The sequence below is a fragment of the Mycobacterium sp. AMU20-3851 genome, assembly GCF_043974665.1.
In the GTDB taxonomy this organism is placed as follows: Bacteria; Actinomycetota; Actinomycetes; order Mycobacteriales; family Mycobacteriaceae; genus Mycobacterium.
Genome location: NZ_CP146371.1, coordinates 3,132,369 through 3,190,039, shown reverse-complemented (window position 1 = coordinate 3,190,039; position 57,671 = coordinate 3,132,369). Strand labels below are relative to the sequence as shown.

Annotated in this window: 49 protein-coding genes (2 of these 49 cut by a window edge); 41 read left to right on the top strand and 8 right to left on the bottom strand. The window is 68.6% G+C overall.

Annotated features, from left to right (window positions below; genetic code table 11):
• Positions 1-291: the final stretch of a fumarate reductase/succinate dehydrogenase flavoprotein subunit gene (locus V4U86_RS15170; RefSeq protein ID WP_395306801.1), read on the top strand. It extends 2,418 nt beyond the left edge of the window; 291 of the gene's 2,709 nt are visible here — the last part of the coding sequence; its start codon lies off the left edge, out of view; its stop codon occupies positions 289-291.
• Here V4U86_RS15170 and V4U86_RS15165 read toward each other — a convergent pair.
• Positions 288-1,490 carry a serine hydrolase domain-containing protein gene (locus V4U86_RS15165; protein ID WP_395306800.1) on the bottom strand — a complete coding sequence of 401 codons (1,203 nt, stop codon included), beginning with the start codon at positions 1,488-1,490 and terminating at the stop codon, positions 288-290. The two genes, V4U86_RS15170 and V4U86_RS15165, sit on opposite strands and share 4 nt — an antisense overlap.
• A 204-nt stretch (positions 1,491-1,694) precedes the next feature.
• On the opposite strand from V4U86_RS15165, the gene pyrR reads away from it, so the two are divergent.
• The 12 genes from pyrR to metK all read left to right on the top strand — a co-directional run bounded on the left by pyrR (position 1,695) and on the right by metK (position 14,749).
• Positions 1,695-2,237 (top strand): bifunctional pyr operon transcriptional regulator/uracil phosphoribosyltransferase PyrR, encoded by a 543-nt coding sequence (gene pyrR, locus V4U86_RS15160; RefSeq protein WP_395312060.1) that lies wholly within the window; start codon positions 1,695-1,697, stop codon positions 2,235-2,237.
• Between the two features lie 28 nt (positions 2,238-2,265).
• Entirely contained in the window at positions 2,266-3,258 is a 993-nt protein-coding gene (locus tag V4U86_RS15155) for an aspartate carbamoyltransferase catalytic subunit (RefSeq protein WP_395306799.1), read from the top strand.
• Positions 3,255-4,556 (top strand): dihydroorotase, encoded by a 1,302-nt coding sequence (locus tag V4U86_RS15150; RefSeq protein ID WP_395306798.1) that lies wholly within the window; start codon positions 3,255-3,257, stop codon positions 4,554-4,556. The genes V4U86_RS15155 and V4U86_RS15150 overlap by 4 nt, the downstream gene beginning before the upstream one ends.
• A complete protein-coding gene (locus V4U86_RS15145) occupies positions 4,549-5,049 on the top strand; it encodes a transporter (protein WP_395306797.1) in 501 nt (166 codons plus the stop codon). Before V4U86_RS15150 ends, V4U86_RS15145 begins: the two co-directional genes overlap by 8 nt.
• Positions 5,046-6,197, top strand: a complete 1,152-nt coding sequence (gene carA, locus V4U86_RS15140; protein ID WP_395306796.1) for a glutamine-hydrolyzing carbamoyl-phosphate synthase small subunit — start codon at positions 5,046-5,048, stop codon at positions 6,195-6,197. Before V4U86_RS15145 ends, carA begins: the two co-directional genes overlap by 4 nt.
• Entirely contained in the window at positions 6,198-9,539 is a 3,342-nt protein-coding gene (carB, locus tag V4U86_RS15135) for a carbamoyl-phosphate synthase large subunit (protein ID WP_395306795.1), read from the top strand.
• Complete coding sequence (gene pyrF, locus V4U86_RS15130) at positions 9,536-10,339, top strand: orotidine-5'-phosphate decarboxylase (RefSeq protein WP_395306794.1); 804 nt, start codon at positions 9,536-9,538, stop codon at positions 10,337-10,339. Before carB ends, pyrF begins: the two co-directional genes overlap by 4 nt.
• A 570-nt stretch (positions 10,340-10,909) precedes the next feature.
• On the top strand, positions 10,910-11,233 hold the full coding sequence (gene mihF, locus V4U86_RS15125) for an integration host factor, actinobacterial type (protein WP_067811067.1): 324 nt from the start codon (positions 10,910-10,912) through the stop codon (positions 11,231-11,233).
• Positions 11,234-11,243: 10 nt separating this feature from the next.
• Positions 11,244-11,822: a guanylate kinase gene (gene gmk / locus V4U86_RS15120; protein ID WP_395306793.1), complete on the top strand. Its 579-nt coding sequence runs from the start codon at positions 11,244-11,246 to the stop codon at positions 11,820-11,822.
• Positions 11,823-11,887: 65 nt separating this feature from the next.
• Positions 11,888-12,181: a DNA-directed RNA polymerase subunit omega gene (gene rpoZ, locus V4U86_RS15115; RefSeq protein WP_087022889.1), complete on the top strand. Its 294-nt coding sequence runs from the start codon at positions 11,888-11,890 to the stop codon at positions 12,179-12,181.
• 18 nt (positions 12,182-12,199) lie between these two features.
• Positions 12,200-13,441, top strand: coding sequence for a bifunctional phosphopantothenoylcysteine decarboxylase/phosphopantothenate--cysteine ligase CoaBC (gene coaBC, locus V4U86_RS15110; RefSeq protein ID WP_395306792.1), 1,242 nt, complete (start codon positions 12,200-12,202; stop codon positions 13,439-13,441).
• A 99-nt stretch (positions 13,442-13,540) separates the two neighbouring features.
• The gene (gene metK, locus V4U86_RS15105; RefSeq protein WP_395306791.1) at positions 13,541-14,749 is read left to right on the top strand and encodes a methionine adenosyltransferase; all 1,209 of its coding nucleotides are present in this window, start codon (positions 13,541-13,543) and stop codon (positions 14,747-14,749) included.
• Between the two features lie 18 nt (positions 14,750-14,767).
• Here metK and V4U86_RS15100 read toward each other — a convergent pair whose 3' ends face one another.
• Genes V4U86_RS15100 through V4U86_RS15090 form a run of 3 tightly spaced genes read right to left on the bottom strand, consistent with a single transcriptional unit; the run spans position 14,768 to position 18,184 of the window.
• Positions 14,768-16,240 carry a flavin-containing monooxygenase gene (locus V4U86_RS15100; RefSeq protein ID WP_395306790.1) on the bottom strand — a complete coding sequence of 491 codons (1,473 nt, stop codon included), beginning with the start codon at positions 16,238-16,240 and terminating at the stop codon, positions 14,768-14,770.
• A gap of 10 nt (positions 16,241-16,250) precedes the next feature.
• The gene (locus V4U86_RS15095) at positions 16,251-17,213 is read right to left on the bottom strand and encodes an alpha/beta hydrolase (protein WP_395306789.1); all 963 of its coding nucleotides are present in this window, start codon (positions 17,211-17,213) and stop codon (positions 16,251-16,253) included.
• 5 nt (positions 17,214-17,218) lie between these two features.
• Positions 17,219-18,184 (bottom strand): alpha/beta hydrolase, encoded by a 966-nt coding sequence (locus V4U86_RS15090; RefSeq protein ID WP_395306788.1) that lies wholly within the window; start codon positions 18,182-18,184, stop codon positions 17,219-17,221.
• On the opposite strand from V4U86_RS15090, the gene V4U86_RS15085 reads away from it, so the two are divergent.
• The 14 genes from V4U86_RS15085 to V4U86_RS15020 all read left to right on the top strand — a co-directional run bounded on the left by V4U86_RS15085 (position 18,183) and on the right by V4U86_RS15020 (position 33,414).
• Positions 18,183-18,890, top strand: coding sequence for a lysoplasmalogenase (locus tag V4U86_RS15085; protein ID WP_395306787.1), 708 nt, complete (start codon positions 18,183-18,185; stop codon positions 18,888-18,890). The genes V4U86_RS15090 and V4U86_RS15085 overlap by 2 nt on opposite strands.
• A 50-nt stretch (positions 18,891-18,940) precedes the next feature.
• A complete protein-coding gene (locus V4U86_RS15080) occupies positions 18,941-20,887 on the top strand; it encodes a primosomal protein N' (RefSeq protein WP_395312059.1) in 1,947 nt (648 codons plus the stop codon).
• A gap of 26 nt (positions 20,888-20,913) precedes the next feature.
• Positions 20,914-22,734, top strand: coding sequence for a DUF2207 domain-containing protein (locus V4U86_RS15075; RefSeq protein ID WP_395306786.1), 1,821 nt, complete (start codon positions 20,914-20,916; stop codon positions 22,732-22,734).
• Positions 22,728-23,270, top strand: coding sequence for a LemA family protein (locus tag V4U86_RS15070; protein ID WP_395306785.1), 543 nt, complete (start codon positions 22,728-22,730; stop codon positions 23,268-23,270). The genes V4U86_RS15075 and V4U86_RS15070 overlap by 7 nt, the downstream gene beginning before the upstream one ends.
• A gap of 9 nt (positions 23,271-23,279) precedes the next feature.
• Entirely contained in the window at positions 23,280-24,206 is a 927-nt protein-coding gene (fmt, locus tag V4U86_RS15065; protein WP_395306784.1) for a methionyl-tRNA formyltransferase, read from the top strand.
• The gene (locus V4U86_RS15060) at positions 24,203-25,612 is read left to right on the top strand and encodes an RsmB/NOP family class I SAM-dependent RNA methyltransferase (protein WP_395306783.1); all 1,410 of its coding nucleotides are present in this window, start codon (positions 24,203-24,205) and stop codon (positions 25,610-25,612) included. Before fmt ends, V4U86_RS15060 begins: the two co-directional genes overlap by 4 nt.
• A gap of 5 nt (positions 25,613-25,617) precedes the next feature.
• Positions 25,618-26,325 carry a ribulose-phosphate 3-epimerase gene (gene rpe, locus V4U86_RS15055; protein ID WP_395306782.1) on the top strand — a complete coding sequence of 236 codons (708 nt, stop codon included), beginning with the start codon at positions 25,618-25,620 and terminating at the stop codon, positions 26,323-26,325.
• A gap of 14 nt (positions 26,326-26,339) precedes the next feature.
• Complete coding sequence (ribD, locus tag V4U86_RS15050; protein WP_395312058.1) at positions 26,340-27,350, top strand: bifunctional diaminohydroxyphosphoribosylaminopyrimidine deaminase/5-amino-6-(5-phosphoribosylamino)uracil reductase RibD; 1,011 nt, start codon at positions 26,340-26,342, stop codon at positions 27,348-27,350.
• Positions 27,351-27,537: 187 nt separating this feature from the next.
• The gene (locus V4U86_RS15045) at positions 27,538-27,687 is read left to right on the top strand and encodes a hypothetical protein (RefSeq protein ID WP_395306781.1); all 150 of its coding nucleotides are present in this window, start codon (positions 27,538-27,540) and stop codon (positions 27,685-27,687) included.
• Positions 27,688-27,849: 162 nt separating this feature from the next.
• Positions 27,850-28,719 (top strand): sugar phosphate isomerase/epimerase family protein, encoded by an 870-nt coding sequence (locus tag V4U86_RS15040; RefSeq protein ID WP_395306780.1) that lies wholly within the window; start codon positions 27,850-27,852, stop codon positions 28,717-28,719.
• Between the two features lie 14 nt (positions 28,720-28,733).
• On the top strand, positions 28,734-29,720 hold the full coding sequence (locus tag V4U86_RS15035) for an endonuclease/exonuclease/phosphatase family protein (RefSeq protein ID WP_395306779.1): 987 nt from the start codon (positions 28,734-28,736) through the stop codon (positions 29,718-29,720).
• A 298-nt stretch (positions 29,721-30,018) separates the two neighbouring features.
• Positions 30,019-30,837: a glycosyltransferase family 2 protein gene (locus V4U86_RS15030; protein WP_395312057.1), complete on the top strand. Its 819-nt coding sequence runs from the start codon at positions 30,019-30,021 to the stop codon at positions 30,835-30,837.
• Complete coding sequence (locus V4U86_RS15025; protein WP_395306778.1) at positions 30,834-31,655, top strand: FkbM family methyltransferase; 822 nt, start codon at positions 30,834-30,836, stop codon at positions 31,653-31,655. The genes V4U86_RS15030 and V4U86_RS15025 overlap by 4 nt, the downstream gene beginning before the upstream one ends.
• Positions 31,656-31,785: 130 nt before the next feature.
• Complete coding sequence (locus V4U86_RS15020; RefSeq protein WP_395306777.1) at positions 31,786-33,414, top strand: hypothetical protein; 1,629 nt, start codon at positions 31,786-31,788, stop codon at positions 33,412-33,414.
• Positions 33,415-33,466: 52 nt separating this feature from the next.
• On the opposite strand, the gene V4U86_RS15015 is transcribed toward V4U86_RS15020, so the two are convergent.
• A complete protein-coding gene (locus tag V4U86_RS15015) occupies positions 33,467-37,240 on the bottom strand; it encodes an alpha/beta fold hydrolase (protein ID WP_395306776.1) in 3,774 nt (1,257 codons plus the stop codon).
• A 374-nt stretch (positions 37,241-37,614) separates the two neighbouring features.
• On the opposite strand from V4U86_RS15015, the gene V4U86_RS15010 reads away from it, so the two are divergent.
• The 6 genes from V4U86_RS15010 to V4U86_RS14985 are packed head-to-tail and all read left to right on the top strand — an operon-like array spanning position 37,615 to position 44,003.
• Entirely contained in the window at positions 37,615-38,286 is a 672-nt protein-coding gene (locus V4U86_RS15010) for a hypothetical protein (protein WP_395306775.1), read from the top strand.
• Positions 38,287-38,305: 19 nt separating this feature from the next.
• Positions 38,306-40,501 (top strand): hypothetical protein, encoded by a 2,196-nt coding sequence (locus V4U86_RS15005; RefSeq protein ID WP_395306774.1) that lies wholly within the window; start codon positions 38,306-38,308, stop codon positions 40,499-40,501.
• Entirely contained in the window at positions 40,494-41,435 is a 942-nt protein-coding gene (locus V4U86_RS15000; protein ID WP_395306773.1) for a glycosyltransferase family 2 protein, read from the top strand. The genes V4U86_RS15005 and V4U86_RS15000 overlap by 8 nt, the downstream gene beginning before the upstream one ends.
• A complete protein-coding gene (locus V4U86_RS14995) occupies positions 41,432-41,914 on the top strand; it encodes a hypothetical protein (protein WP_395306772.1) in 483 nt (160 codons plus the stop codon). The genes V4U86_RS15000 and V4U86_RS14995 overlap by 4 nt, the downstream gene beginning before the upstream one ends.
• An 8-nt stretch (positions 41,915-41,922) precedes the next feature.
• Positions 41,923-42,717, top strand: a complete 795-nt coding sequence (locus tag V4U86_RS14990) for a glycoside hydrolase family 16 protein (RefSeq protein ID WP_395312056.1) — start codon at positions 41,923-41,925, stop codon at positions 42,715-42,717.
• On the top strand, positions 42,714-44,003 hold the full coding sequence (locus V4U86_RS14985; protein WP_395306771.1) for a glycosyltransferase family 2 protein: 1,290 nt from the start codon (positions 42,714-42,716) through the stop codon (positions 44,001-44,003). Before V4U86_RS14990 ends, V4U86_RS14985 begins: the two co-directional genes overlap by 4 nt.
• Here V4U86_RS14985 and V4U86_RS14980 read toward each other — a convergent pair.
• Together V4U86_RS14980 and V4U86_RS14975 are read right to left on the bottom strand one after the other, a co-directional pair.
• Positions 43,974-45,563, bottom strand: a complete 1,590-nt coding sequence (locus tag V4U86_RS14980; protein WP_395306770.1) for an MFS transporter — start codon at positions 45,561-45,563, stop codon at positions 43,974-43,976. The two genes, V4U86_RS14985 and V4U86_RS14980, sit on opposite strands and share 30 nt — an antisense overlap.
• On the bottom strand, positions 45,563-46,285 hold the full coding sequence (locus V4U86_RS14975; RefSeq protein WP_395306769.1) for an LppX_LprAFG lipoprotein: 723 nt from the start codon (positions 46,283-46,285) through the stop codon (positions 45,563-45,565). The genes V4U86_RS14980 and V4U86_RS14975 overlap by 1 nt, the downstream gene beginning before the upstream one ends.
• Before the next feature lie 85 nt (positions 46,286-46,370).
• Here V4U86_RS14975 and V4U86_RS14970 point away from each other — a divergent pair, with 85 nt between their 5' ends.
• The 6 genes from V4U86_RS14970 to V4U86_RS14945 all read left to right on the top strand — a co-directional run bounded on the left by V4U86_RS14970 (position 46,371) and on the right by V4U86_RS14945 (position 56,035).
• Positions 46,371-46,970 (top strand): riboflavin synthase, encoded by a 600-nt coding sequence (locus V4U86_RS14970; protein WP_395306768.1) that lies wholly within the window; start codon positions 46,371-46,373, stop codon positions 46,968-46,970.
• A 616-nt stretch (positions 46,971-47,586) separates the two neighbouring features.
• Entirely contained in the window at positions 47,587-52,257 is a 4,671-nt protein-coding gene (locus tag V4U86_RS14965) for an Ig-like domain-containing protein (protein WP_395306767.1), read from the top strand.
• 42 nt (positions 52,258-52,299) lie between these two features.
• The gene (locus V4U86_RS14960) at positions 52,300-53,661 is read left to right on the top strand and encodes a hypothetical protein (protein ID WP_395306766.1); all 1,362 of its coding nucleotides are present in this window, start codon (positions 52,300-52,302) and stop codon (positions 53,659-53,661) included.
• A 150-nt stretch (positions 53,662-53,811) separates the two neighbouring features.
• Positions 53,812-55,083: a bifunctional 3,4-dihydroxy-2-butanone-4-phosphate synthase/GTP cyclohydrolase II gene (locus tag V4U86_RS14955; RefSeq protein WP_395306765.1), complete on the top strand. Its 1,272-nt coding sequence runs from the start codon at positions 53,812-53,814 to the stop codon at positions 55,081-55,083.
• Positions 55,080-55,559 carry a 6,7-dimethyl-8-ribityllumazine synthase gene (gene ribH / locus V4U86_RS14950; protein ID WP_395306764.1) on the top strand — a complete coding sequence of 160 codons (480 nt, stop codon included), beginning with the start codon at positions 55,080-55,082 and terminating at the stop codon, positions 55,557-55,559. The genes V4U86_RS14955 and ribH overlap by 4 nt, the downstream gene beginning before the upstream one ends.
• Positions 55,556-56,035 carry a PH domain-containing protein gene (locus V4U86_RS14945; RefSeq protein WP_395306763.1) on the top strand — a complete coding sequence of 160 codons (480 nt, stop codon included), beginning with the start codon at positions 55,556-55,558 and terminating at the stop codon, positions 56,033-56,035. Before ribH ends, V4U86_RS14945 begins: the two co-directional genes overlap by 4 nt.
• Here the strand turns inward: V4U86_RS14945 and V4U86_RS14940 are convergent.
• Positions 56,010-56,477 carry a GNAT family N-acetyltransferase gene (locus tag V4U86_RS14940; protein ID WP_395312055.1) on the bottom strand — a complete coding sequence of 156 codons (468 nt, stop codon included), beginning with the start codon at positions 56,475-56,477 and terminating at the stop codon, positions 56,010-56,012. The genes V4U86_RS14945 and V4U86_RS14940 overlap by 26 nt on opposite strands.
• 51 nt (positions 56,478-56,528) lie before the next feature.
• On the opposite strand from V4U86_RS14940, the gene V4U86_RS14935 reads away from it, so the two are divergent.
• Complete coding sequence (locus V4U86_RS14935) at positions 56,529-57,296, top strand: hypothetical protein (RefSeq protein ID WP_395306762.1); 768 nt, start codon at positions 56,529-56,531, stop codon at positions 57,294-57,296.
• A protein-coding gene (locus V4U86_RS14930) for a hypothetical protein (protein WP_395306761.1) crosses the window boundary here: on the top strand, positions 57,289-57,671 show its beginning. 940 nt of this gene lie beyond the right edge of the window; 383 of the gene's 1,323 nt are visible here — the first part of the coding sequence; the start codon lies at positions 57,289-57,291; the stop codon falls past the right edge of the window. The genes V4U86_RS14935 and V4U86_RS14930 overlap by 8 nt, the downstream gene beginning before the upstream one ends.

Genomic DNA, 57,671 nt, shown 5'->3' with positions numbered 1-57,671 from the left:
GGCGCGGCCGCCGACGATCTGAGCGCCATCGAGCAGGCCCTGGGGGAGCCGGCCTGGCAGGTCCGGGTCGGTGCGGCCAAGGCGCTCTCGGGTGCGCCGGCGGCGGCGGCGGTGCCGACGCTGTCCCGGGCGCTGGCCGACACCCATCTCGACGTGCGTAAGGCCGCGGTACTGAGCCTGACCCGCTGGGCGGCATCGGAGGCGGCCGCCCGCGATGCGTTGGGCCTGGCGCTCAAGGATGCCGACGCCGACGTGCGGGCCTACGCGCGCCGGGCACTGGAACCGGCTTAGAGGCCGAGCCCCTGGTAGGTGCGGCGGACGAACTTCGGTTGGGCCATCCGCAGTTTGGCCATCGAGGTGTTGCCCGCCACCTGCGCGATGTCCGCACTGAGATCCGGGAAGTTCTGGATCAGGTACATCACGATGACGTCATTGGCCGGGTCGGCCTGCCACCAGGTGCCGTAGGCGCCCGGCCAGCCGAAGGTGCCGAGGCCGCCGGGGCCGAAGAACCGCTCGGACTGGGCCGGGTCTGTCACCACCGACATGGACAGACCGAATCCGCGCCCGATCCAGAACGGCACCCCCAGGAAGTTGTGCTCCTTCTGGTCGGGGTGCAAGCGGTCGGTGCGCATCAACTGGGTGGACTCCTCGGAGAGCACCCGGACACCGTCGACCGTGCCACCGCCCAGCAGCATCCGGGCGAACTTCAGATAGTCGTCGGCGGTGGACATCAGACCGCCGCCGCCGGCGCAGAACTCCGGCGGGGTCAGCGGCGGGGGACCCATGACATCGTCGCGAAGCGACCCCTCGGCGGTCAGGGCGTACATGGTGGCCATCCGGCGGCGCTGGATCAGGCTCAGTGCGAAACCGGTGTCCGACATGCCCAGCGGCTCGAAGATCCGCTCGGCGAGCAGTTCGTGCAGCGGCAACCCGGCCATCCGGGCGATCGCGATGCCCAGCACATCGGTGCCGTGGCTGTAGGTGATGCGGGCCCCGGGCTGATGCACCAGCGGCAGCTGCGCCAGCTCGGCCAGCCAGCGCTCCTCGTTCTGCCGGTACGACAACCGGGCGTAGGCCTTGGCCAGCGGGCCGGTGATGGAGAACGGGTAGGCCAGCCCCGCACGGTGGGTCATCAGATCGTCGAAGGTGATGGGCCGGCGCAGCGGCTCGGTGATATCGAGCTCACCGGTCGGCTGGGTCAGCACCCGCAGCCCGGCGATCTCGGGCACCCACCGGGCCACCGGATCGTCGAGGGTGAACCGTCCCTCGTCCAGCAGTGTCATCGCCGCGGCCACCGTGACCGGCTTGCTCATCGAGGCGATCCGGAACACCGTGTCGCGCTGCATCGGCAGACCGGCCGCCACGTCCCGGTGGCCGAGCTCGTTGACCTGCACCACCTTGCCGGCGTGCCACACCAGGGTGACCGCGCCGGCCAGCAGACCGGTGTCGATGGCCTCGGTGATGGAGGCGGCGTTGTTGTCGAGGTTCACCCGGCAGACGTTATCGCCGCGCGCGGGAGTTCGGGCGCTCGACCCGAGACGAAGGGCACACCGTCACGGGCCGGAACGACCACACCGGCCTGATAGGCTCTTCGGCAGTTCGACGTCCTTTAACGATCCGTCCAGAGAGGCGGAGAAGGAGGTCCTGGGTTACTCGTGGCTGCCGCAGATCCTGCCGGTCCCGACCGGGAATTGATGTCCGCCGCCGATGTGAGCCGGACCATCTCGCGCATCGCGCACCAGATCATCGAGAAGACCGCGCTCGACGCGCCGAACGCCCCGCGGGTGGTGCTGCTGGGCATCCCGACCCGCGGCGTGACGCTGGCGGCCCGGCTGGCCGAGAAGGTCGGTGAGTTCGCCGGGGTGGACCTGCCCCACGGCGGGCTGGACATCACCCTCTACCGCGACGACCTGAACATCAAACCGCCGCGTCCGCTGGAGTCGACATCGATCCCGGCCGGCGGTATCGACGGCGCCCTGGTGATCCTCGTCGACGATGTGCTCTATTCCGGCCGGTCGGTGCGTTCGGCGCTGGATGCCCTGCGTGACATCGGGCGGCCCCGGATCGTGCAGCTGGCGGTGCTGGTCGATCGCGGCCACCGGGAGCTGCCGATCCGCGCGGACTATGTCGGCAAGAACGTGCCCACCTCGCGTAGCGAGAACGTCAAGGTGCGGCTGCAGGAACCCGATGGGGAGGACAGCGTGCGGATCGCACCGTATGGAGGACCGACCCGATGAGCGCTTGCGCGAAGAGGAAACAGAACGGATGAAGCACCTTCTGGCGGCGGGTGATCTGTCGCGCGACGAGGCCGTCGGCATCCTTGATGACGCCGACCGGTTCCGGGAGGCGCTGCTGGGCCGCGAGGTCAAGAAGCTGCCCACCCTGCGCGGACGCACCATCATCACGATGTTCTACGAGAACTCCACCCGCACCCGGGTGTCGTTCGAGGTGGCCGGCAAGTGGATGAGCGCCGACGTCATCAACGTCAGCGCCTCCGGCTCCTCGGTGGCCAAGGGCGAATCGCTGCGGGACACCGCGCTGACGTTGCGGGCCGCCGGCGCCGATGCGCTGATCATCCGGCACCCGGCTTCCGGCGCGGCCCAGCAGCTTGCCGAGTGGACTGTGGAACCGGAAGGGGCGGGCCTTGCCCTGGGGGCAGGAGCGCAGCGACTCGGGGGAGGACCCTCGGTCATCAACGCCGGCGACGGCACCCACGAACACCCCACCCAGGCGCTGCTCGACGCGCTCACCCTGCGCCAGCGGCTCGGCTCCGTCGAGGGGCGACGGGTGGTCATCGTCGGTGACGTGCTGCACAGCCGGGTCGCGCGCTCCAACGTCGAACTGCTGGCCACCCTCGGCGCGGAGGTGGTGCTGGTCGCTCCGCCGACCCTGCTGCCGGTCGGCGTGTCCGGGTGGCCGGTCACCGTCTCGCATGATCTGGATGCCGAGCTGCCCGGCGCCGACGCGGTGCTGATGCTGCGGGTGCAGGCCGAACGGATGAACGGCGGGTTCTTCCCGTCCGAGCGTGAGTACTCAGTGCTCTACGGCCTGTCCGAGAAGCGCCGCGCCAAGCTCGCCGACGATGCCGTGGTGCTGCACCCCGGCCCGATGCTGCGCGGTATGGAGATCGGGTTCGCAGTGGCCGACTCCTCGCAGTCGGCTGTGCTGCAACAGGTTTCCAACGGGGTACATGTACGGATGGCGGTGCTGTTCCACCTGTTGGTCGGCGCCGGGGAACGGGAGGCGATCACCGCATGAGCGGACAGGTGTTGATCCGGGGCGTGCGGCTCTACGGCGAGGGCGATCAGGTCGACGTGCTCATCGCCGACGGCCAGATCACCCGGATAGGTCCAGGGATCGCTTCCGAATCCGAGGCGGACACCGTGATCGAGGCGACCGGCCAGATCCTGCTGCCCGGTTTCGTCGATCTGCACACCCACCTGCGCGAGCCCGGCCGCGAGTACGCCGAGGACATCGAAACCGGTTCGGCGGCAGCCGCTCTGGGCGGCTACACCGCGGTGTTCGCAATGGCCAACACCGACCCGGTGGCCGACAGCCCGGTGGTGACCGACCACGTGTGGCATCGCGGACAGCAGGTCGGCCTGGTCGACGTGCATCCGGTCGGTGCGGTCACCGTGGGCCTGGAAGGCAAACAGCTCACCGAGATGGGGCTGATGGCCGCCGGTGCCGGGCAGGTCCGGATGTTCTCCGATGACGGTGTCTGCGTGCACGACCCGCTGGTCATGCGCCGCGCACTGGAGTACGCGAGCGGGCTGGGTGTGCTGATCGCGCAGCACGCCGAGGAACCTCGGCTCACCGTCGGCGCCGTCGCACACGAGGGGCCCAATGCCGCCAAGCTGGGGCTGGCCGGCTGGCCGCGGTCGGCCGAGGAATCCATCGTCGCGCGCGATGCGATCCTGGCCCGCGATGCCGGTGCCCGGGTGCACATCTGCCACGCGTCCACCGCGGGCACCGTGGAACTGCTGAAATGGGCCAAGGGGCAGGGTATCTCGATCACGGCCGAGGTCACCCCGCACCACCTGCTGCTCGACGACAATCAATTGAACAGCTATGACGGCCGCAACCGGGTGAACCCGCCGCTGCGCGAGGCATCCGATGTGGCGGCCCTGCGCCAGGCGCTGGCCGACGGCGTCATCGACTGCGTGGCCACCGACCACGCGCCGCACGCCGAGCAGGAGAAGTGCTGCGAGTTCGCCAACGCCCGTCCCGGCATGCTGGGATTGGAGACGGCGCTGTCGGTGGTCGTCGAGACGATGGTGAAGCCCGGCCTGCTCGGGTGGCGTGATGTCGCCCGGGTGATGAGCGAGGCACCCGCCGCGATCGTCGGGCTGCCCGATCAGGGCCGCCCGCTGGCGGTGGGGGAGCCGGCCAACCTCACCGTCGTCGATCCCGACGCCAGCTGGACGGTCACCGGGTCACAACTGGCCTCCCGCTCGGACAACACACCGTTCGAGGAGATGACCCTGCCGGCCGCGGTGACGCTGACGCTGTTGCGCGGCAAGGTCACCGCGCGCCGAGGTGAAACCCGTGAATGACGCCACGCTGATCGGATCGCTGGTGCTGGCCGCGGTGGTCGTGGTGCTCATCGGCTTCTTCATCCGGCAGATCCTGCGCGGCTGGCGCCACCGCATCGAGCGCCAGGCCGAGCTCATCGGCAACCTGCCGCCGTTGCCCGACACCGTGGGGCCGGTGCTGGCCGGGCCGACCAAGGGTCTCTACGTCGGCAGCACGGTGGCACCGAACTGGAACGACCGGATCGCGGCCGCCGGGCTGGGATTCCGGGCCAAGGGCGCGGTCACCCGCTATCCAGAGGGAATCATGGTGCAGCGCAGCGGCATCGGCCCGATCTGGATTCCGGACGAATCGATCCTGGCGATACGCGGTGAACGGGCCATCACCGGCAAGGCACTCACCCACGACGGCATCATCGCCGTTCGGTGGCGACTGCCGTCGGGTACCGAGATCGACACCGGTTTCCGGGCCGACGACCGGGGCGAAGTCAAGAATTGGGTCAAGGAGGATGCGTGACACGCAGCGCTGAAAAAGCAGTCCTGGTGCTGGAGGACGGCCGGGTCTACACCGGAACGCCGTTCGGTGCGATCGGACAGACACTCGGTGAGGCGGTGTTCTCCACCGGGATGTCCGGCTACCAGGAGACGCTGACCGACCCGAGCTACCACCGTCAGATCGTCGTCGCCACGGCGCCGCAGATCGGCAACACCGGCTGGAACGGTGAGGACGGCGAGAGTCGCTCGGACAAGATCTGGGTGGCCGGCTATGTCGTGCGCGACCCGTCGCCGCGCGCCTCGAACTGGCGCTCGACCGGCACCCTCGAGGATGAACTGGTGCGCCAGGGCATCGTGGGCATCGCCGGCATCGACACCCGCGCGGTGGTGCGCCACCTGCGCACCGCCGGGTCCATGAAGGCCGGTGTGTTCAGCGGTGACGCCCTCGACGACGTCGACACCCTGGTGGACCGGGTGCGCAGCCAGCCCTCGATGCTGGGTGCCGATCTGGCCGGCGAGGTGTCCACCGACGAGCGTTACACGGTGGAACCGGTGGGGGGTAGCGCTGCCACCCGTTTTTCGGTCGCCGCCATCGACCTCGGCATCAAGACCAACACTCCGCGCAACTTCGCCCGGCGGGGCATCCTCAGCCATGTGCTGCCGGCCGCGACGACCTTCGACGAGATCGTCGAGATCAATCCGGACGGGGTGTTCCTGTCCAACGGCCCCGGTGACCCGGCCACCGCGGACCACATCGTGGAGGTCACCCGGCAGGTCCTGGGTGCCGGGATCCCGCTGTTCGGCATCTGCTTCGGCAACCAGATCCTGGGCCGGGCGCTGGGCCGGTCCACCTACAAGATGACCTTCGGGCACCGCGGCATCAACATCCCGGTGAAGGACCACGCCACCGGCCGTGTCGCGGTGACCGCGCAGAACCACGGGTTCGCGCTGGAAGGCGAGGCGGGCGAGGAGTTCGACACCCCCTTCGGCCGTGCCGTGGTCAGCCACACCTGCGCCAACGACGGCGTGGTGGAGGGCATCAAACTCGTTGACGGACGGGCATTCTCGGTGCAGTACCACCCCGAGTCGGCCGCCGGTCCACGGGACGCCGAGTACTTGTTCGACCAGTTCATCGACCTTCTGTCGGAACGTAAGTCAGGGGAGAAGTAAATGCCACGCCGTTCTGACCTCAAGCATGTGCTGGTGATCGGGTCCGGCCCGATCGTCATCGGCCAGGCCTGCGAGTTCGACTACTCGGGCACCCAGGCCTGCCGCGTGCTGCGCGCCGAGGGTCTGCAGGTCAGCCTGATCAACTCCAACCCGGCCACCATCATGACCGACCCGGAGTACGCCGACCACACCTACGTGGAGCCCATCACCGCGGGCTTCGTCGAGAAGATCTTCGCCCAGCAGGCCGAGCGCGGGAACAAGATCGACGCCGTGCTGGCCACCCTGGGCGGCCAGACCGCGCTGAACACCGCGGTCGCCCTGCACGACGCGGGCATCCTGGAGCGCTACGGCGTGGAGATGATCGGTGCCGACTTCGACGCCATCCAGCGCGGCGAGGACCGGCAGAAGTTCAAGGACATCGTGGCCAAGGTGGGCGGCGAATCCGCCCTCAGCCGGGTCTGTTACACCATGGACGAGGTCCGCGAGACCGTCGCCGAACTCGGGCTCCCGGTCGTCGTCCGGCCGTCGTTCACGATGGGCGGGCTGGGCTCGGGCATGGCCTACTCGGCCGAGGATGTCGAGCGGATGGCCGGTGACGGGCTGTCGGCATCCCCGACGGCGAACGTCCTGATCGAGGAATCCATCTACGGCTGGAAGGAGTTCGAGCTCGAGCTGATGCGCGATCACCACGACAACGTGGTGGTGGTCTGCTCGATCGAGAACTTCGACCCGATGGGTGTGCACACCGGTGACTCGGTGACCGTCGCCCCGGCGATGACGCTGACCGACCGCGAGTACCAGACCATGCGTGACCTCGGCATAGCGATCCTGCGCGAGGTCGGCGTGGACACCGGCGGCTGCAACATCCAGTTCGCGATCAACCCGAAAGACGGCCGGCTGATCGTCATCGAGATGAACCCGCGGGTGTCCCGGTCCAGCGCCCTGGCGTCCAAGGCGACCGGTTTCCCGATCGCCAAGATCGCCGCCAAGCTGGCCATCGGCTACACCCTGGACGAGATCGTCAACGACATCACCAAGGAAACCCCGGCCTGTTTCGAGCCGACGCTGGACTACGTGGTGGTCAAGGCGCCGCGGTTCGCCTTCGAGAAGTTCCCGGGTGCCGACCCCACCCTGACCACCACCATGAAATCGGTGGGCGAGGCGATGTCGTTGGGCCGCAACTTCATCGAGGCCCTGGGCAAGGTGATGCGGTCGCTGGAGACCAAGCGCACCGGGTTCTGGACCAAACCCGACCGCGAGGCCACCCTCGAGGAGCTGCTGACCGATCTGCGCACCGCCACCGACGGGCGGATCTACGACATCGAGCAGGCACTGCGGCTCGGCGGCACCGTCGAGCAGGTCGCCGAGGCCTCCGGGGTGGACCCCTGGTTCGTCGAGCAGATCGCCACCCTGGTGGACCTGCGCGCCGAACTGGTGGACGCCCCCGTCCTGGACGAGACGCTGCTGCGGCACGCCAAGCACTGCGGGCTGTCCGACGGGCAGATCGCCGCGCTGCGCCCCGAACTGGCCGGCGAGACCGGGGTGCGGGCGCTGCGCGAGCGGCTCGGCATCCACCCGGTGTACAAGACCGTGGACACCTGCGCGGCCGAGTTCGAAGCCCGCACGCCCTACCACTACAGCAGCTACGAACTGGATCCGGCCGCCGAGAGCGAGGTCGCCCCGCAGACCGAGAAGCCCAAGGTGCTGATCCTGGGCTCGGGTCCGAACCGGATCGGGCAGGGCATCGAATTCGACTACAGCTGTGTGCATGCCGCCACCACGCTCAGCGCGGCCGGGTTCGAGACCATCATGGTCAACTGCAACCCGGAGACCGTGTCCACCGATTACGACACCGCCGACCGGCTGTACTTCGAGCCACTGACCTTCGAGGACGTGCTGGAGGTCTACCACGCCGAGCAGGCCTCCGGGGCGGGTGGACCGGGTGTGGTGGGGGTCATCGTGCAGCTCGGCGGGCAGACCCCGCTGGGGCTGGCCGAGAAGCTGGAGCGGGCCGGGGTTCCGATCGTGGGCACCAAGCCGGAGGCCATCGACCTGGCCGAGGACCGCGGCCTGTTCGGTGAGGTGCTGATGAACGCCGGGCTGCCCGCACCCCGGTTCGGCACCGCCACCAGTTTCGAGCAGGCCCGCCGGATCGCCGCCGACATCGGCTACCCGGTGCTGGTGCGCCCGTCCTACGTGCTCGGTGGGCGCGGTATGGAGATCGTCTACGACGAGGAGACCCTGCAGGGCTACATCACCCGGGCCACCGAGTTGTCCCCGGAGCACCCGGTGCTGGTGGACCGGTTCCTGGAGGATGCCATCGAGATCGACGTCGACGCGCTGTGTGACGGCAGCGAGGTCTACATCGGCGGCGTGATGGAGCACATCGAGGAGGCCGGCATCCACTCCGGTGACTCGGCGTGCGCGCTGCCGCCGGTCACGCTGGGCCGCACCGACATCGAGAAGGTCCGCGCGGCCACCGAGGCGCTCGCGCACGGCATCGGCGTGGTCGGTCTGCTGAACGTGCAGTACGCGCTCAAGGACGACATCCTCTACGTCCTGGAGGCGAACCCCCGGGCCAGCCGCACCGTGCCGTTCGTGTCCAAGGCCACCGCGATCCCGCTGGCCAAGGCGTGCTCCCGGATCATGCTGGGCGCCACCATCGCCCAGCTCCGCGAGGAGGGCGTGCTGGCCGCCGAGGGTGACGGTGCCACGGTGTCCCCGGCCGCGCCCATCGCGGTGAAGGAAGCCGTGCTGCCCTTCCACCGGTTCCGCAAGGCCGATGGTTCCCAGGTGGATTCGCTGCTCGGGCCGGAGATGAAGTCCACCGGCGAGGTGATGGGCATCGACCGCGATTTCGGTACCGCATTCGCCAAGAGCCAGACCGCGGCCTACGGATCGCTGCCCGCCTCGGGCACGGTGTTCGTCTCGGTGGCCAACCGGGACAAGCGTTCGTTGGTGTTCCCGGTCAAGCGGCTGGCGGACCTCGGTTTCCGGGTGCTGGCCACCGAGGGCACCGCGGAGATGCTGCGCCGCAACGGGATTCCGTGCGAGGAGGTGCGCAAGCACTACGAAGAGCCCAGTGGGGCCGACGCTCGGATGTCAGCGGTGGACGCGATCCGGGCCGGTCAGGTCGACATGGTGATCAACACCCCGTACGGCAACTCAGGACCGCGGGTGGACGGCTACGAGATCCGCTCGGCCGCAGTGTCGGTGAACATCCCGTGCGTGACCACCGTGCAGGGTGCCTCGGCGGCGGTGCAGGGCATCGAGGCCCACATCCGCGGGGACATCGGTGTGCGGTCCCTGCAGGAACTGCACAGCCAGCTGGCCGAGAAGTGACCTCGTTCGGGGCGCGGCTGGCCGACGCCGTCGCCGCCAGGGGGCCGTTGTGCCCGGGCATCGATCCGCACCCCGAACTGCTGGCCTCCTGGGGCCTGCCGACGGATGTGACGGGCCTGCAGCAGTTCAGCGAGGTCTGCGTGGAGGCGTTCGCCGACTTCGCGATCGTCAAACCGCAGGTGGCGTTCTTCGAGGCGTACGGTTCGGCCGGCTTCGCCGTGCTGGAACAGACGACCGCGGCCCTGCAGGCCGCGGGGGTGCTGGTGCTCGCCGACGCCAAGCGCGGCGACATCGGCACCACGATGGCGGCCTATGCGCAGGCCTGGGCGGGGGAGTCGCCGCTGGCCGCCGATGCGGTCACCGCCTCGCCCTACCTGGGCTTCGAATCGCTGCGGCCACTGCTCGACGTCGCCGCCGCGCACGCTCGCGGGGTCTTCGTGCTGGCGGCCACCTCCAACCCGGAGGGCGCGAGCGTGCAGCGCGCCCAGGCCGGTGGGCGGACGGTCGCCCAGAGCATCGTGGACGCGGTAGGCAGGGAGAATCGGTCCCAGCAGGGCCCGGGCTCGATCGGCGTGGTGATCGGGGCGACGTTGACCGAGCTGCCCGATCTCGACGTCCTGGACGGCCCGGTGCTGGCTCCGGGGGTGGGGGCGCAGGGTGGACGGCCCGAGGATCTGGGTCGGTTGGGCTCGCGGGTGCTGCCCGCGGTCTCCCGGGAGATTCTGCGTGCCGGACCCGATGTCGCCGCGCTGCGCGCCGCCGCGGACCGGCTCCGCGACCAGGTCGCCTACCTGGCCTGACGCGCCGTCTGCGGGCACGACAGGCCCGCCCCGGTGGGTCGGGGGCGGAATGGGTGTCGAAAGCCGCTGACGTCCCGCCAGGCGGCCCTTGCGACGGGCTCTTCGCCGGACACGAGGGGTGATCCGACTGTCGGTGTCAGGGCCGGAGAATCCGCAGATCATACGCCCGGTTTCGGGGTGTTTGTTTAGGTTTGCTATGCGTCGAACGTGACGGGTGTCTCGGCGGTCGCCGACACGCCCGACACGCCATGACCAGCGAAAATTTCTCATTCCAGTGCCAGGAATCGCGATCCAGCGAACTGACGGCGGTTGCGCGGAAACCCCCGACGATCGGCATACCGGCTGAAAACCCTTGCTGTGCAGGCAGATCAGCGGAATGCGTGGTGGCAAACACGCGCGGAGCCGGAAAATCGGCACGGTGCGCTCACGCCGTACACGCTGGACTTTTGACCCGGAAACGCGGGGGTGGGGTTAGCTTTCGTCAGGTTGCGTGGGTACGGTCGTCGTCGCTGGCTGGTTACGTGATCCAGCCGTGATGAAACAACAGATGGCGAGAGACGGAGGAACCCCGTGGCCCTTCCCCAGTTGACCGACGAACAGCGCGCGGCAGCGTTGGAGAAGGCTGCTGCCGCACGTCGAGCGCGAGCCGAGCTCAAAGATCGGCTGAAGCGCGGCGGCACCAACCTCAAGCAGGTTCTCAAGGACGCCGAGACCGATGAGGTCTTGGGCAAGATGAAGGTCTCCGCACTGCTGGAGGCACTGCCCAAGGTCGGCAAGGTCAAGGCTCAGGAGATCATGACCGAACTGGAGATCGCTCCGACCCGCCGCCTGCGCGGCCTCGGCGATCGCCAGCGCAAGGCGCTGCTGGAGAAGTTCGACTTCACCAGCGACTAATCACAACCAATTGAATACTGGTGGTGGGCCGGACAAGGCTGCGGTCGTAGTCCTGTCCGGCCCTTCCGCTGTCGGGAAGTCCACGGTCGTGCGCTGTCTGCGCGACCGGATTCCCGACCTGCATTTCAGCGTGTCGGTCACGACACGTGCGCCGCGACCCGGTGAGGTCGACGGCGTGGACTACACGTTCGTCTCGGCCGACGAGTTCCAGCGTCTGATCGACGACGGAGAACTCCTCGAATGGGCCGAGATCCACGGCGGCCTGCAACGGTCGGGTACCCCGGCCGCGCCGATCCGCGCGGCCACCGCGGCCGGCGTCCCGGTGTTGATCGAGGTCGATCTGGCCGGCGCCCGCGCCGTGAAGGCCGCGATGCCCGAGGTGACGACGGTCTTTCTCGCACCGCCCAGCTGGGAGGTGCTGGAGGAACGGCTGGTCGGGCGCGGGACCGAAAGTCCCGAGGTCCAGGCTCGGCGGTTGAGCACCGCACGTGAGGAACTGGCCGCCCAGGGCGACTTCGATGTGGTGGTTGTCAACACGCAATTGGAGTCCGCGTGCGCGGAATTGGTATCCTTGCTGGTGGCCCATTAGTCGGGTTGCCTCAATCGCACCAACTGCATCGTCTTTAACACCGAAAACTTTTTACAGCCGGGAGAATCTTCGTGAGCACGCCTGTCGAGAACATCGACGCCGCCAACGCCTACGACACGCCGCTGGGTATCACCAACCCGCCCATCGACGAACTGCTCGACCGTGCGTCGAGCAAGTACGCGCTGGTGATCTACGCAGCCAAGCGTGCGCGCCAGATCAACGACTACTACAACCAGCTCGGCGACGGCATCCTGGAGTACGTCGGCCCGTTGGTCGAGCCGGGCCTGCAGGAGAAGCCCCTCTCGATCGCGATGCGCGAGATCCACTCCGATCTGCTCGAGCACTCCGAGGGCGAGTAACAGCCAGGGGCTGCCGAAATGACCGACCGTAAACGGATCGTCGTCGGCGTCGCAGGCGGAATTGCCGCCTATAAGGCGTGCACCGTCGTCCGGCAGCTCACGGAAGCGGGCCACGAGGTCAGGGTGATCCCGACCGAGTCGGCGCTGAAGTTCGTCGGTGCCGCGACATTCGAGGCGCTGTCCAGTCAGCCGGTGCACACCGGCGTGTTCGAATCCGTGCACGAGGTCCCACATGTCCGGATCGGCCAGCAGGCCGACCTGGTGGTGGTGGCCCCGGCGACCGCGGACCTGCTGGCCCGGGCAGTCGCCGGCCGCGCCGACGACCTGCTGACCGGCACCCTGTTGACCGCCCGCTGTCCGGTGCTGTTCGCGCCGGCGATGCACACCGAGATGTGGTTCCACCCGGCCACCGTCGACAATGTGGCCACCCTGCGCCGCCGGGGCGCGGTGGTGCTCGAGCCCGCGTCCGGGCGGCTCACCGGTGCGGACACCGGCCCGGGCCGACTGCCCGAGGCCGAGGAGATCACCACGCTGGCGGGGCTGCTGCTGGAGCGTCCGGACGCCCTGCCGTACGACCTGTCCGGGGTGAAGGCGCTGGTGACCGCCGGCGGGACCCGCGAGCCGCTGGACCCGGTGCGCTTCATCGGGAACCGCAGTTCGGGCAAGCAGGGCTACGCGGTGGCCCGGGTGATGGCCCAGCGCGGCGCCGAGGTCACCCTGGTCGCCGGGAACACCTCGGGCCTGATCGATCCGGCCGGGGTGAACGTGGTGCACATCGGTTCGGCCACCCAGCTCAAGGACGCCGTGTCCAAGCTCGCGCCCGAGGCGAACGTCCTGGTGATGGCGGCGGCCGTGGCGGACTTCCGGCCCGCACAGGTCGCCACGGCGAAGATCAAGAAGGGCGCCGACGACAACGGGGCGCCGTCCATCGATCTCGTCCGAAATGACGATGTGCTGGCCGGCGCCGTCCGCGCCCGGGCCGAGGGCCAACTGCCCAATATGCGCACTATCGTCGGATTCGCGGCCGAGACGGGCGATGCGAACGGCGATGTGTTGTTCCATGCGCGGGCCAAGCTCAAGCGCAAGGGCTGTGAAATGCTGGTGGTCAACGCGGTCGGTGAGGGCAAGGCCTTCGAGGTCGATCACAACGACGGCTGGATGCTGACCGCAGACGGAACCGAAACCGCATTGGAGCACGGTTCGAAGACTTTGATGGCCAGCCGTATCGTGGACGCGATCGGGGCGCTGCTGAACGGGTGAAACTCACTGCGGGTAACGGTTGCGCCGATCGGCTTTACAAGGTTGGCTGCCAGTGAGCAAGATTAAGCTTTGCCTATCTAACTACTTGGAGGATGTCACGTGAGCACAGGTCGGCTGTTTACCAGCGAGTCGGTGACCGAAGGACACCCCGACAAGATCTGTGACGCCATCAGCGATTCGATCCTCGACTCCTTGCTGGCCGCCGATCCCAAGTCGCGTGTCGCGGTCGAGACCGCCGTCACGACCGGCCAGGTCCACGTCATCGGCGAGGTCACCACGTCGGCCAAGGAAGCCTTCGCCGACATCAACGACACCGTGCGCAAGCGCATCCTGGAGATCGGCTACGACTCCTCGGACAAGGGCTTCGACGGCGAGACCGCCGGCGTCAACATCGGTATCGGCCGCCAGTCGCCCGATATCGCCCAGGGCGTGGACACCGCCCACGAGACCCGCGTCGAGGGCGCGGGCGACCCGCTGGACCTGCAGGGCGCCGGCGACCAGGGCCTGATGTTCGGGTACGCCATCAAGGACACCCCGGAACTGATGCCGCTGCCGATCGCGCTGGCCCACCGGCTGGCCCGCCGGCTCACCGAGGTGCGCAAGAACGGTGTGCTGGACTACCTGCGCCCGGACGGCAAGACCCAGGTCACCGTGCAGTACGACGGCACCACGCCGGTGCGGCTGGACACCGTCGTGCTGTCCACCCAGCACGCGGCCGGTATCGACCTGGACGGCACCCTGACCCCGGACATCCGGGAGAAGGTCGTCAACACCGTGCTGGCCGACCTGAACCACGACACCATGGACACCTCCGACTTCCGGCTGCTGGTCAACCCGACCGGCAAGTTCGTGCTCGGTGGTCCGATGGGTGACGCCGGCCTGACCGGCCGCAAGATCATCGTCGACACCTACGGTGGCTGGGCCCGCCACGGCGGCGGCGCCTTCTCCGGCAAGGATCCGTCGAAGGTGGACCGCTCGGCCGCGTACGCGATGCGCTGGGTGGCCAAGAACGTCGTCGCCGCCGGCCTGGCCGAGCGGGTCGAGGTGCAGGTCGCCTATGCGATCGGCAAGGCCGCCCCGGTGGGCCTGTTCGTCGAGACGTTCGGCTCCGAGACCGTCGACCCGGCCCGGATCGAGAAGGCCATCACCGCGGTGTTCGATCTGCGCCCCGGCGCCATCGTGCGCGATCTGGATCTGCTGCGCCCGATCTACGCACCGACCGCCGCGTACGGCCACTTCGGCCGGACCGACATCGAGCTGCCCTGGGAGCAGACCAACAAGGTCGAGGAACTCAAGGCCTCCGTCTAGCATTCGCGTCTTGTCACGCTAGGACGTGAACGCGTAGTCGTCGAGCGGGAAGCTGCGGCTGCGCCAGTACGCCTCGGGGGTGCTGGCCGGCCGCAGTGGCACATCGCCGTTCTTGTCGAAGTAGTAACTGTTGGCCGACGCGCAGCTGTCCTGCCAGAAGATCTGGCGGTGCCGTTTGCGCATCATCTCGGCGAAGTAGCGGGCGTTGGCCTCGGGCCGTACCTCGACCCGGACCGCGCCGGTGCGCTCGGCCTGCCGCAGGCAGCGCACGATGTGGTGGGTCTGCGTCTCGATCAACGCGAAGTACGACGAGCCGACGTACCCGTACGGGCCGCAGACGTTGAAGAAGTTCGGGAAACCCGGCACGCTGACACCCTCGTACGCCTGCATCCGGTTGTCGGTCCAGAACTCGGCCAGTGACCGGCCGCCCGGGCCGATCAATCCGAAGCTGCCGGAGTCCACGTCCATCACCTTGAAACCCGTTGCCAGTACCAGCACGTCGACCTCGTGGGCGATCCCGTCGTCGGTGACCACCCCGGTCGGGGTGATCCGATCGATCGGTTCGGTGACGAGGGCGACGTTGTCTCTGTTGAAGGTGCTCAGATAGGTGTTGTGGAACGCCGGGCGCTTGCAGCCGACCGCATAGCGCGGAGTGAGCTTCTCCCGAAGCGCCGGATCGGACACCTCGCGACGCAGATAGGACAAGCCCATCCGCTCGGCGCCGCCGGACAGCGGGAACACGCCGTGGTACTGCGCGGCCAGCGGGAAGGTGACCTCGACGTAGGCCTGGCTCAGCAGGCGCTGAGCGGTGCTGCCGAACGGCAGACGCATCGCCCAGCGCGCCGGAGCCGAGAGCGGCACGTCGAACTTCGGGAAACACCAGATCGGGGTGCGCTGAAAAACGGTGAGGTGCGCGACCTTCGGCGCGATCTCGGGAATGAGCTGCACCGCCGACGCGCCGGTACCGATCACCGCGACGCGTTTCCCGGACAGGTCGGCCCCGTGGTCCCAGCGGGCGGTGTGCAAGGTGGTGCCGGCGAAGGTGTCGACCCCGTCGATGTCGGGCAATTTCGGCACGTTGAGCACCCCGGCGGCGTTGATCAGGTGCCGCGCGGTGCACTCGCCGGCCGAGGTCTCAAGGCGCCAGAGATCGGCCGCGTCGTCGAACACCGCCCCGGTCACCTCGGTGCCGAACCGGATCCGCGATCCGATCCCATACTTCGCGACGCAGTGATCGGCGTAGGCCTTGAGTTCGCGGCCCGGCGCGTAGGTGCGCGACCAGTGCGGGCTCTGCTCGAACGAGAACTGGTAGGAGAACGACGGAATGTCCACGGCGACACCGGGATAGGTGTTCCAGTACCAGGTCCCGCCGGCCTCGGCACCCGCCTCGATGATCAGGTAGTCACCGAGCCCGGCCCGGTTCAGAGCGATGGCGGCGCCGATCCCGGAGAACCCGGCCCCGATGATCACGGTGTGGAATTCCGGCGTCATGACGCGATCCTCAGGGATGCAGCGCGGCACGCAGTGCGGCGATCCCGCGTTCGGTGGCCTCGGTTGCGGCCGGCGAGGCTAGCGCCAGGCTGACGTACCCGTGCACCATCGTCGGCTCAAGACTGTGCTGCACCGCAACACCTGCCGCGCTGAGCAATTCGGCGTATCGACCGCCGTCGTCACGCAGCGGGTCGTGCTCGGCGGTGCCGATGAAGGCCGGCGGCAGCCCGCTCAGCGACTCGGCGTTGGCGGGGGCCACATCGGTGGGCAGCGACGCCGGGTCGCTCAGATCCATGCCGGGCAGATACCAGGTCAGAAAGGCCTCGGTGACGTCCTGGTTGAGAATGTAGGCGTCGGCGTTCTCGACGAAGGACGGCGCCTTGGTATCACCGACCGCGACCGGGTACCACAGCAGCTGGAACACCAGCGGTGGGCCGCCCGCGTCCCGGGCCCGCAGTGCCATCACCGCCGACAGGTTCCCGCCCGCCGAATCCCCGGCCACCGCAATGCGAGTCGGGTCGCCGCCGAGCTCGCCGGCATGCTCACCCACCCAGCGCAGCGCCGCCCAGGCATCCTCCACGCCCGCCGGGTAGGGATGCTCGGGGGCGAGCCGGTAGTCCACCGACACCACGATCGCCTCGGCGCCCACCGAGTGGGCGCGGGCCACGTGGTCATGGGTGTCCAGGTCGCCCACCGCCCATCCACCGCCGTGGTAGAAAACGACGACGGGCAGATTGTCGTGCTGCTCGACCGGCGGCCAGTAGATCCGCACCGGGATGTCGTCGAGATCGCCGTACCCGACGGTGCGTTCCTCGATCCTCAGTTGCGGCAGCATCTCCGGCGGCGGTTTCACCGCACGCAGTTTCTCCCGGGCCACGTCGACACCGTCGGCGATGGTGAACTCCAGCGGCACCGCGTCCAGCAGGGCCTTGAGATTCGGGTCTACGTCGGGCCGGGGGGTCGAGGCGGTCATGAACCTCAGGCTAACGCGCCCCGCAGCGCGGCAAGGGCGAGATCGATCGCCTCGGTCGCTGCCGGCACCACGCCGTGGTAGCCCAGATAGCCGTGTACCAGGGTCTGTGCGTTGTGCAACTGCGCCGGCACCCCGGCCGCGGCCAGCAGTTCGGCATAGCGGACGCCGTCGTCACGCAGGGGGTCGTGGCCGGCCACCGCGATGTAGGCGGGCGCCAGGCCGCTCAGTGACCCGGCGCGGGCGGGTACCAGCGTGGCCGGCGGATCGCTCAGGTCGATCCCGGCCGCGTAGAGCTTCGAGAAGGCGCCCACCGCACCGCGGCCGAGGATCGGCGCATCGGCGTTCTCGGTGAACGACGGCAGGCTGGTATCCCAGGTGGTGGCCGGGTACCAGAGCAACTGCAGGCGCAGCGCGATCCCGGCGTCGCGGGCGAGCAGGGCCACCGCGGCGGCCAGATTGCCGCCTGCGGAATCCCCGGCGACCGCGATCCGGCCCGGGTCGGCGCCCAGTTCGTCGGCGTGCGCGGCGACCCACTGCGTCACCGCCCAGACGTCGTCGACGGCGGCGGGGTACGGATGTTCGGGAGCCAGCCGGTAGTCCACCGACACCACCACCGCCCCGGCCCCGACGGCGTGCTCGCGCGCGGTCCCGTCGTAGGTGTCCAGGTCGCCGACGACCCAGCCGCCGCCGTGGAAGAACAGGACCACCGGCGGGCAGGAGCGAAGCGACCCGGGAGTTGAATCAGGCGGGCGGGAGTCTGAAACGTCGGGCCAGTAGATCCGCACCGGGACGCCATCGATGGTGCGGTCCTCGGTGCGCAGGTCCGGGTGCACCTCACGGCGCGGCAGTGCGGCGAAGCGGGCCCGCGCCTCGTCCGGACCGCCGTCCATGGTCAATTGGAACGGCACCGCCTCCAGTACCTTTTCCAGAATGGCGTCCAAGGCGGGTCTGTCGGTACCGGATTCAGGCATGGCTTCACCGTACGCAGCCCGTTGGGTCCGGTCGTTCTGGGTCCTGGCGGTGTTGTGCGGACTGGCCTACGGGATCTTCCTGATCACGGTCGCGCTGCGGGTCCCGTCCGGTGCGGAACTGACCGGGCAGTTCCCGCTGCAACCCGCGGTGAAGGCGGCCGCGGCGGTGCTGCTGGCGCTGGCCGCCCTGCGACATCCCGAGGCCCGGGAACGGCGCTGGCTGGTCGCCGCGCTGATCGGCTCGGCCGCCGGTGACTACCTGCTCGCCATGCCGTGGTGGGAGCCGTCCTTCGTGCTCGGGCTGGCCTCGTTCCTGGTTGCGCACCTGTGTTTCCTGGCGGCCCTCGTCCCGCTGGTGCGCCGACAACCGTCCCGGCTGGCGGCCGGGGCCGTCGTGGTGGCCGCCTGTGTGGTGCTGCTGGTGTTGTTCTGGCCGGCGTTGTTGGAGCAGGGCATGGCGCTGCCGGTGGCCGTCTACATGGGCGTCCTCGTCGCAATGGTGTGTGCCGCGCTGCTGGCCGCGCTGCCGACACTGTGGACTGCACTGGGCGCGCTGTGTTTCGCGGTCTCGGACTCGATGATCGGGATCAGCAAGTTCATGCTGGCCCCCGAGAACGCCGAGGCGTTGGCGATCCCCATCTGGTGGACCTACGCGGCGTCGCTGATGCTGATCACCGCGGGGCTCTTCTTCGGAAGGGACCGGTGACCCAGACCCGCCGCGCCGCCGAGCACGAGCCGATCGCGCGGGTACTGCCGATGCTGTCGGTGCCGCACCTGGACCGCGAGTTCGACTACCTGGTGTCCGCCGATCAGTCCGATGACGCCCAACCCGGGGTCCGGGCACGGGTGCGTTTCCACGGTCGGCTGGTGGACGCCTTCATCCTGGAAAGACGTTCGGACACCGACCATCCCGGCAAGCTGGGCTGGCTGGACCGGGTCGTCTCGGCCGAACCGGTGCTGACCACCGACATCCGCAGGCTGACCGACGCGGTGGCCGCCCGCTACGTCGGTACCCGCCCGGACGTGCTGCGGCTGGCCATCCCGCCGCGGCACGCCGGAGTCGAGAAGCAGGTGCCGCCGGAACTGCCGCCACTGGCCCACACCCCGGTCGACGAATCCGGCTGGTCTCGTTACCAGCGGGGCGAGCAGTTCCTGCAGGCGATCGCCGAAGGACGCGCGGCCCGGGCGGTGTGGCAGGCGCTTCCGGGGGAGCAGTGGCCGCTGCGGCTGGCCGAAGCCGCCGCGGCGACTGTGCACGCCGGGCGCAGTGCGCTGATCGTGGTGCCCGATCAGCGGGACGTCGATGCGGTGCACGCCGCGGCGGTGACCTGTGTGGACGACTCGCGGGTGGTGGCGCTGTCGGCCGGACTGGGCCCCTCCCAGCGCTACCGGCGCTGGCTCTCGGTGCTGCGCGGGCAGGCCCGGCTGGTCATCGGGACCCGTAGCGCGGTGTTCGCGCCGGTCGCCGACCTGGGCCTGGTGATCGTCTGGGACGACGGGGACGACTCGCTGTCCGAGCCGCGGGCGCCCTACCCGCACGCTCGCGAGGTCGCGATGCTGCGGGCGCACCAATTGCGTTGTGCCGCAATGATCGGCGGGTTCGCCCGGACCGCCGAGGCGCACGCGCTGGTGCGCAGCAAGTGGGCCCACGACCTGGTGGCCGCGCGCGCCGAGGTGCGCGCCCACGCACCGCGGGTGGTGGCCCTGGACGACAACGCCTTCGACCAGGAACGCGACCCGGCCGCACATACCGCGCGGCTACCGTCGATGGCGCTGCGCACGGCGCGAGCGGCACTGGACGCGGGTAATCCGGTGCTGGTCCAGGTGCCACGCCGCGGGTATGTGCCGGCGCTGGCCTGCGCCCGGTGCCGCACGGTGGCCCGCTGCCGACATTGCACCGGGCCGATGTCGCTGCCGGACCGCGACACCCACGGCGCGGTGTGCCGGTGGTGTGCCCGCGCGGAGCTGACGTTGCGGTGCGTGAGTTGCGGGTCGGATGCCGTGCGGGCGGTGGTGGTCGGCGCCCGCCGCACCGCCGAGGAACTCGGCCGCGCCCTGCCGGGGGCCAGCGTCATCACCTCCGGCGGGGAGGCGGTGGTCTCCACGGTGAGCGCCAAACCCGCCGTCGTGGTCGCCACCCCGGGTGCCGAACCGGTCGCCGAGGGCGGCTACGGTGCCGCGCTGCTGCTGGACAGCTGGGCGCTGCTGGGCCGCCAGGATCTGCGCGCGGCCGAGGACACGCTGCGGCGCTGGATGTCGGCCTCGGCCCTGGTACGCAGCCGCGCCGACGGAGGCACCGTGGCGGTGATCGCCGAGTCCGCGATCCCGACGGTGCAATCGCTGATCCGGTGGGATCCGCTGGGCCACGCCGAGTCCGAACTGAATGCCCGCGACGAGGTGGCCCTGCCGCCGGCGGTGCACCTCGCTGTGCTCGACGGGGTGCCCGAAGCGGTGGCGGCCCTGCTGGATTCGGCCGAACTGCCCGCCGAGGCCGAACCGCTGGGCCCGGTCGACCTGCCGCCGGGGGCGCGCCGGCCGCCCGGCATCGCGGTGGACAGCCCGGTCAGCCGGATGCTGGTGCGGGTACCGCGGGCCGGTGGTCTGGAACTCGCGGCGGCGCTGCGCCGCGCGGTGAATTCGCTGAGCTCGCGCCACGAGCAACAACCGGTTCGCGTCCAAATGGACCCGTTGCACATAGGGTAAGCAGCAATTACCGGCTGGAGGTGGGCATGGGACGGCTGCTCAGGTCACTGATCCCGTTGCTGCTTATCGCGTTTGGTGTGCTGTGGCCGGTGTTGTTCAGCGCCGGGGCCGGGACGGTCAGCAGTGCCGACGGTGCCGCCGAGGATCCGGTGGTGATCAGCGACTACACCGCGCACTACACGGTCGGCGCCGATGGCGCCCTCGACGCCGTCGAGACCATCACCGGGGAGTTCCCGCCGGACCGGCACGGCATCTTCCGGCACTGGGATGTGGTCAACCAGAACGATCCCGACATCCGCCAGGTGCCGCAGATCCGGTCCATCCTGCTCGACGGCGAGGAGGTGCCCTACCAATTGCTCTGGGAGGGTAGGGAACGGTTCCGGGTGGCCAAGATCGGCAGCCCCGACTACACGTTGTATCCCGGCACCCACGTCTACCAGATCCGCTACACCATCGGCGGTGTGCTCGATCCCGGAACCACCGGTGCCGACAAAGAATTCGGCACGTCGACCGGTGACCCCCGGGCCCGCACGGTGTTCTTCTGGAACGTCATCGCCCCCGCATGGAACAACCGGATCGAGAACGTCGACGTCACGGTGACCCTTCCGGAGCCGGTGATCGGCGCACAGTGCTCGGTCGGCTCCGGCCGGGGTGCGGCCTGCTCGGACCTCAGTGTCCAGGGCGCCACGGTGCGCCTGACGGCCGCAGACCTGGCTCCGCACACCCCGGTCACCCTGCGCGCCGGTATGGACATGGTCACCCCGCCGCGCACGGAACTGCCCTGGAACCACCACTGGGACCGCGTGCTGGGCCAGTCGACGACGCGGGTCGCGGTGTTGCTCGGGCTGGCGTTCGTGTCCGGACTGATCGCCTTCCTGTGGCAGCGCAGCACCGTCGAACGGCCACCCGGATTCCCGATCCAGTACGAGCCACCAGCGGGGCTGGGCCCGGTGCAGACCGAGTACATCCGCACCGAGTCGGTACCCGAACACGGGTTGACCGCGACACTGTTCCATCTCGCCGAACGCAAGCTCGTCGAGCTCCGGCAGGTCGACGAGGACGACTGGAACGTGACCGGCACGGCGCGCAAGGATGCCTGGGCCGATGTCGATCCGGTCGCCGTCGCGGTCGGGTCGGCGCTGAAGGTGATCGGCCCCGGCGCCGAGTTCAAGGCCCGGAAGTCGGCCCGCTCCGGCGAGAAGCTGGACAGGGCCAAAACCGATATGGCCGCCGCGGTGCGGCACTGGGCGATCGAGGACGGGCTGATCGTCAAGCGGCGCCGCGAGCTGTGGCTGCGGGTCGCCAATGGGGTCGCGGCGATCCTGATGGTGTGCGGGTTTTTCCGCTGGGGATTCCCGATCACCTTGTGGGCGTTGCCGTTCGCGGTGTTCTTCCTGTTCACGATCGCCTCCTGGGGTGACGGCGTCGGCACCCGCCGCACGCCCACCGGCCGTGAACTGTGGTCGCGGGCCGGGGGTTTCCACCGGTTGCTGTCCACCGACTCGGCGGAGAGCCGGTTCGACTTCGGTGCGCGCAAGGACCTCTACGCCGCCTACGTCCCGTTCGCGGTCGCCGCCGGCAGCGCGGCGCTGTGGGCGCAGAAGTACCGGGACGCGACCGGTGCCGCCGCTCCGCAACCGGAGTGGTACAACTCCTCGGACAGCACGTCCTCGGGTTTCAGTGCAAGCTCGGGCGGAACGGACTTCGACAGTTTCGAGTCGGCGTTGTCCTCATCGATCGGCGCCTACACCGCGTCGCAGGCGTCGTCCTCCAGTGGTGGCGGCAGCAGCAGTGGCGGCGGTGGCGGTGGGGGCGGCGGCGGAGGCGGCGGAGGTGGATCATGGTGAGGTTCCTGCTGATTCTGGTGCTGGCGATCGCCGTGCTGGTGCTGATCGGCCTGGTGGTGGGCTACAACAAGCTCAAGGCCGCCGACGTGCGGGTGTCCGAGGCGTTGTCCGGTATCGACGTCGAGCTGACCCGCCGCGCAGCGCTGATCCCCAGCCTGGTGCACACGGTCGGATCCTTCGCCGCGCACGAGAAGGCAGTCCTGGACCACGCCAGTCGGGCCCGGGCCGCGCTCGACGCAGCCACTACCGGGGACTCGGTGGCGCGACGTAGCGCCGCCGAGGGGGAACTCGACAGCGCGCTCGGGCAGGTCCTGGCGTTGGGGCAGAGCTACCCGCAGTTGAACTCGTCGAACAATTTCCTGAACCTGCAGCAGAATCTCACCGACACCGAGAACAAACTGGAGTTCGCCCGGCAGTACTACAACGATGCGGTGGCGACGGTGAACCGGCTGGTCACCACCATGCCGTGGATGTTCGTCGCGCCGATCGCCGACGTGGGCGAACGCGAGTTCTATCAGACGCCCAGGCTTCCCTAGACTGACTCGGTGCGTCTCGTCTTTGCCGGAACCCCAGAACCCGCCTTGCCTTCGCTGCGCCGACTCGTCGAGTCGGACAATCACGAGGTCGTCGCGGTGTTGACCCGCCCGGACGCGGCAGCCGGCCGGCGCGGCAAACCGGTGCCGTCGCCGGTCGCGCAGCTGGCCGGCGACCTCGGGATCCCGGTTCTGCGGCCCGCCCGGCCGAACACACCGGAGTTCGTCGCCGAACTGCGCGAGCTGGACCCCGACGCCTGTGCGGTGGTGGCCTACGGTGCGCTGTTGCGTGAGGAACTGCTCGCGGTGCCCACCCACGGCTGGGTGAACCTGCACTTCTCGCTGCTGCCGGCCTGGCGCGGCGCGGCACCGGTGCAGGCCGCCATCGCCGCCGGTGACGAGGTGACCGGAGCGACGACCTTTCAGATCGAGCTCGAGCTGGATTCCGGGCCCATCTACGGCGTGGTGACCGAAACGGTGCGCCCGACCGACACCGCCGGAGATCTGCTTGAGCGACTGTCGGTTTCGGGTGCCGGGCTGCTGGAGGCAACCATGGACGGGATCGCCGACGGATCGCTGCGCCCGGTCCCGCAGCCGGCCGACGGGGTCACGATCGCCCCGAAGATCACCGTCGAGGAGGCACGGGTGCGCTGGGATCTGCCCGCTCACGCGGTCGACCGCAGGATCCGGGCGGTGACCCCGAATCCCGGCGCCTGGACCATGATCGGCGATACCCGCATCAAACTGGGTCCGGTCCACCCGGACGAGACCAAGACTCTGCCGGCCGGCGAGTTCGAGGTCGGGCGCCGCGACGTGTGGGTCGGCACCGGTTCGAACGCGGTGTCGCTGAGTTGGGTGCAACCGCCCGGCAAGAAGCCGATGAAGGCCGCGGACTGGGCTCGCGGGGCACGTCTGGACGATTCGGTGCGTGCACTGTGAGCCGGCCCAATCGCCCGGGGCGACACCACTCGAACCGCCCCCCGCAGGGCAGGGGCCCGCGGCGCAAGCCGCTGGATCCGGCCCGGCGGGCCGCGTTCGACGTGCTGCGAGCGGTCAGCGAACGCGACGCCTACGCCAACCTGACCCTGCCGGTGCTGCTGCGGGAACGCGGGATCAGCGGCCGCGACGCGGCGTTCGCCACCGAACTGGCGTACGGCACCTGCCGTACCCGCGGCACGCTGGACGCGGTGATCGCCGCCGCGGCCGGCCGACCGGTCGACCAGATCGACCCGGTGCTGCTGGACCTGTTGCGGCTGGGCGCCTATCAGCTGTTGCGCACCCGGGTGGACGCGCACGCTGCGCTGGACACCACCGTGGACCAGGCCGGCATCGAATTCGATTCGGCCCGGGCGGGTTTCGTCAACGGTGTGCTGCGTACCGTCTCCACCAAGGACGAACAGGGCTGGATCGACGAGCTTGCGCCGTCGGCGGCCACGGACCCGGTCGGGCACGCGGCCTTCGTACACGCGCATCCACGCTGGGTCGCCCAGGCCTTCGTCGACGCGCTCGGTACCCGTGCCGGTGAGCTCGGCGCGTTGTTGGCCAGCGATGACGAACGTCCCGTCGTGCACCTGGTCGCACGACCCGGTGCGCTGACCGCCGCGGAGTTGGCCGCCCAGACCGACGGCACCGTCGGCCGCTACTCGCCGTACGCGGTGTACCTGCACGGCGGCGATCCCGGCGACCTGGCGGCGGTGCGGGACGGTGCGGCACTGGTTCAGGACGAGGGCTCCCAACTGGTGGCGCGGGCCTTGACGCTGGCCGGCGTGGACGGCACCGACGGCGGCCGCTGGCTGGATCTGTGCTCGGGCCCGGGCGGCAAGACCGCGTTGATCGCGGCGCTGGCACCCGAGGGCACCCGGGTCACGGCGGTGGAGCCGGCCGAACATCGGGCCAAGTTCGTCGAGCAGAACACCGCCGGGCTACCCGTCGAGGTGCTGCGGGCCGACGGACGGGAGTCCGGTCTGGGCGCGGGCAGCTTCGACCGTGTGCTGGTCGACGCGCCGTGCACCGGTCTGGGCGCGCTGCGGCGCCGGCCGGAGGCACGCTGGCGGCGCCAACCCAACGATGTACCACCGCTGGCGAAGCTGCAGAAGGAACTGCTGGCCTCGGCGATCGGGTTGACCCGCCCGGGCGGGGTGGTGCTCTACGCGACGTGTTCCCCGCACCTGGCCGAGACGGTCGGTGTGGTGGCCGACGCGCTGCGCCGACAGCCGGTCACCGCGCTGGACACCCGGGAGTTCTTCCCCTGGGTCGACCAGCTGGGCGACGGGCCCTATGTGCAGCTGTGGCCGCATCTGCACGGCACCGACGCGATGTTCGCCGCGGCGCTGAAAGTAGGCTGACCGGCATGGCAGGTCAATCTCCCGTCGCTTCGCTCGCCCAGGCCCCCCTCATCGCTCCGTCCATCCTCTCCGCGGACTTCGCCCGGCTGTCCGACGAGGTCGCCGCCGTGGCCGGTGCGGACTGGCTCCACGTCGACGTGATGGACAACCATTTCGTCCCCAACCTGACGCTGGGCCTGCCCGTGGTGGAGAGCCTGCTCAAGGCGACCGACATCCCGATGGACTGCCATCTGATGATCGACCAGCCGGAACGCTGGGCCCCGCCGTACGCGGAGGCGGGCGCCTACAACGTCACCTTCCACGCGGAGGCGACCGACAATCCGGTGGGCGTGGCCCGCGATATCCGGGCCGCGGGCGCCAAGGCCGGTCTGTCCCTGAAGCCGGGCACCGCGCTGGACCCCTACCTGGAGATCCTGCGCGAGTTCGACACCCTGCTGGTGATGTCCGTGGAGCCCGGTTTCGGCGGCCAGAAGTTCATCCCCGAGGTGCTCGGCAAGGTCAGCACCGTGCGCCGGCTGGTGGATGCCGGAGAGCTGACGATCCTGGTGGAGATCGACGGCGGCATCAACGCCGACACCATCGAGGCCGCCGCCGAGGCCGGTGTGGACTGCTTCGTGGCGGGTTCGGCCGTGTACAGCGCCGCCGACCCGGCCGAGGCGGTGCGGCAGCTTCGGCGGCAGGCCGGGGCCGTGTCGCCGCACCTGACACTGTGACCCTCGACGCCGCGATGCGGCCGGCGACCTTCGACGCCGCGATGCGGCTGGCCATTGAGCAGGCCGAGCGGGTAAAGGGCGCCACCTATCCGAATCCGCCGGTCGGCGCCGTCATCCTGGACTCCGCCGGGACGGTCGTGGGGGTCGGCGCCACCGAGCCGACCGGCGGGGCACACGCCGAAGTGGTCGCGTTGCGGCGGGCGGGTGAGCTGGCCCGGGGTGGGACCGCGGTGGTCACGCTGGAACCGTGCAATCACCACGGCCGCACCCCGCCGTGTGTCGACGGGCTGCTCGCCGCCGGGGTGTCCCGGGTGGTGTATGCCGTCGCCGACCCCAACCCGGTCGCCGCCGGTGGGTCGTCGCGGTTGACCCAGGCCGGAGTCGAGGTACAGGCCGGGGTGCTCGTCACCGAGGTGACGGGCGGGCCGCTGCGCGAATGGCTGCACAAGCAGCGCACCGGATTGCCGCATGTGACATGGAAATTCGCCACCAGCGTGGACGGGCGGAGCGCCGCCGCCGATGGCAGCAGCCAGTGGATCACCAGTGACGCCGCCCGCGCCGATGTACACCGGCGTCGCAGCGTGGTGGAGGCGATCGTGGTCGGCACCGGCACGGTGTTCTTCGACGACCCCACCCTGACCGCACGACTGCCCGACGGCAGCCTGGCCGACCGCCAGCCGCTGCGCGTCGTGGTGGGGGAGCGCGAGATCTCCTCGGAAGCCAATGTGCTCAACGATGACTCGCGCACCATGGTGATCCGTACCCACGACCCGCACGAGGTGATCCGGGCCCTGTCGGACCGGACGGCGGTGCTCTTGGAGGGCGGACCCACACTTGCCGGGGCGTTTCTGCGGGCCGGGGTCATCGACCGGATCCTCGCCTACGTTGCGCCGATTCTGCTCGGCGGCCCGATCACCGCGGTCGACGATGTCGGGGTGCTCAGCATTGCCGGCGCCCAGCGGTGGCGGTTCGACGGCATCGAGGCGATCGGGCCGGACGTCCGGCTCAGCCTGGTGCCGAACTGAGCCTGCCTCACCGTGCACATGTGAGCGCAGACACATTCGGCCTCCGGGTGTGATCTCCAAACCCGTTGTCCCGGGCCAACGGACCGGGTGTTGTAGCCCGGTGCGACGGTCCGTTCGCCGGTAGACTTCGGCCACAGCGCCTTCACCGACGAGTGGCTCGGGAACGCACCAACAAAGGACAACGAGCATGACTGCACTGCAGGACTGGCTCAACAGCGGGCCGGTCACCCCGCATCACGTGAAATCTTTGGTCTTCGGCGTGCTCCGAATGGGGCCGCAGCCCACCGTGTATCGACGTGCGCCCAAGATCATGCAGCGTGGACTGGAGCGTTGCTGACCGCTGCCGATTTGCTGAATCTGCAGATCAGGTGACGTAATCTCGGTCACCGCCTACGGCTTTCGAGTGGACGTAGGCCCCCAAACCGGACCCCGATGATCGATGATGACTGCCGGAGTGGCAGTTCGCATATCGACGGACAAAGCCGGCAAGGAGATGGTGATGAGCGCATTGGGCCAGCCCCGTGGTGGGAGCGCGGGGCACACGATTTCGCTGGCGCCGTTGACGGTGCTGGAGCTCGACCCGGCTGAGCTGGTGACATGTGCTGCCGGAGCCGGTTTCGACGCTGTCGGGCTGCGGCTGATCCGGGCCACCCCGCAGGAGCCGGTGCGGCCCACGATCGGGCAGACCCCGCTGATCCGGGAGACCAAGCAACGGCTGGACGATTCGGGCCTGCGTCTGATCGATATCGAGGTGCTGCGACTGCGCCCGGATACCAAGGTGCGCGCGGATTTCGAGGCGTTCCTGGAGACCGGTGCATTCCTGGGCGCCACCGAGATCCTGGTGACGGGCAACGATGACGATCACCGTCGTACCGCGGACAACCTCGCCGAGTTGGCTTTGCTGGCAGCGCAATTCGGGCTGACGCCGAACCTGGAACCGATGCCGTGGACGCAGGTACAGGATCTGCGTCAGGGGGCCGAGATCGTCACCGCGTGCCAGGCCGCGGTGGGTCTGCTGGTCGACGCCATCCACTACGACCGTGCCGGGACCACGCCCGCCGACCTGGCGGCGCTGCCGGCAGAGTGGATTCGCTACGCGCAGATCTGCGATGCGCCTGCCGAGCGGCCCGCCACCGTGCAGGAGATGATGCACCAAGGGCGTTGTGCCCGTTTGCTGCCCGGCGCCGGCGGCCTCGACCTGGTGTCGATGTTGCGGGCGTTGCCGGCCGGGATCCCGATCAGCGTGGAGGCCCCGCTGGAAAGCGACGCACCCGCCGCGGTGCGGGCCGCCGCCGCGGCCCGCACCGCGCGTGAGGTGCTGGCATCCGTCGACGAAGCGAACTGGTCACCACTGGTCCGAACTGCCTGATCGGCCGTCGGTTCTTGTCTGCGCCCCGCTGGAGATCTGCCGCCGGCCTGGTCGGCTACCTCGTCTGGGCGATCGCCACGGCCGGTGTGTGCGCCCACTTCGTCGGTTTGACCAGCACGGTGGTGGCGTGGTTCGCGGCGTTCACCCCGGTGGGGGTCGTCTTGTCCGTGATCGCGCTGGTGCTGCTGCTCATCGGTGGGCGGCGGCGGGCCGCGGTCGCGGCCACGGTTGTTCTGCTGGTCGGGATCGGGACACAGGTACCGCTGTATCGGAGCAGCGCACCGCCGGAACTGTCGGGCCCGTCGGTGCGGGTGATGCAGGCCAACATCCGGTTGGGCGGCGCGGATGCGGCAGCCCTGGTGGATTCGGTGGGTGCGCGCGAGATCGACGTACTCACCGTGATCGAGCTGACCGACTCGGCGAGGGCGAAACTGGCGGCCGCGGGGCTGGAGAATGCGCTGCCCCACAATTGCGTGCGCACCCGGCACGGCGGCGGTGGCGCGGGTATCTATTCGCGGTACCCGCTGCGTGAGTGTGCACAGCTGGACGGATTCGTACTCAACAATCTGCGTGCTGTCGCCGAGATCCCTGCTGCCGATCCGACGGCGGTATATGCACTGCACCCACTGCCGCCGTACCCCGAGCCCGCCTGGAAATGGGTGTACGAGCTCAAGCGGCTGCGGCCGATCTTTTCGGCCGAGCCGTACCCGATGATCGTGGGTGCCGATTTCAATGCCACCTACGACCACCGCCAGTACCGGCAACTGCTGACCAACTCGACGCCACATGGCGTGGCACCGCTTCTCGATGCCGCCGAGCACGTGGGCGCAGGTGTGGTGCCGACCTACCCGGCAGACCGGGTGCTGCCGCCGGTACTGGCGATCGACCGGATCCTGACGCGCGAATGGGTGCCGACGACCTTCGCGCGGCTGGAGCTGCCGGGGTCGGATCACCTCGGCGTGACGAGCAACCTGCGGTTGCCCGGGATGAATTCAAACTAGATTTTTGAATTCATCTGATCGATTGCGCTGCAAAGAGATTCGTGCGCGAGCGCGGTTTCGGCGCGGCCCTGTGGGTTGCGTCATACTGATCCTACGTAGCTGACAATTTCCTGTGTGTTCTCGCTAGTGTCGTTTTCGCAATGAGGACTCACCGGCCGGTGAGCAACGCTCAGGCGCCGTTCTGTGGCAGATGCCAGGTGCCTTCCCGTCGTGAAAGGTAAAGACTCCCTTGACAGATACCGTGGAGGGCACTGGCTTTGCGAACATGGAGAAGTTCGCCGTCATCGACCAGGATGTGATGTCTGGCAAACAAACCGTCAGTCGCGACAACCACGATCGGGCGGTCGGAATCGGCCCCGGAGGGTCCGGGGACGGCCCAGGTCAACCGACCGTGACCGTGGTGATCCCGACCCGCAACGAGGCCCGCAACCTGCCGTATGTCGCAAAGCGGATGCCGGCAGTGGACCAGATCGTGGTGGTGGACGGGGCGTCTGTCGACAACACGATCGAGGTCGCCCGCGAACTGTGGCCGGATGCACTGATAGTCAACCAGTCTCGGAATGGAAAAGGCAACGCGTTGGCATGCGGTTTCGAGGTGAGCACCTGTGACATCGTGGTGATGATCGACGCCGACGGATCAACCGACCCGGCCGAGATCCCGGACTTCGTCGCAGCGTTGGTGTCCGGTGCCGACTTCGCCAAGGGCAGCCGCTTCACCCGATCGGGTGGCAGCGACGACATCACCCATCTGCGCCGCCTCGGCAACAAGGGACTCAACTGGCTGGTCAATCAGCTGTTCGACACCAGCTTCACGGATCTGTGCTACGGGTACAACGCATTCTGGCGAAGGCATCTGCCGGTTCTGGACCTGCCCCGCACCGATGTCACCGATGCGCAGTGGGGTGACGGATTCGAGATCGAGACGGTCATCAACGTCCGTGTCGCGCGAAACGGCTTGAAGATCCAGGAAGTCAGCAGTTTCGAAGGCAAACGGATCTACGGGCGTAGCAACCTCAATGCGGTCACCGACGGCCTGCGGGTGCTGCGGACCATCGGCCGTGAACGCCGGCTGCATCGCGGGACCGTGCCGGTGTCGTCGCCGTTGCCGGCCCGATGAGCAAGGTACGCGAGAAGATCGGTCACACCCTCGCGCTCGCGGAAAGTGTCGGGTTCACCTCGGCTCTCAACCTGGTCGCACGGCGCGCGCTCGGGATGGCAAAGCCGGTGCCGGTAACCTGCGGAGCGCACCGGTTGATGGTGCGCCCCTGTGACAGCGACCCCTTCGTGCTCGCGCAGATCTTCACCGAACGCGAATACGATGCGCATCCATTCTGGATGGAGCGTCTCAACGTGATCGCGGCGGGTATCCGGGCGGCCGGACAGATTCCGCTGATCATCGATGCCGGCGCGAACGTCGGCTACTCGGCTCTCTATCTCGCCGAACACTTCCCGGATGCCGTGATCCTGGCCGTCGAACCTGACCCGGACTGCGTCGCTCTCATCGAGCGCAACTGTGCGCAGAACTCACGGATCAAGATGGTCCATGCGGCGGTGTGGAGTCACGAGAACGGTGTCGACCTGACCACTCGCGAGGAAGGCTCGTGGGCGAACCGGGTATCCGATGGTGGCGTCACACCGTCGGTCACGCTCGAGACGTTGATCGCCGAGATACCCGATGCGGCACCGTTCATCGTCAAGCTCGACATCGAGGGCGCCGAATCTGAGGTTTGCCGGGCCTCCCCGGGGGCCGTCTCGTCCTTCGCATGCATCATGATCGAACCACACGACTGGATGCTGCCCGGGTCGGGCGGATTGTCCGCGCTTTATGACGCCGTTGCCGGAAAGAAGATGGACACTTTGATCCGGGACGAGACCTTGATGCTCTTCGATTGCGCTGTTTCGCAACGGTTCGGCTCTGCCGACGCCTCTCGATGAAGCTTTCTGTGGACACATTCAGCAAAATTGGACGATCGTAGAACGTAGCTATTGTGACAGTCGTTGTCCTGCAATAGCATTCGCGGCAGCCATATCTGGCTGATCACCCCTCGGAAAAATTAGGAGAACCGTGTCACTCGCTGTTAAAGCGGAACCGGGGCGCGAATTCTGCACCGCGCCGGCGTCGTCCGCACCGTCGAAGAAGAAGCTGTTCGTAGCTTCGGTAGCGATCACCGGGGCGTCCGTCATGGCCGTCACGCCGATGGCGTCCAACGCGCCGGCCCTGGAATCCGCCCAGCACGCAGCGCAGGCCGCGCAGCAACGAGCAGTCGAGCTGGCGGCGTTCGAGAACCCGCTCATCGTTCTCAACGAGACGTTCTCGAAAGCGTTTGGGCACCTGAGCAATCGGGGACGCGAAGTGTCGGCGACCCTGGGCCCGAATCTGGGAACGCTGCTGGGCAACCCGCAGCTCCAGCGCGAGCTGGCGACGGCTCTGTTCAACCCGTTCACCACCATTCCGGCGGTCCTGAACAACCTGGGCGAGCACCGCGAGACATTGATCACCGGTATCCAGGGGTCGATAGCCGGCGGAGCGGCGCACAATGCCAAGTTGCTGGGTGTCATCCAGAACTCGCTCACCAACCTGTTCCGCGGGCAGTTCACGGAATCCTTCGCCTACCTCAATGACTGGTTTATCTTCGGTCTCGGCGAATCCGGCTGGCCGCTGTACCCGAGTCTGGAAATTCCCGGCAAGGTTGCACGTTCGATCGGCGCCCCGGCCATCGGTGCGGTCCTGGATGCCCTGCTCGTCGGTGACACCACACTTGCCGGCTACCCGCACGCACTGCTGGTGCCCTACGTGAGCGCCATCTTCCGGTTCACCGACAGCCTGGACGAGATTCGCGCATCGGTGGTCGCCGGTGATCTGGCCAGCGTCGTCAGCCATGTCGTCAACCTCCCTGCCAAGGTGGTCGGCGCCTTCCTCAACGGCTACCGCCCGAGCATCGCCCCGGAGTGGTCGGTCTTCCCCGGCCTGCTGAGTGAGGGCGGGACGATCGACGGATTCTTGGTCCAGTACCCGAAGCTCTTCGCCGATGCGCTGCGCAACCTCACGGCGCCCCGCTCGGCTCAGAGCGCGGTTTCCGAGCTGGACAGGGTCTCCTCGCCGGCTGTCGCCGATGAGGCCGACACGGTGACGCTGACCCTGGACACGGTCTCCGGTGGCGGCACGCAGGTTCAGCAGGTGGTGGCCGTCGGCGATGAAGACGAGGGCGAGGGCGAGGGCGCCGAGCAGGCCCCGGTGGAGGAGGAATCCGCCGCGAGCGGGCCCGGCACCGACGAGGCATCCGAGGTCGAGACCGACCCCGCGGCTGACACGGCTGCCGAGTCCGCCGAGCAGTCCGACACCGTGGACAGCGAGACGGGTGCCGAGGCAGGCACCGAGAGCGATGCCAAGGCTGACGACGCGGCCGGTACCGAGACCGAGACCGGCACGGATGGCACGCCGACGGACGCGGCCGACACCAAGGCTGACGACGCACCCGACGCCAAGGCAGAAGCCAAGGCGGAGAAGAAGGCAGCCAAGGCAGAGCAGAAGGCCGCCAGGGCAGAGGCACGGGCCGCCGCCAAGGCCGCCCAGGCAGAGGCACGGGCCGCCGCCAAGGCCGACCGAGCGTTCGACAGCAGCACCGGCTCGGGTGGGGCCGGCGAGTCCGACAGCGGCTCCGCCGGCTCGGGCAGCGGCAACGACAGCGAGTAGTTTCACCTGAACACAGGTACGGCCCCCTCTCCGGAGGGGGCCGTACGTCGTTTCACTGCAGGTTGAGTGCCTCGGCCACCCGGCCCACATGCGGCTCCCGCACCACCGAGTCGTGATCACAGTTGATCCGCTGCATGGTGAGCTCGCCGGTCAGCAGCTTGGGCCACACCCGGTCATCGTCGCGGTTGAAACTGCTGAGCAACAGCAGGGTGCGCCCGTCATAGGGCAGCGGCCGATGAAGCCGTCCCACCCGCACGCCGACCTCGCGCAGCGCGGCGACCTTCTGTTCCGGGGTGCCGTCGACGATGCCGGCCAGTGGAAGCCACAGTCGCTGGCGCCACAGCTCCCAGGGTGCGGCCGGATCCTGTTCCAGCAGAGTCGATCCGACGTCAGGCAGCTCCCGGCGTGCGGCCCGCACGGTGCGCGGCGGCAGGAAGGGGTCGAGCAGGGTGACCAGTTCGACGTCGTGGCCCAGATCCTTGAGCCGGTTGGCCACATCGATGGCGATGAAGGCGCCGAGCGAATGGCCGGCCAGGGTGTAGGGGCCTTCCGGCTGCAGTGCCAACAGATCCCGCAGATGACGCCGTGCCGCCCGCCCGATCGTCCAGTCCGGGAACGCCCGGTTCTCCAGACCTTGCGCCTGGAACGCGACGACGGCGGTGTCCCGATCCAGCCGGTCGGCGAGCGGCACGAAGGACAGCGCCGATGCACCCGCGCCGGCGAAGCAGAAGATCGTGCTGCGGGTGGCGTCGGTGGGCGGTCGCAGCAGCACCGTGGTCGGCGCGATGCCCTTGTCCCGCACCACGGCGTCCCCTTCCAGCCGCGCCGCGACGATCTCGGCGAACTGGGCGACGGTCGGGGCGACGGCGAGGTCGGACGAGGTGAGCCGCACGCCGTGGTGCTCTCCGAGCAGGCTGATCATCTGCTGGACGTTCAGCGAATCTCCGCCCAGGGCATAGAAGTTCTCATCCCGGCCCACCTCGGTGACGCGCAGGATGGTGGCCCACGCGGCCGCGATCCTGGCTTCCAGGCCCGGGGCCGGTGCGATGATCGGTCCGCGGGACGGCGCGGGCAGGGCCCGACGGTCGACCTTGCCGCGTTCGTTGCGCGGCAGGGCGTCCAGCATCACCACGTGGGTGGGAACCATCCACGCGGGCAGCCGGGTGTGCAGCTGGGCGCGTACATCGGCCACCGCGGGGCTGCGGAGTTCGGGGTCCGGTGTCACGTATGCGGTCAGCACCGGGGTCTCGGCCTGCTGGTCGGCCAGGACCAGTGCCTCGCGGATGCCGGGGCAGTCCAGCAGAGCGGCTTCGACCTCGGCGGGCTCGACCAGGTATCCGCGGATCTTCACCGCGGCGTCCATGCGGCCCAGCACCACCAGCACCCCGTCCTCGGTGATCCGGGCCCGATCGTTGGTCACGAACGTCCGGCTGCCGTCCGCGTTGGTGGTGAACGTGGTGGATGCGTTGTCCGGCTTGAGATATCCGGCGGCCAGGTAGGGTGAGCTGACCGTCAGCCGGCCCTGTTCGTCGATCGCCAACCGCTTGTGCGGTACCGGAACGCCGGCCGGGATGACGCCCGCCGGGATCTCGTCGCCGGGCCAGATGTCGTAATGCGCGATCCCCAGCGTCTCGGACGAGCCTGCCCAGTTGGTCAGGACGGCATGGGGCGCCAGGTCACGGGCCCGCCGGATGACGTTGCTGTACACCGGTTCTCCGGTCGTCACGATCCGCCGCAGACCAGGCAGGGTGCGATCCCCGGCGGCCTCGGTCAGGGACTGCAGGAACGACGGTGTGCACATCAGGATCTCGACATCGGCGAGTCGATCGAGAGCCGCGGCCGGGGTGCAGTTGCGGGGATCGACGGCGGTGACCTCGGCGCCCGACAACAGCGCGCCGATGAGTACGTTGAGTCCGGCCGCGAAACTGACCGGCATGCAGAGTGCAACCCGGCTGTCCTCGACGATGCCGAACCGGTCGCGATGAAGTACCCAGTCGCTCAGCCATGTTCCGTTGACGTGCAGGACGGCCTTGGGTTCACCGGAGGACCCGGAGGTGAACTGGATACTGGTCACCGTCTGCAGCCCGATCTCGACCTGTGCCACGGTGCCGGTCGTGGTCCGCGGCGGCTGCCCTGCCGGCCACACCACGTGGTCGGTGGCCAAGGTCTGCGCCAGTGCGTTGTTGGACTCGTCGACGACAATGGTGTCCAGGCGGCGGCCCTGCTCGGTGAGGGCGTCGAAGATATGCGTCATCCGATCCTGCGGCAGGCCCGGATCCAGTGGGACCAATGGGGCGCCGGCAGCGAAGCTGCCCAGTACGACGGCCGCGGTGTGCGGGTTCAGGTCGCCCACCATCGCGACCGCCGCCGCCGGATCATCGCGGCCGGCAAGGGCGGACCGCCAGGCCGCGGCGGCCGATCGCAGCGCGGCATAGCTGACCGAACCATGCTCGGTGCGTAGCGCCACCTGAGTCTTCTTCCGCTCTGCGATCTGCTCGAATCGCTCGCTCACGGAATCACATTCGACCGGTGCGACGTGGGACAGATCCGGCCGCGCCGGAGGCATCGGGGGGCTGTCGAGGGTTTGTCCGCGCGGGGTGAGCGCGATCTTGCGCAGCAACGCGATCGTGGGCAGCGCGACGACCAGCGTGATGAGCAGTTCACCGGCCAGATAGGTGTATCCGACCGCGTTGATGCCCCATCGCGGGGTGGTCACGATGACGCCCACCACCACCAGCACCCCGAGCAGTACCTGCGAGACGACCGCGAGGCACAACCTGCGTTGCAGCCGAGCCAGCGCGGTGTAGATGGTCGTCAGCGCCACCGCCGGCAGTACCAGTGCCATGACCCGGATCAGCGTGGTGCCGTTCTCCGCGTAGTGCGGACCGAGGATGCCCAGGATCAATGGGGCCGTCGCCAGCAGCGTCAGGCAGCCCGCCACCGCCGAGCCGCCGCACAGCAGCACGAATCGTCCGGTGCAGGCCCGTACGTCGGCTCCCGGGGTGGACGCCGCCGCGATGAACGGAGCGGATGTGGCGACGATCAGGGCGCCGAGGGTGTTGACCACCAACCAGCACATCGAGAAATAGGCGTTCATCTCGGTGCCCAGCTGAGCGACCACGATGAGCGGGACCAGCAGGGGCACGATCACGTTGATCGCGTTGATCGCATACGAACTGGCAAAGAAGTGGAACAGTTCGCGGCGTCCGGGCAGATCGGGGGTGCCTGTGCGGCTTCGCGTTTCGCGGGCGATGATGCTGACCGCGATGACCGCGGTGATGACGGCGGCCGGCAGCACCCAGGACCAGACGATCGCAGCGCCGGTGGCCAGTGGGATGAGGGCGGCGACCAGACCCAGCTTCACGGTGGACTGGCTGATGTTCTTGATCGCGATGGTGCGGGCCCGACTCAACCCGATGAGGATCTGATCCTGCAGCGTGTAGATCGCCAGCACCGCCACGAACATGGGGAACAGCAGCATCTCGACCCGGGTGGGGAACAGCTGCCCCCGCGGCCCGACCGCGAGGAAGACGACGCCGAACAGCAGTGCCGCGACGGCGACGAAGGCGGTGCCCTCCCACACGATGCGTTGCGTCCGGCCGCCGGCCAGTGGCAGGAACCGTTCGTACATGCTGCCGAGGCTGAAGTTGGCCAGGATCGCGATCAGCGTCGCCGACGAGATGATGGCCGAGGCGCGCCCCACCTCGGCGGTGTCGTAGCCGCGTGCGGCCACCGTCCAGAAGACGAAGCCGAGGATGCCGGTGGCGGCACTCGATGTCATCACCGCGGCGATGTCGATGCCGAGTCCATTGCCGGCGCCCGTCACCGCCGGGACGGGAACCCTCAGATCCGCAGGGGGAGTTGAAGGTCGCTGGGTGCGCAGGGCGTCTGGACTGCCTGTCGTCGGCATGCGAATGGGGTCCTAGCGGGGGCGTGGCGCGTTCGGCGGGGCCGGTTGCGGGTGGCAGGAGGGCGGTCGATGGCCGCCGAATGGAGGATACCCAGAAGTCTCAGCATTGGTTAGCCTACCCAAACCAGTGATACGCATCATACCGGTCCAGGTAGCCGCCACAAGCGCGCCCAGGATTGCTAACCTCCGGTGCAATTGAGACGAACCCCGTTGCGCTGACGGTATTTCCAATGCAGCGACGGGCGGTCCCGCGTCTCGTGAACAGTGAACGCCTCCGTGGCGCAGAATGGGTGAGGTACGTGCGTCTCGGTTCGACAGCCCGGCTGACCGGGTGGGTAGCGCTGGTGCCGCTGGCGTACTTCGCGGCCGAGTGGGTGGTCGCAGCGTCCTGGCGCGGTCATTACGGCTACCGCGACCAACTGCTCGGCCCGCTCGGGATGGCCTTTTGTGGCCCGGTCGGCAACTGGCCCTGCAGCGAGATCTACCGGGCGATGAACATCGCCCTGGTGGCCACCGGTCTGGCGGTGGCGATCGTCGCCCTGAGCCTGCTGGTTCAGCGGTCGGCGCACCGCGGTGCCGCCCTGCTGCTGGTCGCGGCGGGCCTGGCGCTGAGCGTCGCCGGTGCGGTCACCCAGCATGCGAGCTATTCGGTGAACCTCACGGCGACAGTGGTTTTCATGGCGCTGGGATCCATCAGCGCGTTACTCATCGCGGTGCACCCCGCAACGCACATGTCGGGGGAGCGGCGCGTTGTCGCCGTCCTGGCCGGGGCGACCGGCCTGATCGGCTACTTCATCTACGCCAGTGGCCACGACGTCCTCGGCCCCGGCGGGGCGCAGCGCGCGTCCATCTACGGCATCCTGATCGCCGTCATCGCGGTCGGCACAGCCGGTTTCGGCACGGTGGCCCGCGACGACGTCCGCGCCGCCGACACTCACGGACTTCTCGAGGTATCACGGTGAACGACCGGCGGTTTGAGCCATGACAGCGACTCTCGAATCGGTCGTGGGGGACAGTTCACCCGATACCGGTGCGCGGCGGCCCGCACGACGAGTACGGCTGTCGCGGGTGCGGCCGGCCGATCTGGCGGTGGCCGGAGCGGTGGCCGGAGCATTCGCTCTCGCGGACCTGCCGGTTGTGCCGAGTGCGATGAGCCTGGCGGTGTTCATCGCCATCGGCCCGGGGGCCGCGGTGCTCACCTGGGTTCGGATACCGCGGCGGGCCATGTTGTCCACGGTGCCGGTGCTCGGTGCGGCGATCACCACATTGGTGGCGATGGGGGCGATGTGGTCCTACCGCTGGAGTCCGCCGGAGATCCTATGGGTGCAGGTGGTCGCGGTGTGCGGCAGCAGCGCCTACTGGTACTACCGCAGGCGCAGCACACCGGCGGCCGCCTGGACCGTGAGTCGCTCACGGCTGCTCGGCAGTCCGGTGGTGACCGGGGAATCCCTACTGCGCAGGCATCTTTCGCTCTTGCTCAGCGTCGTTGCGGTGGCGCTGTGGCTGGTGGCCGTGCCGGGACTGCCCGGCGTCGACGCGAGCTTCTACGGCCTGTTGTTCTCCGGTACCGGCCCGGTCCTTGCGGTGTGCATCGTGTTGTGCACCTGGGCGCTGTTGGTGGCGGTCCGCGACCGGCGGGTGATTCCCGCGGCCGTCGCGGTCGCCGCGGCGATCGTCGTCGCCCGGGTGACCACCTTCGTCGCGACCGAGGTGCCGCTGTACGACTGGACCTACAAGCATCTCGCGGTGGTCGACTACATCATGGTGCACGGCCGGATCGCGCCGGACGGAACCGACATCTACGCGCAGTGGCCGGCGTTCTTCGCGATGTTCGCCTGGTTCAGCGAGGTCTCCGGACTGGCCCCGATCACCATCGCGCACGTGTTCGCTCCCATCATGCACGCGCTGATCGCCGTGAGCGTGAACTGCGCCGCGCGGGTCATCGGGTGCTCCCGCCGTACCGCGGTGACCGCCGCATTCCTCGCCGAGGTGTTCAACTGGGTTGGCCAGGACTATTTCTCGCCTCAAGCCTGGTCACTGATGCTGGTGTTCGGCATGATCGTGCTGCTGCTGGCCTCGCCGCGCTGCCCGGCGGCCGGGGTGCTGGCGATCGTGGTGTTCGCGGCGACGGTCCCGACCCATCAGCTGACACCGTTCTGGGCCGTGGCGGTGGCATGCCTGCTGTGTGTGGTCAGACGAGCACGGCCCTGGTGGATCTCGGCTGTCATGGTGGTCATCGTCGGCAGCTATCTGCTGCTCAATCTGGAGGCGGTGCTGCCGTACGGCATGTTCTCGGGCAGTAGCGTGGTCAGCAATGCCACCAGCAATGTGGTCACCTCGGGCATGCCCGCCAAGGATTTCACCTCTGCGGTGGTGCGGACACTGTCGTTGACGGTGGTGGTCTGGGCCTTCTGTTGCGCGGTCTGGTTGTGGCGGCGGAAGCGACCGGTGATCGGACCGGCCATCGTCGCGTTCTCCTCGTTCGGGCTGCTGCTGGGCCAGAACTACGGCGGGGAGGCCATCTTCCGGGTGTACCTCTACGCACTGCTCGGCTGTGCGCTGCTGATCGCGCCGTCGGTGGTCGGTGCGGTGGACCGTTCGAAGATCGGGCCCCGTGCCGTGATGACACGCACCGTCGCCGTGCTGGGGTTGAGCGGACTGTCGCTGGCCGGCCTGCACGGGTATGTCGCGCTGTGGCCGATGGTGATCGAGACCCGCGCCCAGGTCGATCTGATGAACTCGATCACCGAGGACGCCGATCTGCGGACCCGTCTGGTGATGATGCGCCTGGGCGGTATGCCGACCCGCCTGAATGCCGACTATGCCGACGTGGTGCTGTTCAACCCGTACTTCGACGAGACGATCGCCTATGACCTCTGGGACGGCCAGGACCCCGAGCTGGCGCAGTTGAAGCAGAACTTTCCCGCCGACGACGACATCAAGGTGCTCAACGAAAACGCCACCCGGGAGGCGTATATGGCCTATTTGATGTTCAGCGAGCAGTCCGACAAGGCGGTGCGCTACTACGGCGACTACCGCCCGGAGGCGATCGACATCCTGCAGGACGCCCTGCGGGACTCACCGAACTGGACCGTGTTCTACGAGGACGGCAACACGCTGGTGTTCCGGAGCATCAACCAGGAGAAGATGGGCGAAGGGAACGCCGACGGTGAATGAGACCGCGCCGCTCACCGCGACCAGCCTGTCCATTGTGGTGTGCTGCTATACCGCCGCACGGCGCGCACAGGTCCTTCGGGCCGTCGATACCGCGCTCGAGCAGATCGGCACCTGCGACCAGATCATCGTGGTCGTCGATCACAACGAGGCCCTGCTCGAGGACCTCTCGGATGTGCTGCCCCCGTCGATCACCGTGACTGCGAACACCTTCGAACGCGGACTGTCCGGCGCCCGCAACACCGGGGTAGGCCGCTCGGTGAACGAGGTCGTCCTGTTCCTCGACGACGATGCCGCGCTCACCGCCGGAGCGCTGGACGCGGCGCGGCAGGCGTTCGAGGACCGTTCGGTGGTCGCCATCGGGGGCGCGGTCGAGGCCGACTGGCAGCTCGGCGCCGCGCCGGGCTGGTTCCCCGCCGAGTTCGGCTGGGTCGTCGGATGCGATTACCGCGGGTTGCCGGCCGGCGGCGAGCAGATCCGGAATCCGATCGGTGCGGCGATGGCGGTGCGACGGGACGCCCTCAACCGGATCGACGGGTTCTCCAGCCGACTCGGACGGGTGGCCGACCTCCCGGCCGGCTGCGAGGAGACGCTGATGGGCGTCCAGTTGCGTGCCGAGTTCCCCGACCGGCGCATCATCCGGCACACCGCATTCCGGGTGTCCCACCATGTCCCGACCGACCGGTCGACGCTGCGCTATTTCATCCGGCGGTGCTACCAGGAGGGGCGATCCAAGGCCTCGCTGACCCGTATCGCAGGACCGGCCGACGCGCTGGCCAGCGAGCGGAGCTACACCATCCGGATCCTGCCGTCGGGCGCCTGGCACGCTCGGCGCAATCCCCGCCGGGCTCTCGCGCTCATCATCGGGTTCCTTTGCACCGCAACCGGTTACCTCACCGGTATGGTGCGGACCACTCCCTCGGAGATGGCACGATGAACGCGCTGATCCAGCATCCCCGACTTCGACCGGCGGCCACGGCGGTGATCCCGGCCTACCTGGTGGCCGCCTGGCTGTTCCCGCCCGCGACGGGGGTGGCCTCGGTGCTCGCCGGCCTCGGTGTGGCGGTGGTGGGCGCCGCGGCGGCACGGCACATCGTCGGTCCCGCACCGGCGATCCTGCTCGCGGCGGCCGGGACGGCCCTGGCGTTGTCCGGGATCTCCGCGGACCGGTCCTGGGACGCCGCGCTGGTGACGGCGTTCAGTGTTCTCGGTGCCGTCGCAGTGTTCCTGGCCGGCACCGACACCACCCTGGCGGCACCGTGGCGACTGCTGTTCGCTGCGGCCGGCGTGCTCGCCCTGGTCGGCTACTTCGGTGCGGTCGGCGGTGACCCCGCCCATGCTGTGCCGCTGGTGGCCTTCCCCGTGCTGGCCGCGGCCTTCGCCCTCGGGTGGGTGCGCCGCAGGGTACCGGTGTGAACCGGCCCATGCGGATCGTTGCACTGCTGGTCGTCAGCCTGATCCTGGGTGCTTGCGCCCTGGTCGGCACCGGTACCGCAACCGGTCAGCCACGGGTGCTGCTGAACGCCGACTTCGACGGACCCGCCGGTACCGCTCCGGATGCCATCTGGCACGCCGCGATCGGGGGTGGCGGTTGGGGGAATGACGAAATCCAGTTCTACACAGACCATCCGGACAATGTGAGCCTCGATGGGAACGGTCACCTGGTGATGACGTCACGACGGGAGGCCGACGGGCGGATCACCTCGTCGCGACTCACCACCCAGGGCAGCTTCGAGTTCACCTTCGGTCGCGCCGAGGCGCGGATCGCGCTGCCCGCCGGGACCGGCCTGCACCCGGCATTCTGGTTGCTCGGCGCGAATCTGGACGAGGTCGGCTGGCCGGCCTCCGGCGAGATCGATGTCATCGAGACTCTCAATCACGCGACCGAGTGGCATTCGACGGTGCACGCGCCACAGGCCGGAACCGAACGCGGACAACAGCTCTCGGCGTCCGGGCCGGTTCCTTTCCCGCTGGCCGGGGTTTTCCGCACCTACTGGGTGGAACGCACCCCGGGCCGCATCGTGACCGGTGTGGACGACCTGACGTTGCTCACCGTCACGCCGTTGAACCTGCAGGACGGAGCGACCTGGGTCTTCGACCAACCCTTCAACCTGCTGTTCAGTCTTGCGGTCGGGGGTACCTGGCCCGGCCCGGTGGACGCCTCGACACCGTTTCCGGCATCCATGCTGATCGACCATGTGAGGGTCACCGAACTATGAACACCGAGCTCGCGATCGAACCGGTGATGGCGACCGACGGGGCGCCGGAAGGCGTGCACGCACGCTGGATCGGCTGCCTGGACGTCGACCGTGTCGGCAACCACGATGGGCCGGTGCGGGTCTCGGTCTCCGACCGCAACGGTTACCGCCGGGCCCGCATCCTGCTGCGCAGCGGGTCCGAGCCCATCGACTTTATCGAAGCCGATATCGTCGACGGGGCGGTGACCCTCACGTTGCCGCGTCCGGCGCGCGAGGACGTTCGGGCCCCGGTCACGTCGTCGGCACCGATCTCGATCGTGCTGTGCACCCGTGAGCGGCCCGAGGATCTGGCGGGTGCGCTGGCCTCGCTGCGCGCGGTGGACTATCCCGATTTCGAGATCGTGGTGGTCGACAACGCACCGAGTACCGACGCCACCGAACGCGTCGTCGCTGCGGCCGGCGACCCGCGGATCCGCCGGGTCGTGGAACCCGTTGCCGGACTGTCCAATGCGCGCAACCGCGGCCTGCGGGCCGCGAGCCACGACATCGTGGCGTTCACCGACGACGACGTCGTGGTCGATCCGTACTGGCTGCAGGCACTGGCCCGCGGATTCGACCGATCCGATGACATCGCCTGTGTCTGCGGGATGGTGCCCAGTGGCGAACTGCGCACCACCGCGCAGGTCTACTTCGACCAACGGGTCTCCTGGGCGGCCACCCTGACCCCGCGCACCTACTCGCTGGCCGAACCACCACCGGATCTGCCGCTGTTCCCGTTTCAGGTCGGGATCTACGGCACCGGTGCCAATTTCGCGATCAAGCGCAGCGCTGCGGTGGCGATGGGCGGCTTCGACGAAGCTCTCGGCGCGGGCACCTCGACCAAGGGCGGCGAGGACATCGACATGTTCTTCCGGTTGGTCGCCGCCGGGCACACCCTGGTCAACGAACCTGCGGCCATCGTGTGGCACCGGCACCGCAGCGACGGTGCCGCGCTGCTGACCCAGGCCCGGGGTTACGGATTGGGGCTGGGCGCGTGGCTGACCAAGGTGTTCACCGACCGCGTTCATCGGCGGTTGGCACTTCGGGTGGCCCGCAAGCAGTTCCGGTCCTCGCTGCGGGCCGGCGCCGATTACGGAGCGATCATGGTGCCGCCGGCCGACCTCGGGGACAGCATCCCCAAATCGGTCGGCCGCACCGAGGTGCTGTCCGTACTGGGCGGGCCCTGGGCGCTCTGGCGGGGTCGGCGGCAGGGCCGCCGACCCAAGCCGATACAGGAATCAGGACTGTGGGGGAGCCGGGGAGGCTGACCTACCGGAGACGTCCCGCTGCCGGTCACCGTCGGAGTCCTGTGCGTCGGGGGCGCTGCGGTCACTGATCAGCAGCGAGGCCACCGCGCCGACCACGCACACCACCGCGGTGATCGCGAAGATCTCACCGTATTGCATGGTGTAGGCGATCCGGGTGTTCTCCATCAGTTGTCGTCCGGCATCCATCATGTTGCCGGTCTCGACCACGGGCAGCGAGGCCAGAATCTGGTTGAAGCGGTACAACCCCCACGCCGAGAGGGCAGCCATACCGATCAGCATGCCGATCATCCGCGCGACCACCACTGCGGCCGAAGCGATCCCGTGTTCGGCAGCCGGCACCACGCGCAGCGCGGCAGAGGTGAGCGGGCCGATGACCAGACCCAGCCCGAAGCCGGCCAGCGCCAGATCGGTGTCGAACGTCGGCAGCGTGAACAACCCGAAATCGTGGCGGGCTGAGAGCACGTTGACATCCCAGTGTGAGATGAGCCAGTAGGCGAATCCGGCGATCAGCAGGCCGACCACCGCGATCGGCCGGTCCCCGAAGCGGGTGGCCAGCCAGCCACCGAGCAGCGCGCCGATCGGCAGGGCGACGAGGAAGCGCAGCAGCAACCCGGCCGCGCCGATCTGGTCCATGCCGAGCACGCCCTGACCGAACAGTTCGACGTTGACCAGGGTCACCATCAATGCCGCGCCGGCGGTCAGCGAGGCGGCCAGGGCGGCGAGGAAGGGCCGGAACTGTACGCCCGCCGGTTCGAGAAGGCGGGTGGTGGCCCTCTTCTCCCAGACGAAGAATCCGATGAACGTCAGGACGGCCACGATCAACAGCGGGATGCCGTAGCTGGGCAACAGGTTCTTGCCGTCCGGAGACGGGTTGTACAGGCCCACCACCGCCAGTCCCAGTGCGATGGCCAGCAACACGCCGCCGACGACATCCACCTTCTGCTTGGGCTCGTCCTTGTCGCGGGCCGGCAGGCTGAAGTGGATCATCACCATGGCGAGGACGGCCATCGGCACGTTGATCCAGAAGACGTCGCGCCAGGTGTTCAGCGCCCACACCACCGCGATGCCGTACAGCGGGCCGAGAACGCTGCCGAGTTCCTGGGCCGCGCCGATACCGCCGAGCACCGCGGCCCGGTTGCGGGCGGCCCACAGATCGGCGGCCAGAGCGAGGGTGACCGGGAGCAGGGCGCCGCTCGCGGTGCCCTGGATGACCCGGCCGATGATCAGCGTGGTGAGGTCACCGGACAACGCGGTGACCACCGAGCCGACCGCGAAACCGACAAGGCTGGCCTGCAGCACCAGCTTTCGACCGAACCGGTCCGAGGCCTTACCCAGCAGCGGCATGGCCGCGATGTACCCGAGCAGGTAGCTCGTCACGATCGGCGTGACCTGCTGAATCTGATTGATGGGGATACCGACATCGCGCATGATGTCGGTCATGATCGTCACCACGACATAGGTGTCGAGGGCGCCGAGCATGACCGCCAGGCTGCCCGCGCTGATGGCGATGCGGCGGCTGGAGGCCGCCGAACCCGCCCGGTGGCTGTTCGCCGCCGGCATCAGCTGCCGGGCTTCGTGACGGTGACGTTCTTACCCCAGTCGGTGAGGGTCATCGTGATGGTGTTCCCGGCCGAGGGCTCCAGCATGACCTGAGCCAGCTGGTGATCGCCGTCCTCACGGATCCACGCGGTGCCCGGCGCGGGGGCGGTCGCCTTCAGCTGCGGGGCGATCTTGTTGACCGCATCAGCCGGGACGGTGCCGGTGATCTTCACCGCGTCGGATCCGCTGACTGCCTCCCGGCCGACGGCCTTGGCGTCGGTGAAGCTGGACAGCACGTTGGCCAGGCCGTTGTCCGGGTTCAGGATCGCCGAGATGTCGTAGATGTCGGCGGCCGGTCCGAAGTTCTGCATGTTGCCGCCCTTGGTGATGGCGCCGTAGAGATCGCCGTCCACGACGACGAACCCGACGTCGGTCAGCTTCTGGCCGAGGAAGATGAGGTCGGCGGTGCCCTGGGCGGCGACCGCCGGGGCGTTGGTCAGGTCACCGCTCAATGTCGCGATGGGCAGTTCCTTGATTTCGCCGTTGACCGTCAGCTGCAGATGCACGCTCTGCTCGCTGCGGGTGGTTTCGGCGGAATCGGTGAGCAACGTGGCCGCGTCGGGCAGCGGCGCGTCGTTGGTCTTCGACCCGCAGCCGACCAGGGCTGCCGAGCCGAACAGGATGGCCATCAACATGGCGGAGAAGGTCAGGAGGGACCGGACTGCACGGGGGCGCGTCTGCATGCTGTGCATCGTAGTAGGTCTAATCGGGTGGACCCTGGCTACGTGTCCTGCCGGGGCCCGGACGGCGGCGGTTACCCTTGCCCCCATGTTCACCGGAATCGTGGAGGAGCTCGGCGAAGTCGTCGGCAAAGAAGACCTCGCGGATGCCGCGCGGTTCGAGATTCGCGGGCCCGTGGTCACCTCCGACGCGGGCCACGGCGACTCCATCGCCGTCAACGGGGTGTGCCTGACGGTCGTCGAGGTGCTGCCCGGCGGTGCGTTCACCGCCGATGTGATGGCCGAGACCCTCAACCGTTCCAGCCTGCGCGCGGTCGGCGTCGGCAGTCAGGTGAATCTGGAGCGTGCGGCCGCGGTCAACAGCCGCCTCGGCGGCCACATCGTGCAGGGGCATGTCGACGGCACCGGTGAGGTCATCGCGCGCACCCCCTCCGAGAACTGGGAGGTCGTGCGGATCTCGCTGCCCGATGAGCTTTCCCGCTACGTCGTGGAAAAGGGCTCCATCACCGTCGACGGCATCTCGTTGACGGTTTCCGGGCTCGGCGAGGACTGGTTCGAGGTGTCCCTGATCCCGACCACGCTGTCGCTCACCACCCTCGGTGCCGCGGCTGTCGGCACTCCGGTGAATCTCGAAGTGGATGTGATCGCGAAGTACGTAGAGCGGCTGATGGCTCAGCGCGACCGCTGATTCTTTGCTCAGCCCGCCGATAGCAACACGCCGGTGCCTCCACCGAGACGCCCGGCACGCACGAAGAATTTGTGCCCGGCAGTCGGAGATGACGTCTCCGCTCGGGGTTCTCCGGCGGGGATATCTGGCTCATCGCGCCAATAGCTTGCTTCGGTGAAACAATTATTGGTACCCGCGTGCCGATTCTGCGTACGGCATCGCGATGCCGGAATGGCCGGGCGATGGGAACTGCGCGCCGCGTGATCGCCTTTTGTCGCTATTTCGCCTGTTGAGAATGGCTCCCACCGGCTTGGCATCCGGCCGCCGCGAACGGGTTCGGGCGTGCCCTCGACGGTGTTCCTCTCTTTTGCTGGTTGAGGCGGCGGAGGGAGCTCTTTTGCTGGCCGCAAAATTTCTCGGTGTCACATAAGGGCACTGGCTGCAGCGCTGTCCGGCGATCGTCGGTCCGGTGTCCGCTAAACGGGGGACAGGCGGGGGAATCCCGCTCATGAATTTCTCAGAATGTGCTTTTCAGTTATTGACGAGCGTGTTAACTTACGGCGCAGTTAATAACATTTGTGGCCTGGGTCTCGGGTCGCGGATGCCGGGCGGAGTGGTCTGAGCCTCGAGGAGCGACATGGCGGCACATCGGAAGAAGTCGGCGAAGAAGCGGGTGCGCACCAGCGAGCTCGCCGTCGCTGCGTTCCTCGGTCTGGCGGTCACGGCCGCACCGGCCGTCGCGGCAGCCGACAGCTCCGATTCACCGTCCTCGGGAACCACGTCGGATTCGAGCTCGGCGGACAACTCGAACGAATCCGGCAGCGGCGCGGGCGGTGTGAACGCCGGCCCGCGCGCCGGCGGCACATCCGGCACGACCACGTCGCCGGTCGACGACGACGATGACGACGACGAGGACAGCGGCCTCGGCGGCAACAACCTCGGCGGCGGGGACGTCGAGGGCGAGGACGCCAACCACGAGGACGACCCCGACCTCGACGACCCCGACCTCGACGAGGGCAGCCTCGGCGCCGACGACGGCGAGGACACCGCCGGCGAACCGACCGGCGAGGAACCGGCCGGCGGCGGCACCGACCTGTCCGAAACCGATCCCGGGGACGGCGAGGTCGTCGACCCCAGCGGTGCCGGCACCGACGGAACCGGCGCCGAGACCGTCGAACCCCCGGTACTGCCCGAACCCGTCGACCCGGAGGCCGCCGCGCCGGAAGGGGGCGAGACCGCCGGGTCGCCGACCGTCACCGACCCCGAGGCCATCGTGGTGCCGGAACCAGACGACTCCGACGCGTCGCTGCTGGTCGCCGGCAACGACGCCTCGCCGACCCCGCCGGCGCTCGCCTCCGCACTGCTCGATGTCGAGGACATCGTCCCGCCGCCCCCGTCCATCCCGGCCTTCGATCCCTTCATGGGCGCGGTCAAGGCCATCGCGAGCTGGCTGGACGCGGTGCTGCCGGCCTACGACTCGAACCCGATCCTCAACCCCACCCAGGTGGCGGCCGGATTCGTGATGACGCTGCAGGCGGTGATGCAGGGAACGTATTGGAACGGCCAGCCGACGCTGTTCACCTTCGGCGCCTACATCCTGCTGTCCGCGGCGTATCAGCGTTACGAGCGGCTGGCCACCAATCATCTGCCGGGCGCTCCCACCCTCGCGGCCGGACCGCTTCCGCTCACCTGGAAGCTGACCAGTACCGACCCCGACGGCGATCCGCTGATCTACACAGTCAGCGGCCAGCCCTCCAACGGGCTGATCACCATGCTGCCGGACGGCTCGTTCACCTTCCTGCCCACCTCGCTGGACGACCTCAACAACGGCGCCGACGTCACCTTCACCGTGAAGATCAACGACTCGCTGGGCTTCCTGGAGCATCCCCTCACCCCGGAAGGCAACGACGCCGAATTCACGGTGACCTTCCGCTACCCGGGCCTGGGCGTCAACAACCTGCCGGTCTTCGAGGACGACGGCAAGGCCCAGGTGGTCGGTTCCGACGGGTCGACCGGCAAGGTGATCATCAGGGCCGAGGCCAGCGATTCGGACGGCGATACGCTGACCTACACCGCGACAGCGCTTTTCGGGACCGTCGTGCGCAACGAGGACGGAACGTTCACCTACACCCCGTCCGACACCGCGCGGCACCTGGCGGCGACGCTGCTCGGCGCGAAGACCGACATCGTCAGCATCTGGGCCAACGACGGCCGCGGCGGGATCACGCTGCTGCCCACCACGGTCACCGTCGACATCGTCAGCTCCAACGGGGCCCCGACCGTCACCGTCAACCCCGACACGTTCACCGACCCGATCCTCGGCAGCATCACCGGTTCGCTGGACATCGACGACCCCGACGGCGACATCCCCATCGTCACGCCGAACGGCCTCAGCACCCGGGGTGGCTTGGTGACCGTGCTGGGCAACGTCTACACCTACACACCGTCCCTGTCGATCCGCGCCCAGGGCGGCACCGACACCTTCACGCTGTCGGTGAACGATCTGCACGGGGGCACCACCGAGGTGACCATCACGGTGACCGTCGCGCAGATCAACGTGGCGCCGGTCTTCGAGTCGACCCCGACCATCACCCACACCGACCACACCACCGGTGTGCTGACCGGCACGTTCAAGGTCCGCGACGGCAACGGCGACACCCTCACCTTCACCAGCGCGGCAGTGCTGGGCACCATCGCGGTGAACCCGACGCCCGCAGCGGACGGGGTGACCTACACCTTCACCTACACGCCGTACAACCCGCATGCCGCGTCGCTGCCGCTGGCGATCACCACCGATCTGGTCACCATCACCGCGTGGGACGGCGGGCTGCTGTCCGGCGACAGCGCGACGTTCACCGTGCAGCTGTCGACCCAGGTCAACCAGACCCCGTCGGCGACCTACCAGAACACCGGCAGCAACAGCATTCTCGGCACGGTGTCGGGCAAGATCACCGTCACCGACGATGACCTGCTGCACGGCTACACGCCGCTGATCATCACCACCGGCAAGGGCAGCGTCCTGGTCAACGGATTGACCGGCGACTACACCTACACCGCCTCGATCGATGCGCGCAACGCCGCCAGCGCGAGCGGCGCATCGCCCGCGGACAAGATCGACACCTTCACCATCACCGTCACCGATCCCGCCGGCAAGAGTGTCGACGTGCTCGTCACGGTGACCATCCCGCAGTGGAACCTGCCGCCGGCCGGTGGCGTGGCGTCCAACATCGTCGCCGACAGCAATGGCGTTGTGCGCGGCCAGATCACCGGGGTCATCAACCTCGACGACGATCCGCTGACCTATTCGATCACCGGTTCCAACGGTGCCGGCACGGCCTACACCAGTGAGGGCGGCATCGCCCACGTCAACGCGGACGGCAGCTACGTCTACATCCCGCGGCTCGGCGGCGCGCTCGGCTACTACGACTCGTTCAGCATCACGGTCAGCGACGGCCGCGGCGGATCCACCAACGTCCTGGTCGGTCTGGGCGCCGTGGTGGCCCCGACCCCGTCGCTGGACGGTGTCACCGTGACGAAGGTCAACGGGGCACCCGGTGTCACCACCGGTTCGGTGAGTCTCGGGTCGGCGGCCAACAACGGGTTGTTCAGTTCGTTGAACGCCAGCGGCGCGGGTTTCGGCACCGTTGCCTTCAACGGCACCAACTACACCTACACCCGGACCGCAACCGGGCATGTCGGCGGAACCAGCGACACCTTCGACATCTACGGCACGGCCTTCGGGCTGACCATCAAGATCGGCACCGTGACCGTCACGCCGATCATCCCGAACGCGGCGCCGGCCCCCGGCACACTCCAGGTCACCGAGTCCGGTGTGACCAACGTGTTGGGTGTGATCTGGCAGGAGACCAAGGGCAACATCAACGCGGTCGACGCGGATGGCGATGAGCTGAGCTACGAGACGACACCGTTGGGGAGGTCGACCGCCAACGGCGGCCTGGTGTACGTGAACTCGGACGGGTCGTTCACCTACCGCGTCGGCAAGTTCCGGGAGTACTACCACAACGCGGCCGCGACCGGGGCCACCGGGAACGCGGTCAACGACACCTTCAGCGTCACGGTCACCGACTCGTTCGGCGCCGCCACCACCATCGTGGTGTCCATCCCGATCGAGAAGCTGAACGCCACCCCGTCCGGCAGCGTCTCGGTGGGCAACAAGACCACCGACGCACTGGGTGTGGTGCGCGGCACCGTCAGCGGCTCCGACAGCGACGACGACTCGCTGACCTACAGCCTGATCGGCGGGACCAACGGGACCGCGGCGACCGCCAACGGCGGCATCGTCCGGTTCAGCGGCAACTCCTTCACCTACATCCCCACCGCGGGCAATGCCACCGACTCGTTCCAGGTGCAGGTCAACGACGGCCACGGCGGCGTCTCCACGGCAACGGTCACGCTGACCGGGCTCACCACCCCGTCACCGACCACCAACGTCAACACCTCGACGGTGAATGTGGTCACCGGACAGTTGAATACGGCCGGCAACACCGGACTGACCTACAGCGTGGGCAGCCAGGGCTCCAAGGGCACGGTGGCGGTGACATCCACCGGCGCCTTCACCTACACCCGCAACAGCGGGCTGGGGCATACCCAGGCGCCGGGGGACACGTTCACCATCAGGGCCACCGACACAGAAGGCAACTCGGTGATCATCGCAACGGTGAACGTCACCCCGGTGGTGTCCAATGCGGCACCGGTGGCCGGCTCCACGGTCTTCAACCCGTCGACGATCGAGGACAAGAGGATCCTCGGCGTCGGCGACTGGAAGCAGACCACCACCGGGACGCTCAAGGCCACCGACTCCGACGGTGACACGGTGACCTTCACGGCCGGGTCCTTCTCCACCGGCAACGGCGGCACCGTGGTGATCAACGCCAACGGCACCTTCACCTACACCATCGAGAAGGGCTACTCGTACTTCCACGAGGCCGCGCGGATCGGCGCCTCCGGCAGTACGATCGCGGATACCTTCTCGGCCACCGCCGTAGACGGGTTCGGCGGTAGCACAACGTATTCGGTGTCGGTGGCGGTCTACGCCATGAACAAGGCCCCGACCATCTCCGGTGGCACCAAGGGGTTGCTCGGCAATGTCACCTTCGTCAATGTCGATGATGACGACGGCGACTCCCTGACCTTCAGTCACAACGGGGACAGCTTCAGCTTCGGTGGGCGTGGATTGGCCACCAGCACGCTGTGGGGCGGAAACCGGCTGACCGTCACCGACGGGTACTACACCACGGTCAACGGTGTGGTCACCGGCACGCCGGCCAGCGTCACCAAGACCTGGTAGTCGCATCACCCGAGACTCCTAATCAGACAGGGAGATTCGTATATGACGATCGATGATCTGCCGCGCACCTATGACGTCTCGGGGGTCGCCCTCGGCCCGGTGAGTGGTGTCGGCATCACCGCGGTACCGGGGTTCGGCGCGGACACCGCGACGTTGGACTCGACCATCACGGTCCCCAGCGTGCCCAGGTTGGAACCGTATGTCTCCCTGGGCGATCCGGACCCACTCAGCGGCCTGATCCGCGGTTCGATCCGGGTCGTCGACCAGGGCGACCGGGCGGTGCACTTCGAACCGGAGCTGTCCACCACCGTGAAGGGCGGCCTGGTCGCGGTGGACCACCGGACCGGCCGGTTCACCTACACCCCGTCGGTGCCGGCCCGGCAGGTCTCGCGCACCAGCGCCGATTTCCGGGACAAGGTCGACACCTTCACCGTCGAGGTCGTGGATGCCTACGGAACCCGGGTCGAGGCGCACGTCGTGGTCAACATCCTTGCGGCGAACGTGGCGCTGTCCGGCGCGGCACTGCTCGGCCGCCCGTCGGCCAACGGTGTGCTGACCGGCCGCATCGACGCGGCGGCGTGGGATGGGTCGCGGCTGGCCTTCAGCCTGGCCAACTCCGCCAATCCGGCGGATTCGACTGCGGAGTCGGCGCTCTCGGAGAAGGGTGGGCTGGTCCAGCTCGACAAGAGCACCGGTGAGTTCACCTTCATTCCGCAGATCTCGCAGGACCCCGTCCCGGGACCGGACATCGACCGGTTCGTCGTCACGGCGACCGATCCGCGCGGCGCCTCCGCCGACATCACCGTCGTGGCGATGGGCCGGCTGCACATCGGGGTGCAGACCCTTGCCACGGAGCCCGGTGTGCAGCGCGGCAGGCTGATCGTCGACGACGAGACCCCGCTGACCTTCAGTCTCGGCGTGGGCCCCGACAAGGGCACGGCGCGGGTCGACCAGTTCGGCGGCTACACCTACACCCGCACCCCCGGACTGCATGGTCGTGCCGACGACTGCTTCACCATCCTCGGCACCGACGGCTACGGCCGATCGATCACGGTGGCCACCGTCGCCGTCTGCCCGCCGGTGGACGGCACCTGGAGCGATGACTCCGCGCACCGCACCGTCGGGGCCAGCGGGCGCGGACAGGGGATGTCGACCGGTGACTGGACCACCGCCCTCGCCGATCTGACCGGCAGTGAGGTCACCTACACGGTGCACCAGCCCGATCCACGCGGTTTCGTGATGATGGCGCGCACGGCGCCCGGCAAGTGGGCGGTGCACTACGAGTCGATGGCGCCGAGGTCCGACGGGCGCCACCCCGGGGAGACGTTCACGGTCAGTTTCCAGGACGGCCGGCTCGATCCCGATGGCGCTTCGGCCGTGACGGAAGTGACCTACGTGTTCTGACCTGCGCACCAAGGCGCCCATTGCCCGTCGGTCCGGTATTGGACCGGCGGGCAATAACCGTTGCGGGCCCGTGGTTCATACTGGTGAAGCCGGTCGGTGCATGCTGATGCCCCGATCGGGTCGCTCACGATCTGATGAAGGTGGCTAAAGATGACGAGGCTGGATTCCGTCGAACGGGCGGTGGCCGACATCGCGGCGGGCAAGGCCGTCGTGGTCATCGACGACGAGGACCGCGAAAACGAGGGAGATCTGATCTTCGCGGCCGAGAAGGCCACCCCGGAACTCGTCGCGTTCATGGTCCGGTACACCTCGGGCTACCTGTGTGTACCGTTGGATGGCTCGGTCTGTGACCGCCTCGGTCTGCTGCCGATGTACGCGGTGAACCAGGACAAGCACGGCACCGCCTACACCGTGACAGTCGACGCCAAGAATGGCGTCGGGACCGGGATCTCCGCCTCCGACCGCGCCACCACGATGCGCGCGCTGGCGGATCCGAGCGCCGTCGCCGACGACTTCACCAAGCCGGGCCACGTGGTGCCGCTGCGCGCCAAGGACGGCGGGGTGCTGCGCCGGCCCGGTCACACCGAGGCCGCCGTCGATCTGGCACGGCTCGCCGGGTTGCAGCCGGCCGGCGCGATCTGCGAGATCGTCAGCCAGAAGGACGAGGGCGCCATGGCCCAGACCGACGAGCTGCGTATCTTCGCCGACGAGCACGATCTGGCCCTGATCTCGATCGCCGATCTCATCGAGTGGCGGCGCAAGCACGAAAAGCACATCGAGCGCATCGCCGAGGCCCGGATCCCGACCCGGCACGGTGAATTCCGGGCGGTCGGCTACACCTCGATCTACGAGGACGTCGAGCACGTCGCGCTGGTCCGCGGCGATATCACCGGCCCGGAGTTCGACGGCCACGATGTGCTGGTGCGGGTGCACTCCGAATGCCTGACCGGCGACGTGTTCGGGTCGCGGCGCTGCGACTGCGGCCCGCAGCTGGACGCGGCAATGGCGATGGTGGCCCAGGAGGGCCGCGGCATCGTGCTGTACATGCGTGGACACGAGGGCCGGGGGATCGGCCTGCTGCACAAGCTGCAGGCCTACCAGCTGCAGGACGCCGGCGCGGACACCGTGGACGCCAACCTGGAGCTCGGCCTGCCCGCCGATTCGCGCGACTACGGCATCGGTGCCCAGATCCTGGTCGACCTGGGTGTGCGGTCGATGCGGCTGCTCACCAACAACCCCGCCAAGCGGGTCGGACTGGACGGGTACGGGCTGCACATCACCGAGCGGGTGCCGCTGCCGGTCCGCGCCAACGCCGAGAACATCCGCTACCTGATGACCAAGCGCGATCGGATGGGTCACGATCTGATCGGACTCGAGGACTACGACGAGGCCACCCCCGGCGAGTTCGGCGGCGCCCGATGAGCGGCCACAGCGGCGCGATCCCCGACCTGCCCGACATCGACGCATCGTCGGTGTCGCTGGGCATCGTGGTCAGCACCTGGCACCCGAAGATCTGCGATGCTCTGCTGGACGGCGCACTGCGTGCGGCCAAACAACTGGGCGTGACCGATCCGGTCGTGGTCCGCGTGCACGGGGCGATCGAGATCCCGGTCGTCGCACAGGCACTGGCGGCCAAGTACGACGCCGTGGTGGCGCTCGGCGTGGTGATCCGCGGTGAGACACCCCATTTCGATTACGTGTGTGACGCCGTGACCCAGGGCCTGACCCGGGTGTCGCTGGACCAGCGCACCCCGGTGGCCAATGGCGTGCTGACCACCAACACCGAGCAGCAGGCGCTGGCCCGGGCCGGTCTGCCCAAGTCCAGCGAGGACAAGGGCGCCCAGGCCGCCGCGGCGGCGCTGTCGACGGCATTGGTCCTGCGCGACCTGGCATCATGAGCAACTCGGGAGACGAGACCTGGGAGCTGGAGGTCAAACCCCACCTCACCCCGTACTTCGTCTACGCTGCCGCCTTCCTGATCGCCGCCCTTCACATCGGGGTGGGCTTCCTGCTGAAGGTGGGCTCCAGTGGGGTGGTGTTCCGCACCGCCGACCAGGTCGGCATCGCGCTGGTCGGCGTGACGATCGCCGGTGTGACCCTGTTGCTCGCCCGGCCCCGGATGCGGGCCGGCGCCGCCGGTATCTCGGTGCGGAACGCCTTGGCCTACAAGCTGATCCCGTGGTCCGAGGTGGTGGACGTGTCGTTCCCGAGCGGGGCCCGGTGGGCGCGGATCGACCTGGCCGATGACGAGTACACCGCGGTGATGGCCATCCAGGCGGTCGACAAGGACCGCGCGGTGCAGGCGATGGACCGGCTGCGCGCGCTGATGCAGCGCTACCGTCCCGACATCAACTCACCGTCAGCGTCATCATGACCTCGCTGGCGGCGCCGGTCTCCGGGGCCGTCAGCCTGAACCCCAGACTTTCGTAGACCGCCCGCGCGGTCGCATTCTCCACATGGACGCGCAACGTCACCCGCTGCACCCGCTGAGCACGAGCCCAGTTGACCGCCTCGGCCACCAGCGTCCGGCCCAGCCCTTGCCCGCGCGCGGTGGGGTCCAGCCACAGCGAGTACAGGTACACCGATTCCGTGCTCTGGCGCTGCGCACCGATCAGCCCGACCGGCCGGTTGTCGACGACGGCCGCGAACTGTGCGTGCGCCCGGAGCCGGCGCCGCCATTGCGCCGCGGTGAACGTCGACTCCAGCCGGTACTGCGGATCTTCGGCGCCCAGCGAATCGGTCAGTGCGCGCAACCGCACACCGGCGAACGCCCGCCAGTCGGTTTCGGTCAGCCGGGCGATCCGGGCCTGCGCCATCCCCATCGCATCAGTATCGCCGCTGTCGGCTGCGGTAGGATCGGCAAGTCGATGAGTACCTTGGAGTTCGTCTCAGCATCCGCTGACGGCATTGTCGCCACCGCCGCGCCACTCGTCACAGCACCTGCTCTGGTCTCCGGTCTGGGCGCGCATCCCGCCATCACCGTGCCCCTGGTGTTCGGTCGCCCCGCCGACACCGCTCACATCTGGCGGCGACTGGACGAGACGGCCCGTTGGTTCGGCCTCGCCATCGCACCGGAGGGCGCGCTGCGCGACGCCCTGCACGGTTTCCGCACCGAGGCCGCCGCACGGTACGGGCAGGCCACGGTCGCCGCGCAGATCCAGCTCGTCGAGATCGACGGGCGAAACCAGTTCGTGGTGTCCGGGACGGTCATCGACCCCGCGCGGCCGGAACCGGTGGCGCTGGCGACGCAGCCCGGACCGGTGGAGGACCGGACGCCGCACTGGCGCCGGATGGCCGACCGCACCAGCAGCCATGCCGAGGCCCGACTCGTCGAGCGCGAGCTGCTCAGCCGCGGTTGCGCGGACGTGGTGGCCGTCGACGGCGCGCTGATCGGCTGCCCGCGACTGGGTGCCCTGATCGTCGAGACCGCCGACGGGACGACCGGTCTCGGTGCAGACAGGCTGACGCTGCTGCAGACCGCCGGGCTGCTCGACCCGGCGATGCCCTGCTCCGACGGTCCGCTGGTGCTCTCGGACGCGAAACGCGCGTGGTGGGTGTCCCCGCGGTTCGAGACCCACCCGGTCCGTGCCATCGGCACCCGCCGTTTCGAACCGGAGGTGCCCGGTCATGAGTGAGACGTTCCCCCGGGAGACCTTCGACGCGTTCGTGATCGACGGCCACGACTGGGACGGCAGCGCGCTGTCGCTGCGCTACACGCTGCGTGGCCCGGACCCGGTGAGCTTCACCGAGGTGATCGACTTCGGCGAGACCCTGGCCGGGGCACAGCCGGATCCGCTGTTGAGCCGGCTGCTGACCCTGACCTGCTCGCTGAGCTATTTCAAGGCGGCTGCGCCCGGCCGGATCGAGATCGCGTTCCCCACCCACGATTTCGAGCGCAGCTACCTTGCCGCGCTGATCGAGGGCGGGCTCGGTGAATTCGCCTACACCAACCAGTTGCCCGATGCGCTGACACCCGAGATCAGCGGTCCGCAGGCCACCGGAGGGTTGCG

What these genes read in the sequence shown, in the direction of transcription:
- ribD (WP_395312058.1), top strand. Translation starts at nt 26,340, where the DNA reads ATGCGGCCGGCGACCTTCGACGCCGCGATGCGGCTGGCCATTGAGCAG.
- rpe (WP_395306782.1), top strand. Translation starts at nt 25,618, where the DNA reads ATGGCAGGTCAATCTCCCGTCGCTTCGCTCGCCCAGGCCCCCCTCATC.
- V4U86_RS15030 (WP_395312057.1), top strand. Translation starts at nt 30,019, where the DNA reads ATGTCTGGCAAACAAACCGTCAGTCGCGACAACCACGATCGGGCGGTC.
- V4U86_RS14985 (WP_395306771.1), top strand. Translation starts at nt 42,714, where the DNA reads ATGAACACCGAGCTCGCGATCGAACCGGTGATGGCGACCGACGGGGCG.
- V4U86_RS14945 (WP_395306763.1), top strand. Translation starts at nt 55,556, where the DNA reads ATGAGCAACTCGGGAGACGAGACCTGGGAGCTGGAGGTCAAACCCCAC.
- V4U86_RS15155 (WP_395306799.1), top strand. Translation starts at nt 2,266, where the DNA reads ATGAAGCACCTTCTGGCGGCGGGTGATCTGTCGCGCGACGAGGCCGTC.
- V4U86_RS14935 (WP_395306762.1), top strand. Translation starts at nt 56,529, where the DNA reads ATGAGTACCTTGGAGTTCGTCTCAGCATCCGCTGACGGCATTGTCGCC.
- V4U86_RS15040 (WP_395306780.1), top strand. Translation starts at nt 27,850, where the DNA reads ATGAGCGCATTGGGCCAGCCCCGTGGTGGGAGCGCGGGGCACACGATT.
- V4U86_RS15005 (WP_395306774.1), top strand. Translation starts at nt 38,306, where the DNA reads ATGACAGCGACTCTCGAATCGGTCGTGGGGGACAGTTCACCCGATACC.
- V4U86_RS14990 (WP_395312056.1), top strand. Translation starts at nt 41,923, where the DNA reads ATGCGGATCGTTGCACTGCTGGTCGTCAGCCTGATCCTGGGTGCTTGC.
- V4U86_RS15080 (WP_395312059.1), top strand. Translation starts at nt 18,941, where the DNA reads ATGCTGTCGGTGCCGCACCTGGACCGCGAGTTCGACTACCTGGTGTCC.
- V4U86_RS15150 (WP_395306798.1), top strand. Translation starts at nt 3,255, where the DNA reads ATGAGCGGACAGGTGTTGATCCGGGGCGTGCGGCTCTACGGCGAGGGC.
- V4U86_RS14975 (WP_395306769.1), bottom strand. Translation starts at nt 46,285, where the DNA reads ATGCAGACGCGCCCCCGTGCAGTCCGGTCCCTCCTGACCTTCTCCGCC.
- V4U86_RS14965 (WP_395306767.1), top strand. Translation starts at nt 47,587, where the DNA reads ATGGCGGCACATCGGAAGAAGTCGGCGAAGAAGCGGGTGCGCACCAGC.
- V4U86_RS14995 (WP_395306772.1), top strand. Translation starts at nt 41,432, where the DNA reads ATGAACGCGCTGATCCAGCATCCCCGACTTCGACCGGCGGCCACGGCG.
- V4U86_RS15095 (WP_395306789.1), bottom strand. Translation starts at nt 17,213, where the DNA reads ATGACCGCCTCGACCCCCCGGCCCGACGTAGACCCGAATCTCAAGGCC.
- ribH (WP_395306764.1), top strand. Translation starts at nt 55,080, where the DNA reads ATGAGCGGCCACAGCGGCGCGATCCCCGACCTGCCCGACATCGACGCA.
- V4U86_RS15025 (WP_395306778.1), top strand. Translation starts at nt 30,834, where the DNA reads ATGAGCAAGGTACGCGAGAAGATCGGTCACACCCTCGCGCTCGCGGAA.
- pyrR (WP_395312060.1), top strand. Translation starts at nt 1,695, where the DNA reads ATGTCCGCCGCCGATGTGAGCCGGACCATCTCGCGCATCGCGCACCAG.
- coaBC (WP_395306792.1), top strand. Translation starts at nt 12,200, where the DNA reads ATGACCGACCGTAAACGGATCGTCGTCGGCGTCGCAGGCGGAATTGCC.
- V4U86_RS14960 (WP_395306766.1), top strand. Translation starts at nt 52,300, where the DNA reads ATGACGATCGATGATCTGCCGCGCACCTATGACGTCTCGGGGGTCGCC.
- V4U86_RS15100 (WP_395306790.1), bottom strand. Translation starts at nt 16,240, where the DNA reads ATGACGCCGGAATTCCACACCGTGATCATCGGGGCCGGGTTCTCCGGG.
- V4U86_RS15090 (WP_395306788.1), bottom strand. Translation starts at nt 18,184, where the DNA reads ATGCCTGAATCCGGTACCGACAGACCCGCCTTGGACGCCATTCTGGAA.
- V4U86_RS15045 (WP_395306781.1), top strand. Translation starts at nt 27,538, where the DNA reads ATGACTGCACTGCAGGACTGGCTCAACAGCGGGCCGGTCACCCCGCAT.
- V4U86_RS14970 (WP_395306768.1), top strand. Translation starts at nt 46,371, where the DNA reads ATGTTCACCGGAATCGTGGAGGAGCTCGGCGAAGTCGTCGGCAAAGAA.
- V4U86_RS14940 (WP_395312055.1), bottom strand. Translation starts at nt 56,477, where the DNA reads ATGGCGCAGGCCCGGATCGCCCGGCTGACCGAAACCGACTGGCGGGCG.
- V4U86_RS15070 (WP_395306785.1), top strand. Translation starts at nt 22,728, where the DNA reads ATGGTGAGGTTCCTGCTGATTCTGGTGCTGGCGATCGCCGTGCTGGTG.
- V4U86_RS15085 (WP_395306787.1), top strand. Translation starts at nt 18,183, where the DNA reads ATGGCTTCACCGTACGCAGCCCGTTGGGTCCGGTCGTTCTGGGTCCTG.
- V4U86_RS14955 (WP_395306765.1), top strand. Translation starts at nt 53,812, where the DNA reads ATGACGAGGCTGGATTCCGTCGAACGGGCGGTGGCCGACATCGCGGCG.
- V4U86_RS14980 (WP_395306770.1), bottom strand. Translation starts at nt 45,563, where the DNA reads ATGCCGGCGGCGAACAGCCACCGGGCGGGTTCGGCGGCCTCCAGCCGC.
- carB (WP_395306795.1), top strand. Translation starts at nt 6,198, where the DNA reads ATGCCACGCCGTTCTGACCTCAAGCATGTGCTGGTGATCGGGTCCGGC.
- V4U86_RS15075 (WP_395306786.1), top strand. Translation starts at nt 20,914, where the DNA reads ATGGGACGGCTGCTCAGGTCACTGATCCCGTTGCTGCTTATCGCGTTT.